The sequence below is a fragment of the Nitrospira sp. ND1 genome (assembly GCF_900170025.1).
Lineage (GTDB): Bacteria > Nitrospirota > Nitrospiria > Nitrospirales > Nitrospiraceae > Nitrospira_A.
Genome location: NZ_FWEX01000006.1, coordinates 2459194 through 2509227 on the forward strand (window position 1 = coordinate 2459194; position 50034 = coordinate 2509227).

Annotated in this window: 56 protein-coding genes (1 of these 56 only partly in view); 29 read left to right on the plus strand and 27 right to left on the minus strand. The window is 59.5% G+C overall.

Annotated features, from left to right (window positions below; genetic code table 11):
* Positions 1–2: 2 nt before the first annotated feature.
* Positions 3–455, minus strand: a complete 453-nt coding sequence (locus NSND_RS16490) for a hypothetical protein (RefSeq protein ID WP_080880033.1) — start codon at positions 453–455, stop codon at positions 3–5.
* A 304-nt stretch (positions 456–759) separates the two neighbouring features.
* On the opposite strand from NSND_RS16490, the gene NSND_RS16495 reads away from it, so the two are divergent.
* Positions 760–3474: a cation-translocating P-type ATPase gene (locus NSND_RS16495; RefSeq protein ID WP_080880034.1), complete on the plus strand. Its 2715-nt coding sequence runs from the start codon at positions 760–762 to the stop codon at positions 3472–3474.
* On the opposite strand, the gene NSND_RS16500 is transcribed toward NSND_RS16495, so the two are convergent.
* From NSND_RS16500 to NSND_RS22205, 4 genes are all read right to left on the minus strand, one after another.
* Positions 3471–4346 carry an alkaline phosphatase family protein gene (locus NSND_RS16500; protein ID WP_080880035.1) on the minus strand — a complete coding sequence of 292 codons (876 nt, stop codon included), beginning with the start codon at positions 4344–4346 and terminating at the stop codon, positions 3471–3473. The genes NSND_RS16495 and NSND_RS16500 overlap by 4 nt on opposite strands.
* 16 nt (positions 4347–4362) lie before the next feature.
* Positions 4363–6093 carry an ABC transporter ATP-binding protein gene (locus tag NSND_RS16505; protein WP_080880036.1) on the minus strand — a complete coding sequence of 577 codons (1731 nt, stop codon included), beginning with the start codon at positions 6091–6093 and terminating at the stop codon, positions 4363–4365.
* Positions 6094–6196: 103 nt separating this feature from the next.
* A complete protein-coding gene (locus NSND_RS16510; RefSeq protein ID WP_013250240.1) occupies positions 6197–6415 on the minus strand; it encodes a DUF6812 domain-containing protein in 219 nt (72 codons plus the stop codon).
* Between the two features lie 31 nt (positions 6416–6446).
* Complete coding sequence (locus NSND_RS22205; protein ID WP_080880037.1) at positions 6447–6542, minus strand: AURKAIP1/COX24 domain-containing protein; 96 nt, start codon at positions 6540–6542, stop codon at positions 6447–6449.
* A 175-nt stretch (positions 6543–6717) separates the two neighbouring features.
* Here NSND_RS22205 and NSND_RS16520 point away from each other — a divergent pair, with 175 nt between their 5' ends.
* Positions 6718–7233, plus strand: coding sequence for a nuclear transport factor 2 family protein (locus NSND_RS16520; protein ID WP_080880038.1), 516 nt, complete (start codon positions 6718–6720; stop codon positions 7231–7233).
* A gap of 2 nt (positions 7234–7235) precedes the next feature.
* A complete protein-coding gene (gene nadB / locus NSND_RS16525) occupies positions 7236–8912 on the plus strand; it encodes an L-aspartate oxidase (protein WP_235000284.1) in 1677 nt (558 codons plus the stop codon).
* Here the strand turns inward: nadB and NSND_RS16530 are convergent.
* The 3 genes from NSND_RS16530 to NSND_RS16540 form a co-directional block, all read right to left on the minus strand.
* The gene (locus NSND_RS16530; RefSeq protein WP_080880039.1) at positions 8803–9483 is read right to left on the minus strand and encodes a lytic transglycosylase domain-containing protein; all 681 of its coding nucleotides are present in this window, start codon (positions 9481–9483) and stop codon (positions 8803–8805) included. The genes nadB and NSND_RS16530 overlap by 110 nt on opposite strands.
* Positions 9484–9634: 151 nt before the next feature.
* Positions 9635–10516: an aminotransferase class IV gene (locus NSND_RS16535; protein WP_080880040.1), complete on the minus strand. Its 882-nt coding sequence runs from the start codon at positions 10514–10516 to the stop codon at positions 9635–9637.
* On the minus strand, positions 10516–12000 hold the full coding sequence (locus NSND_RS16540; RefSeq protein WP_159450842.1) for an anthranilate synthase component I family protein: 1485 nt from the start codon (positions 11998–12000) through the stop codon (positions 10516–10518). The genes NSND_RS16535 and NSND_RS16540 overlap by 1 nt, the downstream gene beginning before the upstream one ends.
* Positions 12001–12175: 175 nt before the next feature.
* Here NSND_RS16540 and NSND_RS16545 point away from each other — a divergent pair, with 175 nt between their 5' ends.
* The 4 genes from NSND_RS16545 to atpF all read left to right on the plus strand — a co-directional run bounded on the left by NSND_RS16545 (position 12176) and on the right by atpF (position 14028).
* Positions 12176–12394, plus strand: a complete 219-nt coding sequence (locus NSND_RS16545) for an AtpZ/AtpI family protein (protein WP_159450843.1) — start codon at positions 12176–12178, stop codon at positions 12392–12394.
* Positions 12395–12424: 30 nt separating this feature from the next.
* Entirely contained in the window at positions 12425–13174 is a 750-nt protein-coding gene (locus NSND_RS16550) for a F0F1 ATP synthase subunit A (RefSeq protein WP_080880043.1), read from the plus strand.
* 36 nt (positions 13175–13210) lie between these two features.
* Entirely contained in the window at positions 13211–13441 is a 231-nt protein-coding gene (gene atpE / locus NSND_RS16555; protein WP_013250231.1) for an ATP synthase F0 subunit C, read from the plus strand.
* A gap of 74 nt (positions 13442–13515) precedes the next feature.
* Positions 13516–14028: a F0F1 ATP synthase subunit B gene (atpF, locus tag NSND_RS16560; protein WP_080880044.1), complete on the plus strand. Its 513-nt coding sequence runs from the start codon at positions 13516–13518 to the stop codon at positions 14026–14028.
* Between the two features lie 6 nt (positions 14029–14034).
* Here atpF and larE read toward each other — a convergent pair whose 3' ends face one another.
* Genes larE through rlmN form a run of 4 tightly spaced genes read right to left on the minus strand, consistent with a single transcriptional unit; the run spans position 14035 to position 18789 of the window.
* Entirely contained in the window at positions 14035–14856 is an 822-nt protein-coding gene (gene larE / locus NSND_RS16565; RefSeq protein WP_080880045.1) for an ATP-dependent sacrificial sulfur transferase LarE, read from the minus strand.
* A 43-nt stretch (positions 14857–14899) separates the two neighbouring features.
* The gene (locus NSND_RS16570) at positions 14900–16282 is read right to left on the minus strand and encodes a M16 family metallopeptidase (RefSeq protein ID WP_080880046.1); all 1383 of its coding nucleotides are present in this window, start codon (positions 16280–16282) and stop codon (positions 14900–14902) included.
* Between the two features lie 12 nt (positions 16283–16294).
* On the minus strand, positions 16295–17650 hold the full coding sequence (locus tag NSND_RS16575) for a M16 family metallopeptidase (protein ID WP_080880047.1): 1356 nt from the start codon (positions 17648–17650) through the stop codon (positions 16295–16297).
* A 50-nt stretch (positions 17651–17700) separates the two neighbouring features.
* Complete coding sequence (gene rlmN, locus NSND_RS16580) at positions 17701–18789, minus strand: dual-specificity RNA methyltransferase RlmN (RefSeq protein ID WP_080880048.1); 1089 nt, start codon at positions 18787–18789, stop codon at positions 17701–17703.
* A 111-nt stretch (positions 18790–18900) separates the two neighbouring features.
* On the opposite strand from rlmN, the gene NSND_RS16585 reads away from it, so the two are divergent.
* The 9 genes from NSND_RS16585 to NSND_RS16625 all read left to right on the plus strand — a co-directional run bounded on the left by NSND_RS16585 (position 18901) and on the right by NSND_RS16625 (position 28323).
* Positions 18901–21138, plus strand: a complete 2238-nt coding sequence (locus NSND_RS16585) for a lytic transglycosylase domain-containing protein (RefSeq protein ID WP_080880049.1) — start codon at positions 18901–18903, stop codon at positions 21136–21138.
* 94 nt (positions 21139–21232) lie between these two features.
* Positions 21233–21487 carry a cell division protein ZapB gene (locus NSND_RS16590; protein ID WP_080880050.1) on the plus strand — a complete coding sequence of 85 codons (255 nt, stop codon included), beginning with the start codon at positions 21233–21235 and terminating at the stop codon, positions 21485–21487.
* A complete protein-coding gene (locus tag NSND_RS16595; protein WP_159450844.1) occupies positions 21480–21776 on the plus strand; it encodes a cell division protein ZapA in 297 nt (98 codons plus the stop codon). The genes NSND_RS16590 and NSND_RS16595 overlap by 8 nt, the downstream gene beginning before the upstream one ends.
* Positions 21777–22335: 559 nt before the next feature.
* Positions 22336–23913, plus strand: coding sequence for a ribonuclease Y (gene rny, locus NSND_RS16600; protein WP_143833598.1), 1578 nt, complete (start codon positions 22336–22338; stop codon positions 23911–23913).
* A gap of 10 nt (positions 23914–23923) precedes the next feature.
* Positions 23924–24703, plus strand: coding sequence for a TIGR00282 family metallophosphoesterase (locus tag NSND_RS16605; RefSeq protein WP_080880052.1), 780 nt, complete (start codon positions 23924–23926; stop codon positions 24701–24703).
* A gap of 37 nt (positions 24704–24740) precedes the next feature.
* Positions 24741–26099 (plus strand): exodeoxyribonuclease VII large subunit, encoded by a 1359-nt coding sequence (gene xseA / locus NSND_RS16610; RefSeq protein WP_080880053.1) that lies wholly within the window; start codon positions 24741–24743, stop codon positions 26097–26099.
* A 57-nt stretch (positions 26100–26156) separates the two neighbouring features.
* Positions 26157–26405, plus strand: coding sequence for an exodeoxyribonuclease VII small subunit (xseB, locus tag NSND_RS16615; RefSeq protein ID WP_080880912.1), 249 nt, complete (start codon positions 26157–26159; stop codon positions 26403–26405).
* 67 nt (positions 26406–26472) lie between these two features.
* The gene (locus NSND_RS16620; RefSeq protein ID WP_080880913.1) at positions 26473–27228 is read left to right on the plus strand and encodes a TlyA family RNA methyltransferase; all 756 of its coding nucleotides are present in this window, start codon (positions 26473–26475) and stop codon (positions 27226–27228) included.
* A 171-nt stretch (positions 27229–27399) separates the two neighbouring features.
* Complete coding sequence (locus NSND_RS16625; RefSeq protein ID WP_080880054.1) at positions 27400–28323, plus strand: SDR family oxidoreductase; 924 nt, start codon at positions 27400–27402, stop codon at positions 28321–28323.
* A gap of 9 nt (positions 28324–28332) precedes the next feature.
* On the opposite strand, the gene NSND_RS16630 is transcribed toward NSND_RS16625, so the two are convergent.
* Positions 28333–28653 (minus strand): rhodanese-like domain-containing protein, encoded by a 321-nt coding sequence (locus tag NSND_RS16630; RefSeq protein ID WP_013250215.1) that lies wholly within the window; start codon positions 28651–28653, stop codon positions 28333–28335.
* A gap of 379 nt (positions 28654–29032) precedes the next feature.
* Between NSND_RS16630 and cutA the strand changes: the two genes are divergently transcribed.
* The 3 genes from cutA to NSND_RS16645 all read left to right on the plus strand — a co-directional run bounded on the left by cutA (position 29033) and on the right by NSND_RS16645 (position 32346).
* Positions 29033–29329 (plus strand): divalent-cation tolerance protein CutA, encoded by a 297-nt coding sequence (cutA, locus tag NSND_RS16635; protein ID WP_235000285.1) that lies wholly within the window; start codon positions 29033–29035, stop codon positions 29327–29329.
* 117 nt (positions 29330–29446) lie between these two features.
* Positions 29447–30466, plus strand: a complete 1020-nt coding sequence (locus NSND_RS16640) for a M23 family metallopeptidase (RefSeq protein ID WP_080880056.1) — start codon at positions 29447–29449, stop codon at positions 30464–30466.
* A gap of 197 nt (positions 30467–30663) precedes the next feature.
* Positions 30664–32346, plus strand: a complete 1683-nt coding sequence (locus NSND_RS16645; RefSeq protein WP_080880057.1) for a formate--tetrahydrofolate ligase — start codon at positions 30664–30666, stop codon at positions 32344–32346.
* A gap of 7 nt (positions 32347–32353) precedes the next feature.
* On the opposite strand, the gene hflC is transcribed toward NSND_RS16645, so the two are convergent.
* Complete coding sequence (hflC, locus tag NSND_RS16650; protein WP_080880058.1) at positions 32354–33214, minus strand: protease modulator HflC; 861 nt, start codon at positions 33212–33214, stop codon at positions 32354–32356.
* Positions 33211–34248, minus strand: coding sequence for an FtsH protease activity modulator HflK (gene hflK / locus NSND_RS16655; protein ID WP_013250209.1), 1038 nt, complete (start codon positions 34246–34248; stop codon positions 33211–33213). The genes hflC and hflK overlap by 4 nt, the downstream gene beginning before the upstream one ends.
* 141 nt (positions 34249–34389) lie before the next feature.
* On the opposite strand from hflK, the gene NSND_RS16660 reads away from it, so the two are divergent.
* From NSND_RS16660 to NSND_RS16675, 4 genes are read left to right on the plus strand one after another with little or no spacing between them, the layout of a single operon-like run.
* The gene (locus NSND_RS16660) at positions 34390–34695 is read left to right on the plus strand and encodes an ArsR/SmtB family transcription factor (protein WP_235000286.1); all 306 of its coding nucleotides are present in this window, start codon (positions 34390–34392) and stop codon (positions 34693–34695) included.
* A 56-nt stretch (positions 34696–34751) separates the two neighbouring features.
* The gene (locus tag NSND_RS16665; RefSeq protein WP_080880059.1) at positions 34752–35576 is read left to right on the plus strand and encodes an arsenite methyltransferase; all 825 of its coding nucleotides are present in this window, start codon (positions 34752–34754) and stop codon (positions 35574–35576) included.
* 37 nt (positions 35577–35613) lie between these two features.
* The gene (gene arsB, locus NSND_RS16670; protein WP_080880060.1) at positions 35614–36708 is read left to right on the plus strand and encodes an ACR3 family arsenite efflux transporter; all 1095 of its coding nucleotides are present in this window, start codon (positions 35614–35616) and stop codon (positions 36706–36708) included.
* Entirely contained in the window at positions 36705–37145 is a 441-nt protein-coding gene (locus NSND_RS16675; RefSeq protein WP_080880061.1) for an arsenate reductase ArsC, read from the plus strand. The genes arsB and NSND_RS16675 overlap by 4 nt, the downstream gene beginning before the upstream one ends.
* On the opposite strand, the gene arsS is transcribed toward NSND_RS16675, so the two are convergent.
* The 3 genes from arsS to NSND_RS16690 form a co-directional block, all read right to left on the minus strand.
* Positions 37142–38179 (minus strand): arsenosugar biosynthesis radical SAM (seleno)protein ArsS, encoded by a 1038-nt coding sequence (gene arsS, locus NSND_RS16680; RefSeq protein ID WP_080880062.1) that lies wholly within the window; start codon positions 38177–38179, stop codon positions 37142–37144. The two genes, NSND_RS16675 and arsS, sit on opposite strands and share 4 nt — an antisense overlap.
* 30 nt (positions 38180–38209) lie before the next feature.
* Positions 38210–39397 (minus strand): methyltransferase domain-containing protein, encoded by a 1188-nt coding sequence (locus tag NSND_RS16685; protein ID WP_080880063.1) that lies wholly within the window; start codon positions 39395–39397, stop codon positions 38210–38212.
* Between the two features lie 129 nt (positions 39398–39526).
* A complete protein-coding gene (locus tag NSND_RS16690; protein ID WP_080880064.1) occupies positions 39527–40003 on the minus strand; it encodes a group I truncated hemoglobin in 477 nt (158 codons plus the stop codon).
* A 223-nt stretch (positions 40004–40226) separates the two neighbouring features.
* Here NSND_RS16690 and NSND_RS16695 point away from each other — a divergent pair, with 223 nt between their 5' ends.
* Together NSND_RS16695 and NSND_RS16700 are read left to right on the plus strand one after the other, a co-directional pair.
* Complete coding sequence (locus tag NSND_RS16695; protein ID WP_159450845.1) at positions 40227–40832, plus strand: sigma-70 family RNA polymerase sigma factor; 606 nt, start codon at positions 40227–40229, stop codon at positions 40830–40832.
* A complete protein-coding gene (locus NSND_RS16700; protein WP_080880066.1) occupies positions 40829–41413 on the plus strand; it encodes a cupin domain-containing protein in 585 nt (194 codons plus the stop codon). Before NSND_RS16695 ends, NSND_RS16700 begins: the two co-directional genes overlap by 4 nt.
* A gap of 11 nt (positions 41414–41424) precedes the next feature.
* On the opposite strand, the gene NSND_RS16705 is transcribed toward NSND_RS16700, so the two are convergent.
* The 7 genes from NSND_RS16705 to NSND_RS16735 form a co-directional block, all read right to left on the minus strand.
* Positions 41425–41796, minus strand: coding sequence for a DUF2784 domain-containing protein (locus NSND_RS16705; RefSeq protein WP_080880067.1), 372 nt, complete (start codon positions 41794–41796; stop codon positions 41425–41427).
* Between the two features lie 71 nt (positions 41797–41867).
* Positions 41868–42275 (minus strand): TfoX/Sxy family protein, encoded by a 408-nt coding sequence (locus NSND_RS16710; protein ID WP_143833599.1) that lies wholly within the window; start codon positions 42273–42275, stop codon positions 41868–41870.
* A 314-nt stretch (positions 42276–42589) separates the two neighbouring features.
* A complete protein-coding gene (locus NSND_RS16715; protein ID WP_080880069.1) occupies positions 42590–43063 on the minus strand; it encodes an Hsp20/alpha crystallin family protein in 474 nt (157 codons plus the stop codon).
* Positions 43064–43119: 56 nt separating this feature from the next.
* The gene (locus NSND_RS16720; protein WP_080880070.1) at positions 43120–43341 is read right to left on the minus strand and encodes a DUF2934 domain-containing protein; all 222 of its coding nucleotides are present in this window, start codon (positions 43339–43341) and stop codon (positions 43120–43122) included.
* Positions 43342–43467: 126 nt separating this feature from the next.
* Entirely contained in the window at positions 43468–44025 is a 558-nt protein-coding gene (locus NSND_RS16725) for a BON domain-containing protein (RefSeq protein WP_080880071.1), read from the minus strand.
* 62 nt (positions 44026–44087) lie between these two features.
* Positions 44088–44315: a CsbD family protein gene (locus NSND_RS16730; protein WP_080880072.1), complete on the minus strand. Its 228-nt coding sequence runs from the start codon at positions 44313–44315 to the stop codon at positions 44088–44090.
* A gap of 94 nt (positions 44316–44409) precedes the next feature.
* Positions 44410–44577 (minus strand): DUF1328 family protein, encoded by a 168-nt coding sequence (locus NSND_RS16735; RefSeq protein WP_080880073.1) that lies wholly within the window; start codon positions 44575–44577, stop codon positions 44410–44412.
* Between the two features lie 416 nt (positions 44578–44993).
* Between NSND_RS16735 and NSND_RS16740 the strand changes: the two genes are divergently transcribed.
* Complete coding sequence (locus tag NSND_RS16740; RefSeq protein ID WP_080880074.1) at positions 44994–45272, plus strand: hypothetical protein; 279 nt, start codon at positions 44994–44996, stop codon at positions 45270–45272.
* A 75-nt stretch (positions 45273–45347) separates the two neighbouring features.
* Here the strand turns inward: NSND_RS16740 and NSND_RS16745 are convergent, their stop codons facing one another.
* Together NSND_RS16745 and NSND_RS16750 are read right to left on the minus strand one after the other, a co-directional pair.
* A complete protein-coding gene (locus tag NSND_RS16745) occupies positions 45348–46205 on the minus strand; it encodes a class I SAM-dependent methyltransferase (protein WP_080880075.1) in 858 nt (285 codons plus the stop codon).
* Positions 46206–46242: 37 nt separating this feature from the next.
* Complete coding sequence (locus tag NSND_RS16750; RefSeq protein WP_080880076.1) at positions 46243–46746, minus strand: hypothetical protein; 504 nt, start codon at positions 46744–46746, stop codon at positions 46243–46245.
* Between the two features lie 573 nt (positions 46747–47319).
* Between NSND_RS16750 and NSND_RS16755 the strand changes: the two genes are divergently transcribed.
* The 3 genes from NSND_RS16755 to NSND_RS16765 all read left to right on the plus strand — a co-directional run.
* The gene (locus NSND_RS16755) at positions 47320–47916 is read left to right on the plus strand and encodes a DUF4396 domain-containing protein (RefSeq protein ID WP_080880077.1); all 597 of its coding nucleotides are present in this window, start codon (positions 47320–47322) and stop codon (positions 47914–47916) included.
* Between the two features lie 394 nt (positions 47917–48310).
* On the plus strand, positions 48311–49258 hold the full coding sequence (locus NSND_RS16760; protein ID WP_080880078.1) for a hypothetical protein: 948 nt from the start codon (positions 48311–48313) through the stop codon (positions 49256–49258).
* Positions 49255–50034, plus strand: the 5' portion of a protein-coding gene (locus NSND_RS16765) for a transporter (protein WP_080880079.1). 255 nt of this gene lie beyond the right edge of the window; 780 of the gene's 1035 nt are visible here — the first part of the coding sequence; its start codon is at positions 49255–49257; its stop codon lies off the right edge, out of view. Before NSND_RS16760 ends, NSND_RS16765 begins: the two co-directional genes overlap by 4 nt.

A 50034-nucleotide genomic window follows, 5' to 3' on the forward strand; every position in this document is an offset into this window, starting at 1 on the left:
GATTAGGCTGCCGCCGCGGATGCGGCTGTGGCAGCAGTGCCGAGCAGTTTCTTGACGCTGGCATGGGCCAGGACCACGTCAGGTGTCCGTTGCAGTGCTTCATAGTAGCTGCGTTCAAAACCATCGCCCTCCTCGGAGGGACGCAGCATCGTGCGCGCTTCCGACAGGAGGTCCTGTGCCGCTTCCAGGGTCGTGTCGTCTTGATCTTCGAGGACGACATCGATGCGGACGACGAGGTGAGACAAGGGGTGAAGCCAGGCGAACCAGGGGTCGTTCATGACCAGCTGCAACAGTTGTCCCGCCGAGGAGACGCGCCCGTAGATGCGTTCATAGGTGACTTGTTCGGAGACGATGAGGGACTTGTGCAGGCCAAGCAGGCCGTGGCGGAGGTCCTTGAGGCTGCGGCGCAAACTGTCCGGAATCGGATTCGGAGCCGACCAGGAAGAACGTGTCATATACCACCAATCCTAACAGATCCACAGCTTCAAGCGACGGTTGTTCCCACCACAGGAATGACGCCCGATCCAGGGCCGATGCTCCGTCCTTCGTGGATACTCTATCGGCGTGTTTTCGCAAGGATTGAGTCTTCGGTGGGGGGAGGGCCACATTTTTTTGTAAGGTCGCGGCGTAGACGTGAGGATAACCAGGGGTTTCTCCTGGAAGCTGAAGCACTTACCTGAATATCGGTCGCGCTCGGGATGTGTACGTAGGGGATCCGGATCCCACCGCAGAACCGGTAAGGCGGAGAGATCGGAGGCTATGGTCGAGCAGGGACAAAATATCCAAGCCCGGTGGTACGCACAGTCACCCGATGAACTCGCGCGGGCGCTTGATGTGAACCTCGCAGAGGGATTGCGCGAGGATGACGCTGCGCGCCGTCTGTCGATGCACGGCCGTAATGAACTGCCGGAAGCCCCGCCCCCTTCCCCTTGGTCGATCCTTGGGGCGCAGTTCACCAGCCTGATTGTCTGGGTGCTGATCGGCGCTGCGATCGTCTCCGGCCTGCTCGGAGAATGGGTCGATACCGGCGCCATCCTCGCCATTGTCCTGCTGAACGGATTTCTGGGTTTCGTTCAAGAGTATCGAGCCGAACAGTCGCTGGCGGCACTAAAAACCCTGGCGGTGACCTACGCGCGGGTGATTCGCGGCGGCTCGCGGCGTCAGCTGTCTTCCACAGAATTGGTCCCTGGCGACATCATCGACGTAGAGGCGGGGGATCACATCCCGGCGGACGCGCGCCTGATTCACGCCGCAGCGTTGCGCACGCAGGAGGCCGCGCTGACCGGGGAATCCACGCCGGTCGATAAGTCAGGCGGGGTGCTGCCTGACAACGACCTGCCCCTGGCCGATCGGCGAAACATGCTGTTTCTGGGGACCACCGTCACGGGAGGGAAAGGCCGTGCGCTCATCGTCGCAACCGGTCGCGGAACCGAGCTGGGGCGGATCGCCACGTTGATGACGTCGGTGCCTGTCGAGCCGACCCCGCTCCAGCGGCGGTTGGAGCAGTTCGGTCATGTGCTGCTGCTGCTGTCGCTCGGGATCGTCGTCGTTGTGTTCGTGCTGGGCTTGTGGCGAGGCGAGCCGGTCTTCGACATGTTTCTCACGGCCGTGAGTCTGGCGGTTGCGGCCATCCCGGAAGGTCTGCCCGCGATTGTGACGACGACCCTAGCACTTGGAGTCATGCGCATGGTGACGCGTCATGCGTTGATCCGTCGATTGCCGGCCGTGGAGACCCTGGGGGCGGCGACGGTGATCTGTACGGACAAGACCGGGACCCTGACGAAGAACGAAATGACGGTGACGCGCCTGGCCCTCGATGGACAGGTGTATGAGGTGACCGGAGAAGGGTATGGGCCGGAGGGTGACATTATCGGTGGCGATCCGCGCGAGGGAGGCTTGCAGCAGCTTCTGTTGAGCGCCCTGTTGTGCAACGACGCGACGCTCAAGGAAGTCGATGGCAGTTGGAAAGTGGTGGGCGATCCCACGGAAGGGGCGTTACTCGTTGCGGGCGGCAAGGCCGGATGGCGGAAAGAAGACCAGGAGCGGGCGCATCCGGTGGTGGGGGAAATTCCCTTCGATTCCGAACGCAAGATGATGACGGTGGTTCGACGATCGGGCGCAGACATCGTGGCCTATGTGAAGGGAGCTCCGGATATTCTGCTCGGCCGTTGTCGCGACTATCTGTCGGTCGAGGGAGAGGTGCGGCCGCTCACCGATTCGATGAGAGAGTCCATTCTGTCCATCAACCGGCAGTTCGCCGGGCAAGCCCTTCGTGTCGTCGCCCTGGCCCGGCGGCGCCTCGATCAAGAGCCGTCCATTTACGACTCCGAGACCATTGAGCGGCAGTTGGTCTTTCTCGGGTTAGCCGCCATGAAAGATCCCTTGCGTCCCGAAGCCAAGGTGGCCGTCGAGCTCTGCCGGTCGGCGGGTATCGCGACGGTGATGATTACCGGTGATCACAAGGAGACGGCCTTGGCCATTGCGCGTGAGGCGGGGTTCCCGGGCGGCGCGACGCAGGCGCTGTCCGGCCTGGAGTTGAATGGGCTGACCGATGGCGAGTTGTCCGCGCGGGTCCGGGACATTGCGGTGTATGCGCGGGTATCGGCCGAGCACAAACTGCGCATCGTGAGGGCCTGGCGCGCGCAAGGGGCGGTGGTGGCGATGACCGGCGACGGGGTGAACGATGCCCCGGCGGTGCGGGAAGCGGATATCGGGATTGCGATGGGCCTGACCGGCACGGATGTCACGAAAGATGCGTCGGACATGGTCGTCACCGACGACAATTTCGCTTCAATCGCGGCGGCGGTCGAGGAGGGTCGCAGTATCTACGACAATATTCGCAAGGCCGTGCATTATCTCTTGTCGTGCAATTTGAGCGAAGTGCTGGTGATGTTGGGGAGTACGTTGCTGGGCTGGCCCCTGCCGCTGCTTCCGATTCATATTCTGTGGATCAATCTGGTGACCGACGGATTTCCGGCTCTGGCCCTCGCCGTCGATCCGAAAGATCCCGATGTGATGAAACGGCCGCCTCGCGATCCGCAAGCCCGCCTGTTGGATCGAGAGCGATTTCTGGCTGTCTGTCTCCAGGGCACGGTGATGGCCATGGTGACGCTGGCCGTCTTCGGGATCTCTCTCACGATCTGGCACGATGAGGTGCCCTTCGCGCGAACCATGACCTTTACCACGCTGGTGTTGGTACAGCTGCTGCACGCCTTCAGTTGTCGCCATGAACGGTATTCTCTGTTTCAAATCGGGGTGATGACCAATCGGGCGCTTGTGGGGGCCGTGCTGCTCTCTGCCCTGTTACAGGCCTGGATTTTGTTGAGCGCCTGGGGGCAGGAGATTTTCAAAGTCGTTCCGCTTCGAGCCGACGAATGGTGGCTGATGCTGGGACTCGGCGTGCTGCCGTTCGTGGTGATGGAACTGTGGAAGGTGTGGAGGCGAATGCGGGAACCTGTCGCTGAAGCGCGCTAGGGGGTGGGAGCAGGTACGGCCCAAATGGTGGTGAGGGGGCTGGCTTGCCGGCTGAACCCGACCGGCTTCGCGCCGTACATGTCTTCGATCGTGCGCAACAATCCGTAATGATCGACTTGCTCGCCGAACCGTCCCTGCCGCACCATCGGCCCCACCAGAATCGTCGGGATATGGTTGTCTGACTTTCCGTTGTCCTCATCCCAGGTGACGATCAGCAGGCTGTTGTGGGTGTCCGCCCATTGCACATAGGCATCCAGATGCGTCTGAAGCCAGTGGTCCCCGCGCTCGATGCGTTCGGGATCCTTGCCGTTATGCATGTCGTTCAGTTGATTGGGTACGACCATGCTGACGGTGGGTAGGGTATAGAAATCTGTCGGGAAGTCGGTGAACGGACGATTGTCGCCGGACGGCACCGTGTTGATGGGAGACGATTGCCAGTTGACCCATGGGTTATGCTTTCGCGCGTAGGATCCTGCGACGCAATCGGTGGCGCCGACGGCGGGCAGATCTTCGGCATACCCGGCGAAGGTCTGGCCGGCTTGCGTCAGGGTGCTATGAAGATTCGGGGCCGTCAACGCGAGCGGGCAGGTGTTCCCGTTGACCCCTTCGATGGATCCGGCAAACAAGGCAATATAGTTGGGTTGACTGGGATGGGTGATGCCGTAGGAGTTGGTCAGCAGCGCGCCTTTACGGGCCAGGGAGTTGAGGTAAGGAGCTGAAGGCGAGTCGATGATCTGAGCGAACGAATGGTTCTCCTCGATCACGATCACAATATGGTCGGGCTTGGGCAACGACGTCTGGGCGGAAACGGGTTCGATCCCGAAGAGGAGAGCCATCCACAGTGTGAGTATGGCCAGGGCGCGTGTGCACATGTGAAGCCCCTCCGGGTTACACGGGCAGTTCGCTGAGTCGCAGGGTATACAGATAATGATAGAGGCCCCGCTGCTCCAGCAGTGCGGCATGGGTCCCTTCTTCCACGATTTTCCCTTTATTCAGGACCAGGATGCGATCGGCGCGCTGAATGGTGCTGAGCCGATGCGCCACGACGAAGGTGGTGCGGTTGACCATCAGGCGCTCCAGCGCTTCCTGCACCAGCCGTTCGGACTCCGTATCCAGCGCGGAGGTGGCCTCGTCGAGCAGGAGAATTCTGGGATTCTTCAGAATGGCTCGCGCAATGGCGACACGTTGGCGTTGACCGCCTGAGAGATTGATGCCCTTTTCTCCGACGATCGTCTGATAGCCGTCCGGAAATCCCACGATGAACTCATGGGCATGCGCGGCCTTACTGGCGGCAATCATCTCTTCTTCGCTCGCGTCTTCCCGCCCGTAACGAATGTTGTCCCGGATGGGCCCGCCGAACAGGATCGTGTCTTGCGGCACCAGGGCGATCTGGCGGTACAGGCTGTCGAGCCGGACGTCTTTGACATCGTGGCCGTCCACCGTGAGCCGTCCGGCGGTCGGGTCGTAGAATCGGTGCAAGAGGTTCATGATCGTCGTCTTGCCTGACCCGGTGGGTCCGACGATCGCAATCAACTCGCCGGGCTTGGCTTCGAAGGAGAGGTCCGAGAGGATCGGCTGCCGGGGATCGTAGGCAAAGCTGATATGCTCCGCGCGCACATGACCACGGATGGGCGGCAGATCGACGGCGCCCGGGGCATCGGCGATTTCGGCATGGGTGTCGAGAATCTCAAAGACGCGCTGCATGGCCCCTTGGGCTTCCTTGATCTGCGCGAACACTCGGGCTGCCGATCCGAACGGTCCGATCAGAATGCCTGCAAACAGCACGAAGGCAAACAGGTCGCCGGGGGACACCGTTCCGTCGATGACCTGGCGCCCGCCGTACCACAAGACGAGGGCGGCGGCGGCAAAGGTGACGAAGATGATCGTCGGCACGAACCAGGCCATGATGGTTGCACGGCGCAGTGACAGCTCCATCGCGGACTGGACCTGAGCCACGAAGCGTTCTTCTTCCCGTTTCGTTTGGACGAAGGATTTCACGACGCGGATCCCTGCAATGACTTCTTCGACCAGCGTGCTGACGGAGGCGGTTTGGTCCTGGATTTTGGTGGACAGCGCCCGGAGTCGCCGCCCGAACAGTTTGGCCACGACGACCAGCATCGGGAGCAGCACCAGAATGAGCAGGCAGAGTTGCCAGTTCATGGCGAACAGGAAGCCCGCGCCGCCGATGAAGGTGACGATTTGTTTGGCGGCGTCGATGGGCGTATCGGTCACGACGTTTTGGATGACGGTGACATCGTTCATGAGGCGGGACATCAATTCGCCGGTTCGGCGCTTCGAGAAGAAGTTGACCGACAGCGTCTCGAGATGTGCGAAGAGATGGATCCGGAAATCGGCCATCACCCGTTGGGAGACCCAGGCGGTGAGATAACTGTGTCCCATCGAACATAACCCCTGGATCAGGACCAAGCCCAACAAGAGCAGGATCATTTCTGTCATGCGTGCGGCATCGTGCTGGACGGTGATGACGTCCCAAAGGGTGCCGCCTAAGCGAAGGAGGGCAAGGTTGATGGCGGCGACAGCCATAACCATGACGGCCGCCGCCATCATTCGAGGGACGTAGGGCTTGAGGAAGGGGTAGAATCGGTTAAACGAGAACATGGGTGTTAGGACAATCGTTTCAGAGAGGGCAGGCCTGTAGCGTATCACCGTTGGTGGCGGCGATACGCATACGACATGACCTTCGTGGTGAGGTGAGATCGCGCTAGAGCTGAGCGATGGACTCGATCAAGTTCTTATTGATCGCCACAAAGTCCGACCGATCCTTATCGTTGATCAACACGTCAGTCAGGCTGATGAACAGCCGCTGCTCTTCGTTGATCGCGTCGGACACACGATTGCGCATGGGCGGGATGAGGAAATCCCCGACGTACACACAGTTCACCGTTCGAACGCGGATGCGAACTTTTTTGCCTTCGGGCACGGATCCCTCCGTCCATTATGTCGTGATGGGCTCAGCTCTTGCGACGCAAGAATTTCTGACGCCGGCGCAACTTTTTATACTTGTGCTTGCGCATCTTCTTCCGGCGTTTCTTGAGGACACTCGCCATACATTCAATCTCCAACTGCTAGGCGCGGGAGTCTAGTGGGTTTCAGTCCAAAATGCAAGCCAAGATTATGACTTGTTGCATGTCGATAGGCCGCATAATCGTATGCAGGCGGCGATTGAACGTGGGGTGAGCCACTCAGCTTGACCTCTTTCCGCCAAGATTCCTATACTGCGCCATGATTGAATCTTGCCCGCCGATTTCTCTTCGTCTCGGTCGCGTTTTCCTTGCCCTGCTGCTGATCATGACTGTGGGTTGTGCAGGAAAAACCCTTCAGTATAAGGACGATCACGACCGTATTCTCCGTATCGACCAGGCCGTGGAGTTGCTCCGCAAATCCTACGTAGAGCGGGACCGTAGTGCGCTGGAGGCGTTGCTCCTCCCGTCGGGAAATCTGGATCAGGTGCAACGTGAGATTCACGCCGACTTCGATACCTTTCGCGACATTCAGTTGGAGTTTTCCATCGAGCGCATCTTAATCGAAGGGGACAATATCGATGTGTTTGTCCATTGGCAGGGCCAGTGGAAACGGGACCCTGCCGAGGTGGGCACGCGCCAGCGTGGCCACGGGCGGTTGGCCTGGGTCGGCACACAGTCCATTCTGCTTCGGGAAGCTCAGGGCGATCTGCCCTTCGGCATGGGCGCGCGCGCCAGCGTGGGCGAAGACCCGGCACGCGGGCAAGCCAAGCCATAGCCATGTCTGCCAGGTTGTCCTCGTCCAAAATTGAAACAGACTTTCTCGTGGTCGGAAGCGGCGTCGCGGGTTTGCGCGCGGCGATCGAACTCAGCCGGGCCGGGCGCGTGTTGATGTTGACCAAGGGGCATCCTCTGGAAAGTAATTCCATGTATGCCCAGGGCGGCGTCGCGGTGGCGTTGAGCGAGGAAGATGATGTCGGCAGCCATTTGACCGATACGCTGAAGGCCGGCCACGGGTTGTGTCGACGGGAAGCCGTGCGTGTGTTGGTCGAAGAAGGGCCGGAACGGATCCAGGAACTGATCGCCTGGGGCGCGAAGTTCGACAAGATCGGAAAGCGCTTCGCATTCACCCGTGAGGCGGCCCACAGCCGGAGCCGCATTCTGCGCGCGCGAGGCGATGCCACGGGCAACGAGATGGTGCGCGCCCTCATGAGCTATGCCGCGAGGCAGCCGCGCATTCAACGATTGGATCGGCGATTCACGGTCGACCTGGCGGTCGTCGATGGACGCTGTTGCGGCGCCATTGTGCTGAATGAGATGACCGGCGAACGCACGGTGTTACCGGCCAGTGCCGTGGTGTTGTCGACCGGTGGCGCCGGGCAGGTCTATGCGCGGACGACGAATCCGGGCAACGCGACGGGAGACGGCATGGCGATGGCCCTCCGGGCCGGGGCGTTGTTGATGGATATGGAGTTTGTGCAATTTCATCCCACGTCTCTGTATCTGCCGTCGAGCCCGCCGTTTCTCCTGTCGGAGGCCATCCGCGGGGAGGGCGGCCAGCTGCGAAATATCAAAGGCGAGTTGTTCATGCATCGCTACCATCCGGACGGCGCGCTGGCGCCGCGCGATGTGGTGTCGCGGGCGATCTGGTCCGAAATGGCGGCGACTCGCGCGCGCCATGTGTATTTGGATGTGACGCATCTGGGCGCGGCCTTTGTGAAGCGGCGATTCCCCACCATCTATGCGACCTGCCTGCGGTACGACATCGACATGACCGAAGAATGGATCCCTGTCTCGCCCAGCGCGCATTACATGATGGGCGGTGTCTGGACGGATGTGCAGGGAGCGACGACGTTGCCCGGCTTGTGTGCGGCCGGCGAGGTCGCCTGCAGCGGTGTGCATGGCGCGAATCGTCTGGCGAGCAATTCGCTGTTGGAAGGTTTGGTCTTCGGCATGCGGGCTGCGCAATCTGCGGTGGCCCATGCGGGACGATTCCCGGGGCCGGTGCGCATGCCCCACCTGGAAGAACTCGAACAGGGCTGGCCGACGGACTTCGACGATCCGGAGAAGTTGCGAAGCTCACTGCGTCGCTTGATGTGGGGTAAGGTGGGACTCGTGCGCTCAGGCGATTCGTTGATCAGTGCCTCCGCGCAACTGGTGCGCTGGATGCGCCTGTTGACCAAGCCATTTGCCTCGCGAGCGGCCCTGGAGGTCAAGAACATGGTGCAGGTCGCCCGCTGTATCACTGACGCGGCATTATGGCGGGAGAATAGTGTCGGGGCTCACTACCGTTCAGATTTTCCGGAGCCCAATCGGCCTGGATGGCGGCAACACAGCCAGTTGCTGTTTACGGACGGTCAGACGAGCGGGTCGGCAGCGAAGGAGCGAGCGCTCGTGCTTTCGCCCCCAGCGCCTGTGCGCGGTAAGCCCGGGAAGAAGAAAGCCGGTCGTTCGTAAGGAAGGTGCGGTAGTACCGAAGCACTTTTTGGACATACTGCCTGGTTTCCGGGATAGGGGGAAGCCCTTGATAGCGCTCCACGGCATGTTCGCCGGCATTGTACGCCGCTAAGGCCAGCGGAAGATTTCCGTTAAACCGGTCCAGCAACTGTCGCAGATATTTCGTCCCGCCGCCGATATTCTCATCCGGATTGTAGGAATCCCGTACGTCCAAGCGCACGGCCGTTTGCGGCATCAGCTGCATCAGGCCGATTGCCCCGGCGCGTGAGACCGCCTGCGGGTCGAAGTCGGATTCCGTCTTGATCACTGCACGAATCAGCGCCGGATGGAGACGATGGGCTCTGGAATGTCGGGCAATCACCGGCTCCAATTCCCCGTCCGAGATGACCGTGCGCGCGCGCGGGAGTTCAGCAATCACTCGTCTGTATCGAGGATCGTTCGGCACGTTGGTGAGAGAAATGGTGCCGTTGGCATCGATGTACTGATAGACGTCAGCCTGGCTGGGGAGGGCATTCAGGAGCAGTGCCGCGGCAACTGAGAAGAGGGCTGCTGTGCGGCTGAAATGGGCCATCTGGATTGTGGCTCCCGTGTACGAACCGAATCACATTCGGATGTTTCAACCGTAGCATCGGACCCTCGACCTGTCAAAAAACTCCGTCCCTGGCTAGCCCGATTGTTTCCTCGTAACCAATTGATACTATGGATATGTATTGCCATATTCGTTACGAGGGCGGCTCAAGAAACCTCGTCCGGCTGTCGGCGAATCGCGTCTGCAGCCGACGGGTCAGCGAGCCCGGCCGCCCATCGCCGATGGTGAACGAATCGACCCTATTGACCGGCATGATTTCCATGCTGGTATTGGTCAGAAAGCATTCCTCCGCTTGCTGGAGGTCAGCGAGGTGATAGTGACCTTCCCGGACGGGTACCCCTTCTTCTTGCGCGAGGGTCATGACGATGGTTCTCGTGATGCCGTCCAAGATGCCGCAGTCCAGGGCTGGGGTATGGAGGGTTTTGCCGGAGATGAAAAAGAGATTGCTGACGGTGCATTCGGTCAGCTCGTCTTTCCAATTCAAGAACAGGCTGTCGAAGGTGCCGGCCGCAATCGACTCACGCTTGGCGAGAATGTTGTTGAGGAAATTGGTGGATTTAATCTGAGGAGACAGCGCTTCGGGCAGATTCCGCCTGGTGTTGGCGACGGTCAGCGACACACCATCGCGTGAGAGTACGGGAGGAGAGGGGTGGAGCGGCTTTGCCATGATGACCACCGTGGCCCGCGGGCACAGACCGGGATCCAGGCCGATTTCCCCTGCGCCGCGTGAGACGGTGATCCGGAGGTACGCATCCGTCTGTTCGTTGCCGACTCCGTTCCGGCGCATCGCTTCGTGGAGCAACTCCGGCCAGTGCGACTCCGGGATAGGAATGTCCAGGCCGATGGCTTCGGCGGAGCGCCGGAGCCGGGCCAGGTGTTGGTCGCGCATGAAGATGCGGGTTCCATAGGAGCGAAGGGTTTCGTAGACTCCATCACCGTAGAGAAACCCATGGTCGAACACGGAGACGAGGGCTTCTTCTTTGCGTACAAAACGATCATTGAGAAACACCCACATCAGCGGCCAGCCTCCAGTATTTTGAAAAATGCGCCCGCTTTGGCGAGCGTTTCATCATATTCGCGGTCGGGATCCGAGTCGGCCACAATGCCGGCACCGACTTGCAGATACCCTCGGTTCTTGGTCAGCACGAGCGTACGAATGAGAATGTTCAGGTCCAGGTCGCCGTTCCAACTGAAATAACCCAACGCCCCCGTGTAGAGTCCGCGCCGCACCGGCTCCAGTTCTTCGATGATTTCCATGCAACGGAGTTTAGGGACACCGGTGATGGTTCCGCCGGGGAACACGGCTTTCACAAGGTCGAGGGGTGAGACGCCCGGTTGCAGGGTGCCGACCACGTCTGACACCAGGTGGCTGACATGCGAATACTGTTCGATGGTCATGAACTCATCGACCCGCACCGAGCCGTAGCGGCAGACCTTTCCGAGGTCGTTGCGTTCGAGATCCACCAGCATCACATGTTCCGCGCGTTCCTTAGGATTGGCAAGCAACTCCGCGCGCAGAAGCTGGTCCTGTTGCAAACTGGTGCCTCGCGGCCTGGTGCCGGCGATGGGTCTGGTGCTGGCCTGCGAGCCGGTCAGCCGCACGAGCCGCTCAGGGGAGCTGCTGACGAGGCTGAGGTCGGCGAATCGGACGAGCCCCGCGAACGGCGCAGGGTTGATCCGGCGAAGGCGGCGATAGAGCTCGGTTGAGTATCCCTCGAATCCGGTCGGTGAAGCGGCGGCGTGCAGATCGAGGGTGAAGCGGTGCGACAGATTGGCCTGATAGATATCACCGGCGGCGATATAGTCCTGGCAACGCCGCACACGAGTTTTGTAGGCCTTGCGCGATTGGCTGGGCACAAAGGTGGTTTGAGTGGGCCAGGGCGAGGAGGTAAGAGGCGTGACCGGGCTCGTGAGGCGGGCTTCCAGCTCAGCCAGCCGGTCACAGCCTTCGCGATAGAGTTTCTCCCGCGGCTCCGCCTGAAATCGGGACAGAGGGGGGCAATACATCAGGTAGAGCTGTCGCGTATGGTGATCGATCGCGGCCACGACGTCGAAAAAGGCCATGTGCAGTTCAGGGAGATGGAGATCGTCGGCGGCCAGGGTCGGAAGTAATTCGAACGAACGAACGAGGTCGTAGCTGAGGTATCCGACTGCGCCGCCATAAAACGGCGGGAGGCCTTCCGGTTTGGTAATGGTCGATTCGGCGAGCGCTTGTTGGAGGGCCTGAATGCCGGAACCTTGATAGCGCTGGATCTGTCCCCCGGTCTCGATCTGGTATTCCTGCGCGCGGCTTGTCAGGGTGAGATAGGGGTCGCGTCCGAAAAATGAATAGCGCGCGGTGGTGTCGGTGCCGTTGGCGCTTTCCAGGAGAAACGAGGGACGTTCGGCCGGGGCCAGCCGATAGTACAACTCGAACGCGTCGACATCCGGTTGTGGACGCACGACCACCAGCGGTTGCGGCGGTCCGCTCAGGAATGCCTGGTGAGAGGAAAAGCTCATGAACCTGCGTTTCAGAGGGGTGCCATACCCGAGGAAATGACTATACCGCATCGAGCGGCCGGGTCATAGGTGGCCAACTTCTTGACAAGCCCCCAACGAATTTGCTTGAATGGCGCGCCCGCCGATGGGTGCACTCTCTCCGATTGCGCTGAGGAGTGCCGCACGTGAGCATCTGATGCCCCCCTCTCAGGATCCGTTATATGCGGGGCTCGGGCAGGCTGTCCGGATCGGGACGGAACTGCTTGCTGCGTTGATCGTCGGGGGAGGACTGGGTTGGGTCGTCGACACCTATCTGCTCGATTCTAATCCATGGGGATTGGTGGTGGGGTTAGGGTTGGGGGCCGCAGCCGGTGTACGGAGCGCCTATCGGTCTGCGCAACGATGGCAGAGTTAACCAGAATCGTCTGACTGATAAAGGATCATCGTGGAAGAAAGTCCGTTACATGCGTTTGAACTGCACGATCTGATTCCCTTGGTTCCGGCCGGGGTGGATATTTCCATCAACAAGGCCGTGATTCTGATGTGGGTGATCGTCGGCCTGGTGGCGTTCCTGATGATCTCGGCTGCGGCGGCCCGTAAGTTGGTTCCGGGCAAATTGCAGAACATGGCCGAATTAATCGTCGAGTTCATTCGCGGGATTATTTTGGACACCATGGGCGAGCCGGGGATGAAATATTTCCCCCTGATCGCCACGTTGTTCCTCTTTATTCTCTTTGCCAATTTGATCGGGTTGATTCCCGGTTCCTATACCGTCACCAGTCAGATCATTGTGACGGCAGTCTTTGCTGTAGGGGTTTACGGGCTGAGTATTGTGCTCGGCTTTTCCCTTCATGGCATGAAGTTTCTCGGCATTCTCGTGCCGCCCGGGACACCGGGTTGGCTCTTGCCGTTGATGATTCCGATTGAATTGATCAGTCAGTTGGCGCGACCCATTTCCCTGGCCGTCCGTCTGTTCGCGAATATGACTGCCGGCCACGTCATTCTGGGAGTCTTGTTCGGTCTGGCGATCAGCGGTGGGTTGCTGATCGGGTGGCTGCCATTCGCGTTCACCATCGCCATGAACGGACTCGAAGTTGGTATCGCGTTTATTCAAGCCTATATTTTTACCGTGCTGAGCTGTGTGTATCTGGGTGATGCGGTTACCCTGCACGGTCATAGCGAGCACGCACACTAGGTCGAGTTGTTTACATAAGGGAGGAGAGGACAAACAATGGATGCAGCAGCAGCAGCGTTGGTGGGTATGGGATTGGCGGCGGCAGGATTTGCCGGCGCCGGTGTGGGCATCGGGTATATCTTCGGGAAAATGATCGAGGCCGTGGCCCGGCAGCCGGAAGCGGAAGGCCGCGTCGGCAAGTACATGTGGATCGGGTTCGCGTTGGTCGAAGCCATTGCACTGTACGGGCTGGTCATTGCGTTCATCATCATGGGCTTGCGTAAGTAGTCGTTTCGACGGCTGAGCCCTGATGCTGGGGCCTATTCCCGGCTCAGAACCTCAACTCATTTGGGTAATAGACTATGCCTCAATTTGAATCACATTTCTTTTCGTCCTTGATCTTCTGGGAGATTCTCTCCTTTGGGATCCTGTTCTTCCTGCTCTACAAGTATGCATTTCCCAGCCTGTTGGGCATGCTGGAAGAGCGCGAGAAAAAGATTAAGGACAGTCTCGATCAGGCGGAACGCCACCGTTCCGAAGCCGAGCGCAGGCTGAAGGAATACGAAGCCAAGCTGGCGACGGCAGCCAAAGACGCAGAGGCGCTCCTGGCACAGGCCAAAGAACGCGCCCAACGCCTGATGGAAGAGAACGAACAGCGCATGACGGCGGATGCGGAACGCATCAAGGGTGACGCGACTCGCGAAATCGAGACCGAGCGCAGGAAGGCCATCCAGGACATCCGTTCGCAAACGACCGACTTGGCGATGATGGTGGCTGAGAAAGTTGTCGGGCGGGCACTGACGGAAGGCGATCATCGTCGTCTGGCGGACGAAGCCCTCGATGCCCTCGCAAAGAGCTACCAGAGCCGGAATTAGCCTCTCTTACGCCGGGGGGGTCAGACTCACGCCCCCCTGGCGGTATCCTTCCAAATCAACCGTCACGAAGCGATAGCCGAGTTTCTTCAGGGTTTCGGCCAGCCGTTCCCGGCGTCCCGGCTGCAACAACCCCAGCAGTTCTTCTACGGCCAGTTCTATTCTGGCGATCTCCCCATGGTCTCGCACACGATATTGGCGAAAGCCTTCTTGTGCGAGAGCATCTTCCGCACGCTCCACGCGTGAAAGTGTGCTTCTCGTGATCGTGATGCCGCGTGGTATGCGGGAAGAGAGGCAGGCGGCTGCCGGCTTATCCCAATTGGAGAGGTGTAGCTCTCTCGCTACGTCGCGGATGTCGGCCTTCGAGAATCCGGCTTCGAGCAACGGGCTACGGACGCCTCGCTCGCGAGCGGCCTTGAGGCCGGGACGGTCGTCTCCCAGGTCATCCACGTTTGTGCCATCGACAATGTATCCATCCGCATATTCGCTTCGGAGCGTTTCGAGGAGTGAGTACAAGTCAGTCTTGCAGTGGTAACAGCGTGTGGCATCATTGAGGACGAATTCAGGAATTTGGAGTTGATCCGTTTCAACGATGCGATGGCGTGCGCCGATCTCTGCGGCGATTTTCTGCGTCGCGTCCAACTCACTGGCCGGAAGGGTGGGAGAGACAGCCGTAATGCCGACGGCCTGGGCTCCCAGTTCATCATGCGCCAATTTGAGGACGAGGGAACTGTCGATCCCGCCGGAGAAGGCCACGATGACCGAGCCCATCTCTCGAAGGATCTGTCGTGCTTGAGAGACTTTATCGATCAGCGGCGTCGTGGAAACCATGGGATTCTAGGTCTGCGCGGCCAGGTTGCGGGACAGTGGCCGGCTATTGTTTGACTTTGGCCTTCGCGATCGATCCGACGACGACCAAGGCGTAATGTTGGGGGTCGAGATACTGCTTGGCGACGCGTAGGACATCGTCCTTCGTGACCTTTTCGATGGCTTTAGGATACTGCGTGAAGTAGTCCAACCCGAGGTTGTAGAGTTCGACCTGGGCGAGGACGTTTGCCAGTTTGGCGCTGGAATCGACCCGCAGCGGGAAGCTGCCGACGATGAAGGACTTGGCCTCATTGAGTTCCTGATCCGTGACCGGGGCATCGCGCATCCCTTTGATTTCCGTGAGGACGCCCGCGATGGCCTGGTTTGTGACGTCGGTTCGGGTCTGCAGGCTGATAAAAAAGGCTCCCGGCATCAAGCGGGTGTCGAACTGGCTCATGATTCCATAGGCCAGTCCCTGTTTGTCGCGAATGGAATCCATGAGGCGGGAGGAGAACCCACCGGCGCCCAGGATATAGTTCATGACTGTGACGGCATAGTAGTCGGGATTGGTCCGGCTGATGCCCGTGTGCCCAAGGACGATTGTCGACTGCGTCAGATCCTTCTCGATGAGCTGGACCATTTTACGTTCGATCGAAGCCGGCTTCTTGATCTGGTAGGGCGAGGGGGGGCCCTTTTTCCAGGAGCCGAAATGGGTCTGGACCAGAGCGGCGGCCTGATCCTGTGTCAGGTCTCCCACGATGACCAGGATCGTTTGATTCGGCAGGTATTCCCTGGCGTGAAATTGCTGGATGTCCGCGACCGTAATTTTGTTGAGCGTCTCTTCCGTGCCATGGGCCGGCCAGCTATAGGGATGGCCGTGAAAAATCAATTGGTGGAAGGCCTTCATGGCCACATTCCCGGGATCATCGTCATCGCTGACGATTTCGCCGAGGATCTGCGTGCGGACCCGTTCGAATTCCTGTTTGTGGAACGCAGGATGTTGGAGCATGTCGGCCAGAAGCGCAAAGCCGAGGTCTGCATCCTTCTTGAGCACGCGGGTGGAGGCGGTGGTGAAATCCTCTGCCGCATGGGCTTCCAGCGAGCCTCCCACAAAATCGATCTGTTCGGCGATTTGTCGAGATGTCCGGGTCAGGGTGCCTTCATCGAGGAGGCTGGCGGTCAGATTGGCCAGACCTGCTTTGTCGGGTGGATCCTGCGCCGATCCCACCTTGACCAGGGCGTGGATTTCCACGGTCGGAAGAAAATGCTGTTCCAGAAACAGCACGGTCATGCCGTTCGCGGTCACGGAGCGGGTGGGGACGATGTCCGCAGCTTGCGCCAAGGCGAACGGAAGGCTGAGCGCCATACAGAGCAGGCCCGCTAACAGCCGGCCCACAGGCCGGCGGCTTCGGTGTTGGCGTGGCAGAAGGGTCGCTGGTTGTTGCGTCATCGGGATCGCTCGCTAGTGAGGTTGTGCCGGTGACGCGGCCTGGGTTTGCGGAGGTTGAGGAATCAGGGTTCCCGTGGTGCGCATATCGGCGGCCAGGTAGTGCGACGCCGCACGCTGCACGTCCTGCGCGGTGACGGCGCGGGTACGCTCCACAAACTGGCTGACTTTGCGCCATCCGGCCCCGATCGTTTCGGCTTCTCCCAGCAGCATGGCCTGGCGGAAATTCGAATCCTGTTCAAAAATGTGGGCCGCTTCGATCTGATTTTTCGCGCGCTGCAGTTCGAGTTCGCTCGGCGGCTCGGTTTGGATCCGCTGAATCTCTTTGAGCACCGCGTCTTCAACCGCTTCAACCTTCTCGCCTGGTTTCACCACGGCATAAAAGTAGAACAATCCCGGGTCGGCTTGCATCAGGCCATAGTCGGCGCCGACTGCCAGGGCGGTCTTTTGTTCGTACACGAGGCTTTGATAGAGCCGGGCACTCTTGCCGTGAGACAAAATCGATTCAAGTACGTTCAAGGCATAGGAGTCGTCGCTCGAATAGTTGGGTACACGGTAGCCCATCATGACGAACGGCACCTGCGCTTCTCGCTTGAGGAGAAATCGGCGTTCGCCGTGTTGCGGGGCTTCCGTCACGGCCAGGGGTTTGGGGGACGGACCTTTAGGGATCGGTTCGAAGAGCTTGGCAATAGTCGGAAGGAGCGTGTCCGCTTTGATGTCGCCGACCACGATCAGGGTGGCGTTGTTCGGCGAATAGTAGGTGTCGTAGTGACGCTGGAGATCGTCGAGGTTCATCGCGTCGAGGTCCGAGAACCATCCGATGACCGGCCAGTGGTACGGGTGACTCATGAAGGCCTGTGCGAAGAGGGCTTCCACCAGCGCGCCTTGCGGATCATCTTCGTTGCGCAACCGGCGTTCTTCTTTCACCACTTCCCGTTCGGTCTTGAATTCGTTCGCATCGAGAATCAGCCCTTGCATGCGGTCGGCCTCGAGTTCGAGTGCGAGCGTCACGCGATCGGCAGCCAGGTTTTCAAAGTAGGCGGTGAAGTCCTGACTGGTGAAGGCATTGTCCATTCCGCCGTTCTTGCGAACGAGGCGTGAGAAGGTGCCTTTGGGGTACTTAGCCGTGCCCTTGAACATCATATGCTCAAGCATGTGCGACAACCCGGCCCGGCCCATGACCTCGTTTCGTGAGCCCACCTTGTACCAGACTTGCACGGTCGCCACGGGAGCCTTCGGGACTTCCACGAGGATCACTTTCATATCGTTGGACAAGGTGTATTCCTTGGGCTCGACGGCATGGGCCGGGGAGGTCTGGCTCGCGAACAGGATGAAGCTTAGCAATGAACAGGCGAGGATGGAGAACCGCACAGGTGCTGAGTTGGAAGTTGTGCTCTGGTTAGGCATGTACGAAGAACATGCTAACAACGGGTCTGAATCTGTGTCAAGGCAACGTGGGCCTCGGACGTATCGAGGCGTCCGAGTTGGCCGCAAGCACCCAACACATCGCGGCCACGGCTGCGGCGAAGATAGACGTCCACATGGCCTCGTCGAAGGGTGGCCTGAAACGTTTCAATCGCCGCGTCTGAGGGGCGCCGATAGGGATTGCCCGGAAACGGGTTGAAGGCGATCAGGTTGACCTTGCAGCGGAGGCCACGAAGCAGCTTCACTAAGCGGGCGGCATCCTCGGCACGATCATTCACGTCTGCGAGGAGGACGTATTCAAAGGTCAGACGATCACGGTCCGCCAGCGGATAGGCCCGACAGGCCTCGAGCAAGGCGTCGAGCGAATGGAGCCGGTTGGCCGCCGGCATGAGTTGCTGGCGGAGCGCATCGGTGGTCGCATTCAGCGAGATGGCGAGGTTCACCTTGAGGGGGGCTACGTCCTTGATCCGCGAGGCCAGTCCTGCGGTGGAGATCGTGATGCGGCGACCTGAAAACCCCAAGCCCCAGGTGTTGTTGGTGAGGCGGGTGACGGCATCGGCCACGGCATCCAGGTTGGCGAGGGGTTCGCCCATGCCCATGAAGACCAGGTTGGTCAGCCGGTGGCCCTCCTGCAAATGGTCCTGGGCGAGGAGGACCTGATCGAGGATCTCATGCGCGCGCAGGTTGCGTTGGAGTCCCAGCGTACCGGTCAGGCAGAATCCACAATCGAGCGTGCAGCCGACCTGCGTGGACAGGCAGAGGGTGAGCCGGTCCTCGTCGGGAATGAGCACACATTCGACTTGATTGCCGTCGGCCAGCGTGAGCACAAATTTCTTGGTGCCATCCTGCGACGAAAAGATTTGGACCGCCGAAGTCCGTTCGATACTGCAGCTGCCCGTCAGGTACTCCCGGTCCTTCTGCGAGAGATTGCTCATCTCGGCGAACGTGCGGGCACGTTCCTGATAGAGCCAGCGCAGGATTTGCGACGCGCGATAGGCCGGCCATCCGAGTGATGCGACGAATGCGGCCATCCCGCTTTCGGTCACGGCCAGAAGATTGGTGCGATTATCGGTCCGTTGGAGCATACCGGAGCCTAGCACAGGCAAAAAACTTGTGACAAGCAAGGCGAACGTGGTCGCGTTTATACAGCGTTCGGCTATAATAGGGCCGGTTCACCCTCTTCTCAGGATGAGAATGTGACCGCACTTCCTTGGCGGATCAGCTTGTCGGCTCTTGCCGTGTGGTCTGTGTTGTCGAGCCTGTTCTTGACGGCCACAGCCGAGTCACCGCGCCCCCTGCCTGTTGCCCCTGCACCCTGCGTCTCCGCGGAAGATTGTTTCCGTTCCGCCGTGGCGCTCAATGAACGTTCGGGATCGCCCGTTCAACGCGATCAAACGATGATGCTGAAGATCGACCAGCTGCGGTCGGTGATGGAGCTCTATCCTTCCACGATCTGGGCCAAGCGGGCCGGGGTGGTGCTGGGCGTCTTGCGGATCGAGCGGGAGCCGGTCGAGGCGGCGAAACTTCTGCGTGTTGTCCAGCCGGACATGCCGGTGCTCGACGACTATCTCCGCCTCTGGATCGGGGAATCGCTGCTGAAGCAGAACGAACCGATCCAGGCGGCCGAATTGCTGGAGACGATTCCCAAGATCGTGCCGGATTCGAGCCTGATTGCCAAGGCTGCCTACCGAACAGGCGAAGCCTGGTATAGCGCCAATGTGTGCTTCCGGGCGGTGGACTGGCTGGAGCGGGCTGTGGCGCTTGCGGATAAGGACCCGGCGGCTTCGTTGGCCTTGTGGCACCTGGCCGAGTGCTACATTCGGGAGAATCGACTGCCGGAGGCGCGAACCGCGTTGAAGCAACTCTGGCTTCGCTATCCCCACTCGCCTGAAGCGCGGGAGGCGAAAGCCCGGTTGGATACGGCACTGGGCGGAGAATCCTGGACCCCAACGGCCGAAGATCATTCAATTCGCGCACAGGCCTTTCTGGGGCTGGCCATGCAAGCGGAGGCGGTCGAAGAGCTGCGCCGCTTTCTGGTGATGGCTCCCGGGCACCCCCGCCGGTTTGATGCCCGCTTGAAGTTGGGCGTGGCCTACGTCCGGCTCAAGCAATATGACCAGGCCCGTGAGACGTTTCGCGGGTTAGTGGCGGATCGGGTGCAGGAATCATCCGAGGCCACGGTATGGTTGGCGCGGGTCTATCTGCGGCAGAATCAGGGCGACAAGCTTATCGCCTTGGCGCGATCGGTCGCGCAAGGGTCCCTTGGGGGCGACCAGCGGGCGATGGTGCACCTCTTCGCCGGAGTGTGGTTGGAGGATCAGGGGCAATTCGATGAGGCGATCGGCATGTTCCGGCTGGTCGCGAAGCTGGGGGATTCGGCGAGTCAGCGTGCGGAAGGTCTCTGGCGTGCCGGGTGGGCGCAATATCGGACAGCCCGGTATCGGGACGCAGCCGAGACGTTTCGATCCGTTGTGGAGTTGCATGTCAACGGCTTTGAGCCTCAGGCAATGTATTGGGCGGCGAGGGCCGACGAGCGCGAAAAAAATACCACCGTTGCCGATCAATACACACGCCTCTGTCAGCGGCACGCCTACAGTTACTACTGCCAGTTGGCTGCACGGCGAGTTTCGTTGCCGCCGGTCACGCCGGTTGCGACAGACGCGGAGCGTCCGGCAGGCGATGAGGCTTCACGATTGCCGGAGAATCGGCGTCCTGAGATCGAACGGCACGTGGTCTATCAACGTGGAATCGAGCTCAAGATATTGGGGTTCGCCCAGGATGCGGCTCGCGAACTTGGCTCTCTCACAGAGCAGTATAGTCGTGACCCGGAGGTGCTGCTGGCCTTCTCGACGTTGCTCAGTGAAGTGGGGGCGTACCATCCAGCCTTACGCGTGGCAAAAGTTCACTTTAAGGAGAAGCTGGAACGCAGCGGTTTGCCGACCGCGCCAGCCTTGTGGACCGTGGCCTACCCGACCGGCCTGCTCCCGACGATCACCGCGCAGGGTGTCACTGCGGTTGACCCCTACCTGGCTGCCGCGATCATTCGCGAGGAGAGCCAGTACGATGAGAAGGCTGTCTCGATGGTGGGAGCCGTGGGGTTGATGCAGTTGATGCCGGTCACGGCGAATGCCGTGGCACAGCGGTACGGGTTTCCCGCGGTCGGACGGGAAGAACTGTTCGACCAGGAAACCAACATTCGACTGGGGGTGCGGTATCTGGGGCAATTGCTCGAGCAATACAGCGGGAACCTGGCCCATGCCGTCGCGGCCTACAACGCCGGCCCGATTGCCGTGAACAATTGGATCGCAGTGCATCGAGGACGGGAGCAGGACGAGTTCGTGGAACTCATTCCGTATCAGGAAACGCGGTTGTACGTGAAACGGGTCTTGCGCAGCTATGGAGAATATCGCCGTCTCCATAACGGCACGTCGTAGCGGGGCCGTTTTCTTGACAAGCCGGAGCGAACTTTCTATATTTCGCCCCCGTCACCCAACGTGTTCGACCACCACTTTGATGTGAGGAAATACCATGACGTTAGATCATCTCGACGCCCTTGAAATTCGGATTCGCGATTTGGTGAAGCTGGTGCAGGATCTCAAGCGGAAAAATGCCTCATTAGAGGATGACTTGCGTCTGGCGCGGGAGCGGGTTGCGGTTCGTGATGACGAAAACCGACGCTGGGAACAGGAGCGGATCGATATCCGTTCACGGATCGAGAAAGTCCTGGGCGAGATCGATCTGTTGGAATGCCTGGATGAACCCAAGGAGGTGGCTGTTGACTAAGACCATTGACGTGGAGATCTATGGCCAGCGGTACAGCATCAACGGGGAAGCGGACGAATCGTACGTGAAGCAATTGGCCGATATGGTCGATAAGCAGATGAAACAGGTGGCGGCCGGCATGCGGTCGGCCACCCCGGCCAAGTTGGCCGTCCTTGCCGCATTCAACCTTGCCCACGAATTGATGGAATCAGAGCGAAAGTCCCGGCAGGGAGAGGCCGACGCGGATCGTCGGGTGGCCTCCCTGATGGAATCGATCGATCAGCAGATGCCGTCCATCCTGTCACGGTGAGTTTCGCCTTGCTTTCACTGTACTGCTTTGTTATCGTTTCTGTGTTGTATTGACCTGAGGGTCAACAAGAGCAGGAGAGGAAAGGAAGCTTCGAACAAGGACGGAAAATCTGACGACGGTTTTTGAGCGCTAAACATATGGAATCGCTGGTTTTTGTGCTGTTATTCACAGTGGTCGTGATGGTGTGGATGAGAGAAGGCTCCCAGGCTGGCATGTCTGTTCGACAGGTGTGTTCGCAACGTGTAGCAAGGGGCGAAGAGCAGGTGCTGGCGGATGGGCTATGGCCTGCGCTGTGCTCGCAACCTGTGACGATCCCCGACCGGGGGGCTTGGTCTGTGCGCCTTCGATGTGACAGACGTATTGATTCGGGTCGAAGTCGACCACTCCTCCACGTGAATTGACGGCGGCGATTCCACGCTTCGTTTCTACTGGCTCAAGAAGTCAGATGTTTCCCCCTCACGCGTAGACATTCCTTTCTCACGCTCCTTGCTCTCCCTTTAACACTGGCTGTGACTATTCGCAGGGTGACAGTGTTTACTGTCCCGCTGCCGTAAGGGAGGTGGTTCCCATTTCTCTCAGCGTTGTTGCGTACATTTTTGTCGGATTAGTGGGAGCGGTCCTGGGTGCCGGGTTGTATGAGGTCTTTCGCCGTCGGTCGGCGTTGGCTCGTCGTGCCGAGGCCGAGGATCAGTCGGCGCAGATCGTTCAATCGGCTCAGCGTGAAGCAGAGAATCTCGTCAAAGAGGCCAAGCTGGAGGCCAAGGATCTGGTCTTTCAGGCCAGGATCGAACTCGAAAAGGAACAAAAGGCCAAGCTGGCCGAAGTTTCCAATTCGGAACGGCGTGTGTCCCAACGGGAAGAGGGACTCGATCGCAAGCTCGGCTTGCTTGAGAAGCGGGATCAGGAAGCGCTCAAGCGTGAGCAGGACTTATTGAAGCGTGAGGAGACACTGGTACAGAAGGACGCGGCCTGCGCGCAGGCGCTGAAACAGCATCGCGAGGCCCTTGAGCGGGTGGCCGGCTTGACGGCTGAGGAAGCGAAGCGGCAACTGATTCAGGATCTGGATAGTCAGGCGCGGTTGGAAGCGGCCGGCCTGGCCAAGCGCCTGCTCGAAGAGGCCAAGGAAAATGCCGACCGGGAGGCGCGGGAAATCATCGCCAGCTCGATTCAACGAGTGACCCGGGATTATGTGAATGAAGCCACTATCTCCGTGGTGCCGATTGCCAACGATGCCATGAAGGGCCGGATTATCGGTCGAGAGGGGCGGAATATCCGGGCGATCGAGGCGGCGACGGGGATCGACCTCATTATCGATGAAACGCCGGAGGCGGTTATTATTTCAGGGTTCGATCCGCTTCGTCGTGAGATTGCCAAGGTCTCGCTTGAGCGGCTCATGCACGACGGCCGAATCCATCCGACGCGCATTGAAGAGATCGTCGAAAAGGTGAAGGTCGATATCGAGAAGCTGATGATCGAAGAGGCTGAAAAGGTGATCTTCGAGGTTGGCTTGTCTGATTTTCATCCCGAGTTGGTCAAGGTGTTGGGACGGCTCAAGTACCGAACCAGCTATGGGCAGAATAATCTGTACCATGCGCGGGAAGCGGCCTACATCTGCGGCATCATGGCCTCCGAGTTGAAACTCGACGTGAAACTCGCCAAGCGCGGCGCCTTGTTGCACGATATCGGAAAGGCCGTCAGTCACGAAGAAGAAGGGCCGCATGCCATGCTGGGTGCGGAGATCGCCAAGAAGTACGGCGAAAACGCCAAAGTGGTGAATGCCATTGCGGCGCATCACGAACAGGTTGAGCCCATTTGTCCGGAGACCGTACTGGTGGCGGCGGCGGAAGCGCTGTCGGCGGCGCGGCCGGGGGCACGCCGTGAAGCCCTGGAGTCGTATGTCAAGCGGTTGGAGAAGTTGGAGTCGCTGGCGACCGTTCACAAGGGTGTGCAGAAGGCCTATGCGATTCAAGCGGGTCGTGAAATTCGTGTCATTGTGAAGCAGGAAGATTTGACGGACCCGGAATGTTTCCAGTTGTCCCGGGATCTGGCAAAGAAGATTGAGCAGGAGCTGACCTATCCGGGGCAAATCAAGGTGACGGTGATCCGGGAGAGCCGGTTCGTCGATTTTGCGAAATGAGCGAACGGTTATGAAGGTTCTGATGATCGGCGATATCATGGGCGAGCCAGGGCGTCGGTCCGTGGCTCGCCTCCTGCCGAAACTGATTGCCAACCATTCCATCGATGTTGTGGTCGGCAACGGCGAGAACGTGGCCGGCGGATTCGGTATTACTCCGGACCTGGTGGACGATCTTTTCGATCTCGGGGTGTCGGTCATCACCACGGGGAATCATGCGTGGGACAAGAAGGAAATCCTCGATGTGTTTCCTCGTGAACCGCGTCTCTTGCGTCCTGCGAATTATCCCACCGGAGTGCCGGGCCGAGGCAGTTATGTGTTTACCACGCCCGGCGGCGAATCGTTGGGTGTCCTGCATTTGATGGGGCGGGCGTTCATGCCGACGATCGACTGTCCGTTTCAGGTCGCGAAGCGGGAAATCGAACGTCTCAAGACGCAGGTCTCCGCGATCGTGGTCGATATGCATGCCGAGGCGACGTCTGAAAAGATGGCGATGGGGCATTACTTGGATGGGCTGGTGACGGTTGTGGCGGGGACGCACACCCATGTGCAGACGGCCGATGAGCAAATCCTTCCGAAAGGCACGGCGTACATCACGGATATCGGCATGACCGGCCCGCTTCATTCGGTGATCGGAATTAAAAAAGAACTGGCGATCGAAAAGTTTCTCACCGGAATGCCGCGGCGCTTTGAAGTGGCCTCGGGTCCCGTCGTCTTCTGCGCGGTATTGATGGAACTGGATGCCACGCTCGGCAAGGCTTTGTCGATCGAACGAATCCGAGTGGTGGATTGATCTGTTCGCCTAGCCATTGTCTCAGGCTCGGTAAGCTATGACCGGCCAAACCCTTCCGCTCCCTCTGCTTCTTTCCGTATCCGACGTGACGCGACTGATCCGTGATTCCCTGGAAGCGCAATTCCGGGATATCTGGATCGAGGGCGAAATTACCAACCTTCGCGCACCGTCTTCCGGACACCTGTATTTCACATTGAAAGATGAGCAGAGCCAGCTTCGCGGGGTGCTCTTTCGATCCGGGGCCTCGCGGCTTCGGTTCACCCTGCAGGAGGGCCTGGTGATCGTCGCGCGCGGGCGCATCTCGGTGTATGAGCCGCGTGGCGAGTATCAACTGATCGTCGACTCGCTGGAACCGAAGGGCGTCGGGGCGTTTCAACTGGCGTTCGAGCAACTCAAGGAGCGGTTGGCGCGAGAAGGATTGTTCGACGAGGCGCGAAAGCGTCCCCTGCCTCCCTTCCCACGCACGGTGGGCGTGGTGACCTCTCGCACCGGGGCAGCGGTCCGCGATATTGTGGCGGTCCTCCGTCGCCGCTGTCCGGTCGCGAATATTCTCATCGCTTCCGTGCCGGTCCAGGGCGAGGGAGCCGCCGAGCAGATTGCGGAGGCGATCACGACGTTAAGCGGAATGCCCCAGGTTGAGGTGATGATCGTCGGGCGTGGAGGCGGCGCCTCAGAGGATTTGTGGGCGTTCAACGAAGAAGTGGTCGTTCGCGCCATTGTGCAGTCGAGGGTCCCGGTCGTGTCTGCGGTGGGGCATGAAATCGATGTGACCCTTGCCGACTTTGCCGCGGACTATCGGGCTCCGACACCCTCGGCTGCGGCCGAGGCGGTGGTGCCGGTGTTGGACGAGATCGTGGAGCGACTAGGCGAGATGTCTGATCGTCTGTATCGAGTCGTGCGCACTTTGTTGGAGATGCAGCGCCATCGGTTCGAGCGATCGGTTGGAGTGATGCGCGACATGCGCTTTCGAGTGCAGGCGCATGCCCAGCATCTCGATGAATTGCGAGACGGATTGACGCGCACGCTGACCGAACGATTAACTCTGCTCCACCGGGGGATGGTGGTGCGGCAACATGCCTTGCTGGCTCAAGGACCGCACAACCGGATTCAGACCGCGCTGGTGGTGATCCCGCAACTGTATAAACGGTTGGAGCAAGAAGCCAGACGGGGACTTTTGTCCAGGCGGCAAGCGGTTGCGTCGTACATGATGGCTTTGGACGCTCTCAGTCCATTGGCGATCTTAAGCCGCGGGTATAGCGTCATCCAGGCAATTCCGTCCGGGCGGATCGTCCGGCTGGCGTCAGACGTGGCGGTGGGGGATGTGGTGCAGGCGCGGCTGGCCGAGGGGCGTCTGTTGTGTCTCGTCAGTGAGGTGCTGCCGCCTTCGATGCCTTGACCTCACCGGTGGGGCAGGCAATAATGTTCTGTTTGATGAATGAGCAAGGGAGTGGTTGTGGCTGCCGTGAAGTTTGAATATGCAATGGCACGATTGGAAACGATTGTTGCCGAACTTGAAAAGGGCGATCTTCCTCTCGATGACTCGCTGAAGATTTTCGAGGAGGGGATTCGGTTGTCCAAGACCTGCCTGAAGATGCTGGAGGATGCCGAGCGGAAGGTTGAAATCCTGGTGCAAGAGAAGGACGGCAAGAAGCGGATTCAAGCGTTTTCTCCCGATGAGGATGAGCCGGAGCGCCCTCAGTAACGGTCTGATCGATGCACGGGCTTTCACGTTGCCCGTGTCTGTCGCAATTAAACTTCCATCACAGCCTATGAGCCAGAAATTACGCCCAGAGCGGGAACGGCTGGATCGCGTGCTGGTCAGCCGAGGGTTGGTTGCCAGTCGGGAAGACGCGGCTCGACTCATCCTGGCCGGCCTCGTCCGTGTGGATGGGGTGGTGGTTGATAAGGCGGCGAAACCGACCTTGTCGGATGCGAAGGTGGAGCTGACCGGGCCGGGGTCTCCCTATGTCGGTCGCGGGGGCGAGAAGTTAGCCGGCGCGCTGGATCAATTTCAGGTCGATCCCAAAGGAATGATGTGCTTCGACGTCGGGTGTTCGACCGGGGGATTTACCGATTGTCTGCTGCAGCGCGGCGCCGCGCGTGTCTATGCCGTCGATGTGGGGTATGGTCAGTTTGAGTGGCGCCTACGGCAGGATCCGCGCGTGGTGCTCATGGAGCGGACCAACATCCGGTATCTTGAGCCGAGTGCGATCCGGGATCCGATCGATCTGATTGTCATCGATGTGTCGTTTATCTCGCTGACCCTCGTGCTGCCCTGTGTTGTGCCCTACCTCGCTGCGTCGGGGTTCGTGATCACGTTGATCAAACCGCAGTTTGAAGTGGGGAAAGGTCTTGTCGGACGGGGTGGGATTGTTCGTGATGATGGCTTGCGGGAAGGGGCGGCCGACAAAGTGGTGGCGTGCGCGCAGCAGTTGGGGCTGGAGTTGGCGGATCGAATGGAATCGCCCATCGAGGGCCGAAAGGGCAATCGGGAAATCCTGGCCTGGTTCCGGCGCAGGGCGTGAGGGGTACGAGTCTGGATATCAGTGGGTCTGCGGCGGGTTTCGTCCGGGACGTTCACGCGCAAGGGCAACACGAAAACACTTTGCGGAAGCCTGCAGAAGGTGTAGGCTGACCCTCAATTGTTCGGTCAGGGGATCGGCACATCCGCAGACGAAGGAGAGGCGAGGAGACGTATGAAAGTCTTGGTCACGGGGGGCGCAGGGTTTATCGGGTCACATGTCGTGGATCGTTTGCTCCAGGAGGGGCATGATGTTGTGGTGGTCGATAATCTTGTCACGGGAAAGCGGAAAAACGTCCCCAAGGCGGCCCAATTCTACAAACTGGATATAGAAAATCCCAAGCTCGAACGGATTTTTCGCAACGAACGGCCGTCGATCGTGTTCCACCTCGCCGCTCAGATGAACGTGCGGCGTTCGGTCGAAGATCCGATGTTCGATGCGCAGGTCAATGTGCTGGGGACGCTCAATGTGCTGGAGCAAGCGTCGAAACATGGCGCGCGCAAGGTCATCTTCTCCTCATCCGGCGGGGCGATTTATGGCGAGCAGCTGGCATTTCCTGCCCCGGAAACTCACATTACCCAGCCACTGTCGCCCTACGGCATCAGCAAGTTATGCGGGGAGCATTACCTATCCTACTACCACCGGTTGAGCGGTATTCAGGTGGTCAGTCTGCGATATGCCAATGTGTACGGCCCGCGGCAGGATCCGGAAGGGGAGGCGGGAGTCGTCGCCATCTTCATTCAAAAGATGCTGCGTGGCGAACAGGCGGTGGTCAACGGAAACGGGCGTCAGACTCGCGATTTTGTGTTTGTCGAGGACGTGGTGGAATCGAATTTGATGGCGATGGGTCCCGAGGTGGAGGGCGTGTACAACGTGGGCACGGGAATCGAGACGTCCGTGAACGACCTCTTCAAAATCGTCGTCGATCTAACCAAGGTAGAGTTTAAGGAAGTGCACGGCCCGGCCAAGCGAGGCGAGCAAGCCAGAAGCGTCATCGACTCCACAAAGCTCCACCGTGACCTTGGGTGGGAACCGAAGGTCGATCTGCGCGAGGGACTGCGGCGGACGGTCGAATATTTTCGCGACGGGCTCGGATAGCCGCTTGAGCTAATAGCGGGGCACGGATGGGTCTACCTGAGTAGACCAGGCATCAATGCCTCCGATCAGGTTTTTCACCTTTCCGAAGCCTTGCTGCAGCAGAAACCCTGTCGCATCCGCACTTCTCATCCCGTGGTGGCACACGGCGACAATCTCGGCGTCACGGTCAAGTTTGCCAAGAGATTGCTGCAGGGTCGCCAGCGGGACCAGGATGGATCCCTCCAACTTGGCGATGGCATATTCCCATGGCTCCCGGACGTCTACCAGCACCAGCTTGTCGCCTTTATCCAGCCTCGACTTGAGATCCTTAGGGGTAATCGTGAAACTCATCAGCGCACCTCCATCTATACGGTCGGATCATAAGGAGCCGAAAAATGGGTGTCAACTCCGGTGTGGTCGGCCATTCGTCGCGTGGGGTCTGATCTCAAGACTTTGCGGATTCAGACCGAAGCGTATGGATGAGAGGACGAGGGCCTGGGCCTGACAGTCGGTCGGCAGGTAACGCCTCTGGAGAATGGTCGTTTTTTGTCGAATTGTGCAAATCCTGCCTAGTTTTTTAAGCGTAATCGGCACGGAGATGGGGTAGAATTCTGCCCTAAGTGCTTGATAACTGAAGCGCAAGCAGTACTCGCCGTTCTGTTTCGGCACGCAATTTGCTTAGAGCTGTGGGGGAGACGTGGGAGCGAACGGTTCAGAGGTAGTGGTGTTTGTGACTGCGGCAACGGCCGAGGAGGCAGAAAGACTCGGTCGGATCATCGTGGAGTCCAGACTTGCCGCCTGCGCGAATGTCTTAAATGGCATTCGATCGATTTTCCGTTGGGAGAATAAGATCAACGTCGAAAATGAATGCCTGATGCTCATTAAAACAACCCTGGAGCGATACCCGGAACTCGAAGCAGTCATTCGACGGCACCATAGCTATACTATCCCTGAGATCATCGCACTCCCGGTCATTGCGGGATCGGCGCCCTACCTGGAATGGGTTCGGGAAGAGACTCGTAAGTAGTTGATTCTAATAATGTAATTTTTGAAAACAAAGGGTTGACCATCGTGCTAGAGATCAGTACACTGCAAAAGTCAGTGGCTGAATTCTTGGTTGAATCCGTGAAGGGGAGAGCGTCCTATGAGCCAACAAGCGGCCGAAACAAGTGATGCCTATACTGTGGTGGTCTTTCGGGGGTCCTCCTCCAAGCCGTTACGGTTTAGTTTTCCACGGAAATTCGTGCGCAAGCTCCTGATCTTGGCTGCGATCCTGGTCGTGGCAGATCTGCTCGTTATCTCTCATTATGTGATTCGGACCGGAGAAGTCTGGCAATTGTCGGCGTTCCGGGCTGAAGCCATGGGTGCGCGTGAGCAAACCGCTGCCTTCTCCGCTGCGATTGATGATCTGAAAAAGCGTCTCTCGACCATGGGCGAGGTCAATCAACGGCTTCGAGTCATGCTGGGAATTGACGCCAGCAAGCCGGCCGGGGATTTGGCGAATGGACGGGGTGGCGAGGACGGTCCGCTGCCGGATGGAAAAACCAGTGTGCAGGGGAATGGATCAGCCACTTCTGGGCTGGAACCGCGGCAGCAGGTCTCCGAAGCGCGTGATGCCAATCAGTCCGAGGTTGATTTTGCTACGGAAAGTATTGAAGAGGTCACTCAGCAGGTTCGCGAAAGCCTTGAGGCCCTCGTCCGGGAGGCGAAGCAACAAGAGGAAGCCCTCGAAAGCCTGACCCAAGTTGCAGAGCAGCGTTCGACTCAGTGGGCGTCAACTCCCTCCATCTGGCCTGTGCGCGGATGGGTGACCTCGGCGTTTGGCCCCCGGGTTTCGCCGTTCACCGAAAAGCCGGCCTGGCATGACGGTCTGGATATCGGTGCTCAGGCAAATTCCCCCGTCCAGGCTCCGGCGCTCGGGCGTGTCGTCACCGTGGCCTTTGACTCGAAAATGGGCAATATGGTTAAGCTGGACCATGGATATGGGATTGAGACGGTCTATGGACACCTTGCCAAGTCGTTGGTGAAAGAAGGGCAGCGAGTGAAGCGCGGTGATGTGGTCGCGCTTGTTGGCAGCACCGGGCTTTCCACGGGACCGCATCTCCATTACATGGTCAAGAAGAACGGCCAAGCGTTGGATCCGACCAAGTTTATTCTCGACTAGTCTTTTCGCATTCCTTCCAGATTTCGAAAGAAGTTTACCCGTTCCCTTCCTCTTTTCCGTTGTAATCCTCGACTACCCGCGTCCCAGTCCAGCTCTACCAGCCCTGTGCTCCCCAGTCTTTGCGGCCCATTACTTCGGCGAATGCCGTGGTATACTCCGCACTTTCCTGAAATTCCTGTTCTCACGAGGAACATTGCATGACTGATCTGGAGATAGCCCGTTCCGTCCCTCACAAGCATATATTCGAAGTCGCACAGTCCTTAGGCATTCATTCTGACGATCTCATTCCCTTTGGGCGCTACAAGGCCAAGATCGCGCCCACGCTGGGTGAGCGAATCCAGAACAGACCGCTGGGGCGATACATCCTGGTTACGGCCATCAATCCAACACCCCTTGGCGAGGGCAAGACTACGACCTCAATTGGGCTGAGCATGGGGTTGTGCCGCTTAGGCCATCGGGCCGCCGTCACGCTCAGGCAGCCTTCCTTGGGACCGGTCTTCGGAATCAAGGGGGGCGGTACCGGAGGCGGGAGAGCCCAGGTCCACCCGATGGAAGATATCAATCTGCATTTTACCGGCGATGCGCATGCCGTTTCTGCGAGCCACAATCTCCTTTCCGCATTTGTCGATAACCATCTGTTCCACGGAAATACGCTCAAGGTCGATCCGAAAGGGATCAGATGGCCACGCACGCTTGGGGTGAGTGACCGCGCGCTTCGCGACATTCTCCTGGGAGAGGAAACCGGGCGGCGGCCGGGGAAGTTTGTGATTACGGAGGCGTCGGAAGTCATGGCGGTGCTGGCCCTGGCGACCGACCATGCAGATCTTCGCCAACGCCTCGGGAGAATTCTGATCGGCCTGACTGAGGGCGGACAGATGGTCCGTGCTGAGGAATTTGGCTGCGCCGGCTCCATGGCCGTCTTGCTGAAGGATGCCTTGTTGCCGAATCTCGTGCAGACCCTGGAGGGAACTCCGGCATTTGTTCATGCCGGGCCGTTCGGTAACATCGCGCATGGGAATTGCTCGATTGTCTCCGATCGGTTGGCGTTACGTTGTGCAGACTATGTCGTGACTGAAGCTGGATTCGGGAGTGATTTAGGCGCGGAAAAGTTCTTCAATATTAAGTGCCGCACGTCCGGTCTTCGTCCGGATGTCGGGGTGGTGGTGGCGACCTTGCGTGCGCTCAAGCTTCATGGCGGTGGGGGAATCGTGAAATCCGGTGCTCCGCTGCCTCCCGGTGTGACCGGGCCGAATCAGGCGGCGCTGGAGCAGGGCTTTGCCAACCTCGAGCAGCATATCGCCAATGTCCGGGCCCATGGAGTGCCGGTGGTGGTCGCGGTGAATGCGTTCAAGGATGATTCAACCGATGAACTAAACTGGGTGTGCGAACGCGCCCTGGAAGGGGGTGCGTCGGCAGCTGCGGTGTCGACCCATTGGTCCGACGGTGGACGGGGAGCCGAGGAGCTGGCCAGGGCGGTCGTCAAGGTCGCTGCGCAAGGTACGCAATTCAGTCCTCTCTATGAGGTGACCTCGCCCATTAAGAAAAAGATTGAGACCATCGCCACCACGATCTATGGGGCGGCCGGCGTGTCATTCTCGCCTCAGGCCGAGCGGGACGTAGAGCTGGCGACACGATTGGGATTCGATCGACTTCCCATTTGTATGGCGAAGACCCCGCTTTCACTATCGCACGACCCGGCGGTGAAGGGGCGGCCCTCCGGGTTCACGGTGCCGATTCAGGAGTTGCGGATTCTGGCCGGGGCCGGGTTTCTCACCGCGGTCTGCTCAGGCATTCAGTTGATGCCGGGTCTGCCGAAGAAGCCTGCCGGGGAACGGATCGATGTTGATCCACAATCGGGTCAAATTGTTGGCCTGCAGTAGTGGCGTGTTACCGCTGTTTCAGGTACCGGAAGAATTCTGATTCGGGACTGACGAGGATGGTGGTCTTGTCCTTGAGGGTCTTGCGATAGGCTTCCATGGTGCGGGTAAACTCGAAGAAATGCGGATCCTGGCGATAGGCATCGGCATAGATGCGGAACGCTTTGGCGTCTCCGCCTCCGCGCAATTCCTCTGATTCTCGATAGGCCTCTGCGAGGATGATCTCCCGATCTTTCTCCGCCTCCGACTTGATTTTCTGAGCCTCTTCCGCGCCTTCTGCGCGATACTGCTTCGCTTGTCGCTCCCGCTCGGCTTGCATGCGCGAGAACACGGCCTTTTCATTCTGCTCAGGCAGGTCGGCTCGTTTAATCCGCACGTCCTGGATTTCTATGCCATAGGCAGACGCTTTTTCGTTGGCGCGTTGGGTGACCACGGCCATGAGTTGCGCACGGGCCGATGAGACGATTTCCGCCAGATCGTGCCGGCCTAATTCCACCCGCAGTTCCGAATAAATAATATCGTGCAGGCGCTGGAGCGCGCCGCGCTGGCTTTGGAACGCCTGATACACCTTCAGCGGGTCGGTGATCCGCCACTTCGCAAAATTATCGAGCAGCAAGGTCTTCTTGTCCTGGGTAATGACGTCCTGCGCATTGGAGTCGTAGTCCAGAAGGCGCTTGTCGAAGTAGGTGACTTCTTCGATGAACGGCATTTTGAGGTAGAGACCCCCTTCGGTGACGTTCCGGACCGGTTTCCCGAGCTGGACTACGATGGCATTCTGGGTGACATCTACGATGTAAAAAGGCGATGCACCGAGGACGAGCAGCCCGAGAACAATGCCGACAAATGCCAGGATAAATCCTTGCTTGCTCATGGCGTGCGCTCCTGTGTCGAACTGGACGGGGCCGGTTTGGAGAACCGATCGAGCGGCAGATACGGCAGCGCACGGTCCGCCCCTTTGCCGTCCAGGACAAATTTATCGATGTGGGGGAGCACGTCTTCAAGGGTCTCGATATAGATCCGCTTGCTGATAATGTCTTTCGCCTGGTTGTATTCTTTCAGCGTCGCGAGGAATCGATTGGATTCGCCCTGGGAGCGGTTGAGCCGCGCCTGCGCATACCCTTTGGCCTGGTTCACCAACTGGGCCGCTTCACCCTTGGCTTTGGGGGTAATATCGTTGCGATAGCCCTGAGCTTGGTTGATCAGCTTTTCACGGTCTTCCTTGGCGTTGGTGACGTCCTTGAACGCGGCGGCCACGGCTTCGGGCGGGTCGACATCCTGCAACTGGACCGCGGCAACCTGCACGCCGGTCCTATAGTCGTCGAGGATGTGTTGGAGAAGTTCCTGCGTGTCGTTCTGGATTTGTGCTTTGCCCGTAGTGAGAGCTTCATCGATTTTGCTCTTGCCGATCACTTCCCGCATAGAGGCTTCAGCCGCCTTCCCGATGGTCTCGTCGATGTCGGCCACATTGAAGAGGTACTCGCGCGAACTTTTGATTTTATATTGGACGATAAATTCAATTGCCAGAATGTTCATGTCGCCGGTCAGCATCAAGGCTTCTTGCGGCACCATCTGCTGGCGGCCTTGGCGATCCTTTCGAAATCCGATCTCCACCCGGTGAAGCTTCGCGACCTTCGGTTGCAAGACGCTTTCGATGATGGGAATCTTCATGTGTGGGCCCGGATCCACAACGCGCACGGGGATACCGAAGCGTTTCACCACGCCTTCTTCGTCCGGTGCCACAATAAAGGCGCTTTGCCAGATGAGGAAGACCGTGAAGGCGACAAGAAGAAGATTGCGGAAACCGCCCGTAGGTAACAGATTGCGAAGTTGGCCCTGGGCCTGCTTGAAGGCCTGATCCAAATCGTCGCCCTTCTTGCTCCAAGGGTCTTTGGGGTCCCAGACCATGTAGTGGCTCAATTCAGTGAGGGTGGCAATGTCGCCAGCGAATCACCTTAGCAAAGTGAGGACCGTCGAGCAACACATAAAGGCGGCCGGTTGACTTATCAAGATTCGTTGATATATATTTTTGTCATGAAGGGAAGCACGGTGCGAAATCCAGCGCGGGCGGCGGAGTTGTTTCACGCGCTTGCGGACCCGACGCGATTGGAGATTCTGGACGAGCTGAAAGAGGGCGAGTGCTGTGTGTGCGAACTGACGGATCGCCTGCAGGCCGGGCAGTCGCGGCTCTCCTTTCATCTGAAGGTACTTAAGGACGCCGGAATGATCTTGGATCGACGAGAGGGCCGATGGATGTACTACTCCGTGAACGCCGACGCCCTTGCCGAGCTCGATGACCTCGTCGATTCGCTCAAGCAGGCGAAGCGGGCGCGCCGCGCCACCGGCTGTTGTTGATTTTTTTCCGCCTAATAGATCAATGAATCTTGATGCATAAAAGAGGAGGCGACGAAATGGACGCACAAGCGATTCGAGAGCTGGTCAAGGAGAAATACGGTGAAGCGGCCGCTAGAGCCAAGAGCGGAGGCAGTTCCTGCTGCGGGGCCTCCCCCGCGCTGATGAATGTCGATCCGATCACGTCCAACCTGTATTCAGATCAGGAGCGTCAGGGGTTGCCGGCGGATGCCGTGGCGGCCTCGCTGGGCTGCGGGAATCCAACGGCTCTGGCAGAACTTCATGCCGGTGAGACGGTGTTGGATCTGGGATCCGGCGGCGGCATCGATGTGTTGCTCTCTGCCAAGCGAGTCGGTCCGGCGGGGAAAGCCTATGGGTTGGATATGACGGAGCAGATGTTGGCGTTGGCCAGAGAAAATCAGCGCGCAGCCGGCGTGGAGAACGTCGAGTTTCTGAAGGGCGAAATCGAGCACATCCCGCTGCCTGATCGTTCCGTGGATGTGATCATCAGCAATTGCGTCGTGAATTTGTCCGGCGAAAAGGAGCGCGTGCTGGCGGAAGCCTTTCGCGTCCTGCGTCCGGGAGGCCGGCTGGCGTTGTCCGACATTGTAGTGCGAGGGGCGATTCCCTCAGAGATCCGACGGAATCTCGAATTGTGGGCTGGTTGTGTCGCGGGCGCGTTGGAAGAGACGGAGTATCGGGACATGCTGGCCCAGGCGGGGTTCGTCGAGATCGGAATCGAGCCGACGCGCATCTATCAGGCCGATGACGTGAAGGAATTGCTGGTCGGCACAGACCTCTCCAGTGATCTGCTCGTGGCCCAAGTCGAGGGCAAGTTCATGAGCGCATTCATTCGGGCCAAGAAACCGGCCGTGACGGTCTAACTCCGCCGGGCAGCGCGAGCACGAGGGAGCAGGAGCGATGGAACTCGCATTATCGGTCGATGAGCCGCAGGTGGCTACGAAGCGGCTGTCGTTCTTTGAGCGGTATCTCACGCTCTGGGTGGCGCTCTGCATGGTGGCCGGTGTGCTGATCGGGCAGGCGGTGCCCGGTTTGGTGTCGAGCCTGCGAGGGGCTGAGATCGGACAGGGCAGCCACATCAATCTGCCGATTGCCGTGCTGATCTGGCTGATGATTGTGCCGATGATGATGAAGGTTGAGTTTGCCTCGGTTCGTGACGTGGGCAAGCGGCCGGTCGGCCTGCTGATTACCCTGTTTGTGAATTGGGTGGTGAAGCCCTTCTCCATGGCGTTCTTTGCCTGGGTGTTTTTCCGGTACGTCTTCTCAGCCTGGATCTCACCCGCCGAGGCCGACCAATACATCGCGGGCACCATTATCCTGGCTGCGGCGCCCTGCACGGCAATGGTGTTTGTGTGGAGTTACCTGACGGACGGAGACCCCGCGTACACGCTCGTTCAGGTGGCCGTGAACGACCTGATCATGCTCGTGCTGTTTGTTCCGATTGTCGGGTTGCTGGTGAGCGGCGCGTCATCATTGGCCGTGCCGTTCGACGTGCTGCTCTATTCGGTGGCGATCTTTATCGTCATTCCGTTGATCGTCGGCGCCGGGCTTCGACTGTGGCTGGTTCGTCGGTACGGGCTGCGTTGGATGGAAGAACAGTTTCTGCCCCGATTCGCGCCGGTGACGATCGCGGCGCTGCTCCTCACGTTGGTGTGTATCTTCGCGTTTCAGTCGCAAAACATCCTGGGGAAAACCGTACATGTCGTCCTGATTGCAGTGCCGATTCTCCTGCAGGTCTACATGAATTCGGCGCTCGCCTATGGCCTGATGCATCGCTGGCGGGTTCCCTACGCGATCGCCGCGCCGGGAGCGCTCATCGGTGCCAGCAATTTTTTCGAATTGGCTGTGGCGACCGCCATCGCCCTGTTCGGACCGGAGTCCGGTGCCGCGTTGGCGACGGTGGTCGGGGTGTTGGTGGAAGTGCCGGTCATGTTGTCCGTCTGCAGCCTGTGCAACAAGACCAGGCATTGGTTCAATCAGGAGGTCGGCACATGAAAGCACGAGTGCTATTTCTCTGTACCGGCAACTCCGCGCGCAGTCAGATGGCGGAGGGGTGGTTGCGGCATCTGGCGGGCGATCGGTTTGAGGTGTTCAGCGCGGGCACTCACCCGGTTGGCTTGAACTCTGGCTCGGTCGAAGCGATGGCCGAGGTGGGAATCGACATTGCGGGACATCGGTCAAAACATGTCTCTGAATTTCTGACGCAGCCGTTCGATTACGTCATTACGGTCTGCGACCGGGCCAAAGAGTCCTGCCCGACCTGGCCGGGGCCCACCCATCTGTTGCATTGGAGTTTTGACGATCCGGCGGCAGTTACCGACTCTGACGAAGCCCATCGACAGCTGTTTCGACGAGTTCGCGACGAGATTCTTGGACAGATCAAGGGTTTCCTGGCTCAGGAGGCAAAGTCACTCGTCTCAGGTCCTTGCTAGGTGACGGCGCCGCCGCAGGAGGAACCGGATCCGGCTGTGCACCCGTAGCAGTGGTTCCTCGTCACGATCTGCCGATGGTGCAGGCGTGCGGGATCGAAGTCTCGAATGTGTTGTGGGGTTCCCTGCGAGACCGGCAATTCCAGCATCTGATTGAAGTCGCAATCGTAGAGGGTCCCGTCCCATCCGACCGACAGGGTGTAGCGGCACATGACGCCCGCTGCCGCCGCCGGGTTGAAGGCCGCGGCAAGCCGTTCCATGTAGCCTTCGTAGTTGCCGCTTTCGATCAGGAACTCCAGAAATCGGCTGATGGGCATATTGGTGATGGTGTACAGGCGCGTGAAGCTGACGCCGTGACGGGAGGCCAGCTCTTTCCGGAACTTCGCCTCGATCCCTTCCTGCTTCGGCGGAAGAAAGGCGCCCACCGGGTTATACACCAGGTTGAGCGTCAGTCCGCTGCCCTCTTTGCCGTAGCCCAGTCGGTTCAATAACCGAAGGGCCTCCATCGATTTGTCGAAAATACCCTCGCCGCGTTGTGCATCCGTCTGTGTGGCCTGATAGGACGGCAGCGATGCAATGACCTCCACGCGGTGCTGCGCCAGAAACTCCCCCAGGTCGGCTTGCGAAGGGATGAGCAGCACGGAAAGATTGCAGCGATCCAGCACCTGACGGCCCAATAATCGGGCCTGTTCGACGACCCAGCGAAAGTGCGGATTCAGTTCGGGTGCGCCGCCGGTGATATCCACGGTGGGAATATCCGTGCGAGCTAGGGCCTGGAGACAGAGGTCGAGGGTCTCTTTCGACATGACCTCCGTCCGGTCCGGTCCGGCGTCTACGTGACAGTGGCGACAGGTTTGGTTACACAGCTTCCCGAGGTTAAGTTGGAGCGTCGTGATGCCGGTCGCGTGAAGCGGATAGAGCTCTACCGCATTGAGGGCCGTCTCGAACGGCTGACAGGCCGTCGTCTGGGCCAGGAGTCGCAGCTGCTCCGACGCGGCTGCGAGCGGATCTCGTCGAGCGAGCAGGCTTAGACCCATCGGATCGATCCCTTCCTCATCGTCAGGGGTTCAGCAACAACCGCCGGTCGGGCTACAGGCGACTTCCGTGCCGTCCACCGCTGCCGAGGCTCGTTGGTAGATCGTGAAGTGAGGGCGATAGGCCTCCTGAGTCAGAACCTGGAGGGTCTTGGAACAAATTTCCAACGGCACGCCGCGGTAGTACTGGTGATGATCGTCGTCCTCCGCACTGATGATCGGTCCGGTGAGAATCGCATAGGCGCCTTGCCAGACGCAGGGTTTTTGTTCCGGATGGATCGCGCACCAGCGCGGGTCGGTGGCGGCGAGTGTGACAGGCGTGGGGCCGAGAAGAAACAGCGAACGAAGCGGTTCGCTCTGCAACAGTTGCGTGCTGGGGCCATCGATGCGTTGAGGTACGCCGCGTTCGTACCGTTGGCCCAATTCATCCGTCACGCTCGAGAAGGGGCCCCGGAGCGTGGCATAGGACGAGGCCTTTTCGCCGACGATGGCTGGAAACTTGTATCCGGTGAGCGTCACCGAGAGGAAATGGATGCCGTCGATCGACTGCCAGGGCGTGGACTTGATCTGGTGGACGGCGCGAAATCCCGCATCGACCATTCCGCCGATGTAGTCCTGCACCTGCAAGGCGCCGGACAAGCAATCGCCCCACTTGGCTGCATCATGTACCAGGTATTGCGGTACGACCTGGTCCGATACGATGTCCGAAATCGTAAACCGGCCGCCCGGCTTGATCACGCGGTACATCTCGCGGAAGACCTTCCGCTTGTCCGGCGCCAGATTGATCACACAGTTGGAAATGATCAGATCGACGCTGGCGTCCTCCACCGGCATGACATCGGCCATCCCCTTGCGGAACTCGATATTCGATGTCGCATAGCCCAGGTTTCCGGCCACGATGGGCGCGTTGCGGCGGGCAATCTCCAGCATCGTGTCCGTCATGTCGATGCCGATGACTCGTCCGGTGGGTCCCACCCGGCGCGCCGCCTCAAAACAATCGATCCCGCCGCCGGAGCCGATATCCAGCACCGTTTCACCCGATTGAACGGTGTTCAGCCCGGCCGGAGTGCCGCAGCCGTAGGAGATGGTCAGGACTTCTTCCGGAACAAACGATTTGAGGTCGGCAAAGTCATACCCGGTCGGGCAACACATCTGTTCGCCGGTTGCAGCCGCCCGCGCATAGCGGTCGCTGACTTTCTGGGTGATATCGTCGATGGCCATAAGGTCCTCGGAGTGGGATAGGAAATGCCGTCGAATGATCTATCAAGAGAAGAGGCGGCAGGTCAACAACCAGAGGCGGGNNCGGTTCGGCTGCCCCCGCAGGTCACGAGTGTCGTACACGTTCGGGAACTACTGCATCGAGGCCATCGGCTTCTCGACAATGTCGCCCTTCATCGGACCCAATGCGCCCAGCAGCTCGTTCTTTTCCCGTTCAGGCACTTTGAATTTGTTCAACGTGGCGACGAGGTCTCCGACCAGCGCGTCGAAGTCGCCGCTGCTGACCCCCATGCCGGCATGGGTGCTCTTCATATCCCGCCCGGTATAGGTGCAAGGTCCGCCCGACGCCTGACAGATTTGATCGACCAGCATCGATTTCAGGCGCGGGATATTGGCGTTGGCGAACTTCCCGTTGATGCGGGTGTCGGCGGCCACGCGCCCGACGAAGTCGTCCACCACTGCGGTAATGGCCGTTTTGCCACCCAGCCGGTCGTAGAGAGATTTTTCGCCTGCTGTGGTACCGGCCGGTCCTGAACCGACCGTATTGCAGGCCGCGACGGTCAGCGCGAGGCCAAGGATCAAAGAAAGGGATGCCATTCGTTGCGACATGAGAGTACCTCCTGGTTATGGGTCTGACGGTTGGGCCGGGTGTGTCTCGACATCGACCGGCTCTCTGTCTCGAACTACGAGGTGGGATGGCAGCTGGATTTCCGGGGAACGAAAAAAACTGCGTTGTGCCCCGATCGTTCCGATGCTACAGTTTCGGCGGATCGGCGCAGGCAGAGGGAATCTAATTCACCGGGCAGACTCGTAGTACTTGACGAGGATGCTCATGATTCATTCACAGGCTGTGGCACAGACACCTTTGATGTATGAGCAGGAATGGGCGGGACTTCTCGCGCGCATTGCCGCCGGAGACCAGCCTGCGCTTGCGGAGTTCTATGATGCGAGCAGTGCCAAGGTGTTCGGGTTGGTGATGAAGATCCTCGCGGATCGTACGGTTGCTGAAGAAGTCACCATGGATGTGTATACGCAGGTGTGGCGCCGCGCCTCCAGCTACGACGCGGAGAGAGGCACGCCGGGGAGCTGGCTGATGACGCTCGCGAAGACCCGGGCCATCGACCGGTTCCGGAGCAGTTATCTGGAGCGGGGGCGGCAAGTCCCGCTCGATCACGCGGCGGAGGTGCCGGGTGACGGGGCCACGCCCGAGCAATACAGTGCGGGGCTCGAACGGCAGCGGCTGGTGCAGGAAGCCATGGCGAGTCTCTCCGCCGAGCAGCGTCAGGCGATTGCCTTGGCGTACTACTGGGGTTTGAGTCAGAGTGAAATCGCCGACCGGTTGCAGCTGCCGTTGGGGACGGTGAAGACGCGGATGAGGCTGGGCATGATCAGACTGCGCGAGGTCCTGGCTCCGCACGGGGAAGGGGTGCGGTCATGACCGATCCACGCCACAAGGAAGACATGTCGGAGCATGCGGCACTCTACGCCTTGGAAGCTCTGGGTGATGACGAGCAGCGGCAATTCAAGCAGGCCCTTGAGACGGCTCCTCCGGAAGTCTGGCAGCAGGTCGCAGCGTTTCAGGAGGTGGTGCAAGAGTTGGCATTCAGCGGTCCCGCCATCGCGCCTCCGGCGTCACTCAAGGCCAAGCTCATGGCGCGCATCGCGCAGGAACCGCAGGAGCGACCCGGCGGAGGAACGTTCACGTTTGTTCGATCGGGGCAGGGGGCGTGGCGAGACCTGGGTTCTGGTGTGTCTATGAAACTGCTGTTCAACGATTCGGCCGGAGCACGGGCCACGATGCTGCTGCGGTTGGCTCCGGGTGGAACACTGGTGGCGCACCGTCACCGGCAGGTCGAAGAGTTCTACGTGTTGGAAGGGAACTGCATCTGTGCCGGGGAATTCCTCCAGGCGGGGGACTACCATCGCGCCGAGGCCGGGAGCATCCATCCCATCACATCAAGCGAAGAGGGCTGCCTGGCCCTGGTAATGACCTCGACACAGAACGAACCAGCCGGGTAATCCATTCACTTCTATTGCCGTCGCCTTGGCGGTTTTCCGAAGACCAGCCAATAGATTGTCACATTCACCAGCACCACCGCGGTTCCCAGCAGCATCTGCACGGGGCGTGTCAGCCCTGCCGGATACATCAGGGGCAGGAGGTAATGGCCAATGAAGTCGGAGCCATAGGCTGACTCTCCGGCCATGGCCCGCAGAGTGTGTTCAATCGGGGTGAGCGGGCAGATCCAACCGGTGTACTCGACAATCGCCCCCCAGATCGCTGCCGGTAGATGCAGCCAGGCAAGGCGAGGCCATTTCAATAGCAACAGCCCACCCGTCACGACGAAGAGCACAAAGGCCAGGTGTAGCAGCAGCACGAGATCCGCGCCGATTCGGTACCACATGTGCGGCAGTCTGAAGAAACGGCGCGATGAAGGCAATCAAGAGACGGCGAGCGGAGCCGGTTGCCGCGTCCCTACATCTGAGCGGGAAGGTCATAGCCCTGCGGCGGGGCGGTGGTGAAGGGAAGGGGCAACTGCGCGGTGGGTAATGTCACGGCGCTGCGAGCCCAGGCGGCCAGCGCCTGCGGGTCCTCCAGAATATCCACCGGCACTTCGTAATACTGTCGGAGCGTTTGTTTGGCGCCCGGACGGAAGGGATGCATGCCGCGCGCGCGATAGAGCGCTTGCGTCACGTCGTTAGTTTTGAAGTAGAGGCGTCCCTTGTGGATGATGCCGAAGAAGGTGGCCCGCTGGTAGAGGCCATACCCGCCGAACATGGCTTTCCCTGTGAGTTCAGGCATCTCACCGAGTTGATCCAGGACGAAGTCTTTGAAGCTGTCGTGGCGCATGCGTCGAGACTGATTGGGTGGACCGCCGCTCATGTCGGCCGTATCGATTCGGCGCACTCTGCACCGATGACTCAATTATTTCAACTGCCGGGTGGCGAGGGGTTCCGTTGTGTGTCCAGGGGGTGGTCGTCATTCGAGGCACAAGTGTGAGGGGGAGGCTTTATAGTATACGGAGCCGTGCGAGTTGATGAACGTGTGGAAGGTGGAGGCTGAAACCAGGATGTGCGGTCTCTGTGCTGCAACAGTCCTCGTCGCGCGTGAACCCGGTCGCCCCGTGGATGCGCTATTGCATGATTTGAGCACATCCCACGAGGCGCAAGCGATTCAGGGGTCTCAGCGGCAGGAGGCTAGGACACCTTGATCTCGATCGATTTCGGTTTTGCTTTCTCGGATTTCGGGAGATGCATGTGGAGCACCCCGTCTTTGTAGTCGGCTGTGACCTTGCTCCCGTCCGCATCCTCCGGGAGTGAGAAGCTGCGGACGAAACTCCCGTAGGCGCGTTCGATCCGGTGATGCTTCTCCCTTTTCTCTTCCTGCTCGTATTTCCGTTCGCCGGAAATCGTCAGCACCCCGTTGTCCACGGTGAGTCGCACGTCTTCTTTTTTCATGGCCGGCAACTCCGCCTTGATGCGGTATTCATTCTCATCTTCCACGATGTCCACCAACGGCGACCACTCGGCAACCGTCAGGGCTTCCTTGCCCCCATTCCCGGTCGATGCCCGATGTCCCAGGAGGGTCGACAATCGGTGTTCCAGTTCGTCCCGTTCTTTCAAAGGATTCCACTGAACTCGAAACGGATCCCAACGTATGAGTGTGCTCATGGCTTCATCTCCTCGTATGGTCGAAATGGCATCATGACGACTCGATGTCGGTGCGATTAGTGGCCCGCTGCGGCAGCCAGCTGACGTTCGGCGTTTAACCAGTCCTCCAGAGCCTGCCCGTCTTTCCGCCCTCGTTTCTCATACAGTTCGTAGGCGCGTAGGGCGATCGCAGCGGTTCCCTTTACGGCCTGCCCCGCGTGCGCGGCTTTGTCATGGCTCGGGCTCGTGTGGGCTGTGCCGGCCCGCTGCGGGGTGGTTCGACTGACATTCGTTTCCATTATGGTGCACCTCCTTGTTGAGCCGGCTGTGTAGCGGCTGAAACCATCAGAGGCTCTGCCGTCCGCCGCTACCCTTCTGTCGGATCTCGGCGGACGAAGAGCGGGTCTGTGTAATGAAGAAAAGGGTTAGGCCTTTTCCTTCACCGTGAGATCGTTTTTCACAGCCTTCACGCCGGGCACTTGCCAGGCCGACCAAGAGGCTTCGGCGCTGGTCGCCAGGTCCTGAACTTCGCCGCTGAGCGAGACGACGCCTGCGTTCGTCTGAGCATGAATGCCGGCTTTCTTCAGGTGTGCGTCCTTCTCCATGTGCTCGTGGACGCGGGCGGTGATGGCGTCATCCTTGTCGTCCGTCGCCTCACGTTTGGAGGGGGCCACTACCTGCAGATCGTTCTTCACGGTTTTGACCCCGTCGATCCCTTTGGCAATCCCTTCTGCAGCCTGCTTGGCCGCATCCGAATCGACCTTGCCGCGGATCATGACTGCGCCCTGGGCGGTCTCCACGTTGATCTCGCTTCCCTTCACCCGGGAATCGGCAAACAGCGCGATCTTGGTCTTCGCCGTAATCCAGGAGTCATTGATGGATGTCTTCTCGTCGGCCTTGCCGATGGCATGCGCCGATCCGGTGATCATCGCCCCGCCAAGAACCAATGCTGCGCAGAGGGTCAGTACATTGCGTGTGGTCATCAAGTCTCCTTAAGCGAACAGTGAAAGTGTGCGGCGAAATCTGTTTCGCCGATGGTGTCGATTCAGGGAGCCTTCGTTCCCTCGGCGTCCGGCTTCGCCTGCTCATGCCAGTGGGAAGCCCACTTCATCAGCTCGGCCTTCTTCTCGCCGTACCGTTCCTGCACTTTTCCGACAAAGGTGTCGTAATTGCCGGCGATCTGCTGCAAGTCGTCTTCGGTAAACTTGCCCCATTGTTGTTTCAGATCCCCTTTGAACTGGAGCCATTTTCCTTTGAGTTGATCTGCGTTCATACCGCCTCCTTTCGTGGTGTCAGCCATGAAACCTCGGCTGGGTGTGACTGTCGGGTCCTTATACGGTGAACGGTTCAGACAGCCTGAACCGTTGTCAGGTGGTTCGCGGAGTCCGTCCCGACACCAGGTGCACCACCAGCAACACCACCCCGATCAAGAACAAGATCCAAGACATCTGGACGGCAACTGCGGAGACCCCCAAAAGATTGAGGGCGTTGGCAATCAAGCCGACTACTAAGAACATCAGCGCGTAGTAGAGCATTGGGCACTCCTTTCATGGAGTCACCGGCGTGAGTTGAACAATCCTCCGGGGCCTCGAGGAATGACGGTTGCGCTCCACGAGCGGACCGGCACATCGGACAGGCGGCACCTCAGAGAGACTCTGGTACAGGAGCGGCGGAGACTGGGGAATCAGTCACGCGTACGAAGGAACGGGAAGCGCGAGGATGGGACAGTCAGCGGAGCTTCATTGGGCACCTCTTCACGCTAAGCGCAATCGGCAGTGACGTCAAGCACTATAATGTGAGGCCGGAACGCGGAGGCTGAAGCTAAGTGGAAACGCGAGTCGCAAGAATTGGGGAGATGCTCGATGTACGGCTAGGGGTTTCGCTAGTGCCGTCGTCCCCGTAGCGGACGTACAACACAAAGAGAGCAATTCACCATCTGTGGAGGACGGGTATGCGTACATTCATCATTGCGGCTGTCGCGGGGTTCTGTCTGTTAACGGGGTTGTCGCTTTCCGCAGGGGCGGGGGAAACCAAGGCCAAGATCGAAAAGGGCAAGGGGGAGCTGAAGGGCGATCTCGAAGAAATGAAGGGTGAAACCAAGGCGATGAAGGAAGAGTTGAAGGGGAACGACACGAAAGCGGAGATGGAACGGGCGAAGGGCAAATTGAAAGGCGCGGGAGAGCGGGCCAAAGGGAAGATGAAAGAGTTGAAGGAAAAGGCAACGGACTAGCCCAGGTTCGTTTCCCGCCCGCCGGCTCGTCAGGGCCGGCGGGCACGGTATTGTGCGAGTGCTGCCGTGCGACGGCTACTGCGGCTTGCGCGCGCTCACGATCCTCACCGCAATCGGCAACGAGACTCCCTGTGGCCCCCGATACTCGTTCACGGCCTTGACGATGCCCCGCTCGGCTTCGGCCTGTTGCTCCTGCGTCAATTTGGCAAACAGGTTTTGAATCGGTGCGGCGATATCCATCAGGCCGCGAAAGAATTCCTCCGCTGTGGCATAGGTCACCTCCGCCGTGAATTCTTCATCGTCGAGCGGCTTGAGGCCCGCCCGTTCGAACATGCCGGCCAGGTCGCCCGGCTTTGCAAGCCGGAAGATGCCGGGCGCCTCAGGGTCGGGCGGCGGCAGGGGCGTGATGGTCTTGATCACGTCCATTGGGATACGAATGAACGGATTCTTGTCCGGCGCCGACCAGACGGCGGCCGCGACATAGCCTCCCGGTTTCAACACCCGGGCGATTTCTGCGGCAGCCTTCGGAATTTCAGGCAGGAACATCAAGCAGAACCGGCTGATCACGGCATCGATCGAGCCGGTCTCGAACGGCAGTGAAGTGACATCCCCGGTACGAAACGTCACGTGCTCCAGGCCGAGCGTCTTGGCTTTGCGCGTGGCGACCGCCAGCATGGATTCAGCGAGATCGATCCCGACCACGGTACCATCCGATCCCACCACTTCACCGGCCAGCAGCGCCGGATAGCCGGTGCCCGATCCAAGATCCAACACCCGCAGCCCGGGCCGCACCCGCGCATCGGCCACCAGCCGGTGGTTGATGAAGGCCATGTTGCGGTTGAAGAACTGATCCCATTTGTCCCAACCGGCGGCAACGCGATTCCAGTCCTGACGCTGGGCTTCGATCACAGCCTCTGGTGTTTGTGACGGCATCGGAGCGACTCCTTGTTGGACAAAGTAGAGAGGAAGATTATTTCACGCGTTCGAAGGTAAACACCTTCGGCACGTCTTTTCCCGCCTTGCTCAAGGTCCAGGTCTGGGTGAAGTGATCGTGGTCTTTGACGTCGATGGTCAGCTGGCGCATGTGAACATCGGTCGGGTTTTTGAGGTTGGTGGCATCCACAAAGGCAAAGGTGATCGTCTTATCTCCCTCTTTGATCGCGGAGGCGCGCATGCGCGGCTGGTTATTGAGGGAGCAATAGTGCGTCAACATCAGTTGGTCGCCGTCGCTGTAGTACATGGTCGTCATCGGGGGGCTGTCGGGCGGGGTGAGCGTTTCGGTCAGACTGGTGCCTCCCGAACTGAGCGCAAAGGCGATCTTGTGGGCTTTCCCTTCCGCGTCGGCCCCCTTCCATTCTCCGACGAGGAACTTTAATGGACTCAGGGTTGTATCTGGAGTATCGGCGGCTTGGGCGAAGAGCGGGACGAAGAGTAGGACGAGACCACAGAGAGCACGAAGAATTCCACGCGGCATGCAAACCCTCCATCAAACAAGAAGATGCCGAACACAAGTCAGTCAAGCATGTCTCCAAGGTCGAGATCAAGACTTTTTCAGCCGCTGTCGCAGAACGGGACAGCAGGAACGGCAGAGTGAATCAGAAATGCACGTATAATGACTTGGAGTGAGGGGAAAGACAGGAGGCGCGTTCGGGCGAGAATTGCCGGGGGAGTGGGAACGTCCGCCATGAATTTGATAGAACAGGTCTGGCGATAGTTTTCCTGAGACACGAACGGCAGGCCGGCCTATGCCGCACAACTCCAGCGCATCGATCTCGAAGGCGAGTCACCTGCGGTCGTGGTGCAGGCGCTTCAAGTCACGCCGAATAACCTCACCGTGCGTCTCCATCGTGCGCGCCAGGCCCTGCGGGCCAGCCTCGAACAGACTTGCGGGCTTTGCACCAGACAAGGCTGTTTCAACTGCACGTGCGAGTAGTTCCTCCGCCTACCGGTAGATGTGAAAAGAACGGTCGGCGCCCTGTAATAATTCCCGCCTTGTTCCGTCTGTAGGGGTGAACGGATGATTTCACCACTCACAGGGAGGACACACATGGCTCACCACCATTCAGCGACTATCACCGTGCCGCGTCACGCAGAGCCACGAGGTCACGATCACCATACGAACGGGCATGACTGTGTGCAGGCTCACGGCGATCACCGTGGCCGTCATCAGCCTCACGAGCATCAGGAAGCGAACCACCAGGCATCCTCGCTCGATCGAACAGCGCTGATGGCGACCCTGCACTGCTTGAGCGGCTGCACCATCGGCGAAGTGCTCGGGATGGCGATCGGCACGGCGTTGGGCTGGAGTAATTGGCCGACGGTCGGCCTCGCTGTTGCGCTGGCCTTTCTCTTCGGGTATGCCATGACCTTGTACCCGTTGCGGCGGGCGGGTATGGCCTGGGGAACGGCGCTGGGGTTGGCCTTTGCGTCCGATACCCTCTCAATGACGACTATGGAACTGGTGGACAATGCGATCATGGTGATGGTTCCCGGTGCGATGGACGCCGGGTTGCCTGATCCGCTGTTCTGGGGCAGTCTGGTCTTGTCCCTTCTTCTGGCCGGAGTGGCGGCATTTCCCGTCAACCGCTGGTTGATCGCGCGGGGTAAGGGGCATGCGCTGGTGCATGGGCAGCACTGCCACTGAGGCGGTTCGGCTGCAACCGTCGATCCGCTGCTGCGACATGCCTGGCTGCTGATGAGGGGCAGCCAGGCGGGCGGGCTCGTCGTTCAGTCCTTCGACGTACTTCACAGTACGCCGCAGTCCCTCACGACTCCGCGCGCCCGTCTCGCGACGCGGCTTGACGATTTCGCAACGAACCGGCGCTAGCCCGGATTATTCATGAATGTCGTCGCGAGGCGTTCGAGACCGAAGCCCGCCGGGGCTTCTCGCAAGCCAGGCCGACGCAGGCGTACTTGCAGTCCGTCGAGGAGGCCGAACGAGAACAACCCCGCCGGGCGAGAGAATCGAACGACGCAGCAGGTATTCATGAATAGTCCGGGCCAGGGTTTTGATCAGTTTGATTGAGGAGCGATTCAGCATGACGATCGGGAAATATATGTGCATGCTGGCGATCGTGGCCACGGCCATGGTTGCCTTCGCGCTGGCGGGGTGCAGCCAGTTCGAGCCGCGCGACAAGCGCTTCTATTACCGGGCGCTGTGGAATTTTTCGTTGCGGGAAGATCTGGCCGAACTCGACAGTGAGTTCAACGGCGTGGACTTCGGCCATTCCAATCTGTACGAGAATCTGTTGCTGACCGGCGGTCAGGACGTGCCGGCCATTGAGGAGCGGGCGCGCAAGCAGACGATCGCGTTTATCGCGACCAAACCCCGGCTGAACCCGAACGAGGAGGCGATTGCGCCGACCTATATGAAACTGGCCTGGCGCGCGCAGAACACGTTCGACGAAGCCCATGCCCTGCACCGCGCCACGTACGACATTGCGGTGTCGGACGAGCCGGAGAAGGATCGGGCGATCCGCAATGTGTTGGCCTACTATAAGGACAGCGCCTACGCGATCACCTCGAAGCGATTGGATCACCATCGGCTGGACCAGTTTCCCTATTCCAAGGCCTTCAGGACACGCTTCCCGCTGTTCAACGCGACGATCTGGTCGTACCACTACTTGCAGGTGGCCGTGTACGACCCGTTGCAGGCCGCGCGTGACCTGGCCGCCAAGACGCAAGCGGTCCGGCCCATTCTTGCGACCTATCGGCGGTATCTGGAACAGCCACCGGTGCAGTGGACGTTCATGCCGCTCACGGCGGAACTGAGTCCGCAGTTTGCCGCGCGGTATCCCGAATTGGCCAACATCTTCGACAATCTCCATATGCTGCACGACAACATCAGCGATATCCTCACCAGCGAGCGGCTCCCGACCTGGGAGGCGAAGCGGGCTGAAATTTATCGTGTGCTGAATAGCTACTATCTGGCGAGTGCGGATGCGACCAATCCGATGATCGTGCAAGGACAGGAGCATCACCATTGAAGTTGAGAGATAAGCGATTCCTTGCGCGCTTGCTCGGCTCGGCCCTTGCGCTGGTGACTACACCGCTGTTCGCCCTGGACCATGACAACCTCGATCCCAACCGTCCGATCGGGATGGAGGATGCCTATGCCATTCCGAAAGGGGAGATCGGCCTGGAGGGCGGGGTGAGGTTCAACGACCGTCGAGAAGGCCGCACGCAGGTCACATTTCAGCCGCAAATTATCTACGGCGCGTTCGCCAATACGCAGCTCGAAATCCAGGGCGATCTGTTTACCGACCCGCACTCCATCGTGGGGGCGAACAAGTCCGGCGATTTGCACCTGGGGGTCCTCTACAACTTCAATACGGAAACGTTGATGCTGCCGGCGTTGGCCGTCCGGGTCGAGGCGGATCTACCCACCGGCGTGAACTCCAAAGGTGTGGACACGCAGCTCACCGGCATCTTGACCCGGTCGTTCGGCCGGCTGCGAGTGCACCTCAATGCGGGCTATACCGTGATGGGATCGCCGCAAGGACAGGAGCGGCCCGGCGCCTATCGGGCCGTCGCTGCCGTCAGTTACCCTTTGGGCTACCCCACGAGCTTTCGCGACACGCTGATTGTCAGTGTCTACACCCGCCAATCGGACCTGCGCGGGCAACAGAACCACACCGGCATCGAAGTGGGACTCCGGCACCAATTGACCTCGCGTGTCGTACTCGACGGCGGGCTCGGCACCGAGTTCGTCGGCCCGGCGGATCGTGCGGCGCTGCTGGGGACGATGGGGGTCTCCGTCGGA

Coding starts and splice junctions, on each gene's coding strand:
- NSND_RS16530 (WP_080880039.1), bottom strand. CDS start 9,483: ATGGCCCATTTCAGCCGCACAGCAGCCCTCTTCTCAGTTGCCGCGGCA.
- NSND_RS16685 (WP_080880063.1), bottom strand. CDS start 39,397: ATGGCCATCGACGATATCACCCAGAAAGTCAGCGACCGCTATGCGCGG.
- NSND_RS16625 (WP_080880054.1), top strand. CDS start 27,400: ATGAAAGTCTTGGTCACGGGGGGCGCAGGGTTTATCGGGTCACATGTC.
- NSND_RS16505 (WP_080880036.1), bottom strand. CDS start 6,093: ATGTTCTCGTTTAACCGATTCTACCCCTTCCTCAAGCCCTACGTCCCT.
- NSND_RS16620 (WP_080880913.1), top strand. CDS start 26,473: ATGAGCCAGAAATTACGCCCAGAGCGGGAACGGCTGGATCGCGTGCTG.
- NSND_RS16590 (WP_080880050.1), top strand. CDS start 21,233: ATGACGTTAGATCATCTCGACGCCCTTGAAATTCGGATTCGCGATTTG.
- NSND_RS16750 (WP_080880076.1), bottom strand. CDS start 46,746: ATGCCGCGTGGAATTCTTCGTGCTCTCTGTGGTCTCGTCCTACTCTTC.
- NSND_RS16715 (WP_080880069.1), bottom strand. CDS start 43,063: ATGAGCACACTCATACGTTGGGATCCGTTTCGAGTTCAGTGGAATCCT.
- NSND_RS16520 (WP_080880038.1), top strand. CDS start 6,718: ATGATTGAATCTTGCCCGCCGATTTCTCTTCGTCTCGGTCGCGTTTTC.
- NSND_RS16705 (WP_080880067.1), bottom strand. CDS start 41,796: ATGTGGTACCGAATCGGCGCGGATCTCGTGCTGCTGCTACACCTGGCC.
- NSND_RS16745 (WP_080880075.1), bottom strand. CDS start 46,205: ATGCCGTCACAAACACCAGAGGCTGTGATCGAAGCCCAGCGTCAGGAC.
- NSND_RS16645 (WP_080880057.1), top strand. CDS start 30,664: ATGACTGATCTGGAGATAGCCCGTTCCGTCCCTCACAAGCATATATTC.
- atpE (WP_013250231.1), top strand. CDS start 13,211: ATGGATGCAGCAGCAGCAGCGTTGGTGGGTATGGGATTGGCGGCGGCA.
- NSND_RS16740 (WP_080880074.1), top strand. CDS start 44,994: ATGCGTACATTCATCATTGCGGCTGTCGCGGGGTTCTGTCTGTTAACG.
- hflK (WP_013250209.1), bottom strand. CDS start 34,248: ATGGTCTGGGACCCCAAAGACCCTTGGAGCAAGAAGGGCGACGATTTG.
- NSND_RS16490 (WP_080880033.1), bottom strand. CDS start 455: ATGACACGTTCTTCCTGGTCGGCTCCGAATCCGATTCCGGACAGTTTG.
- NSND_RS16735 (WP_080880073.1), bottom strand. CDS start 44,577: ATGCTCTACTACGCGCTGATGTTCTTAGTAGTCGGCTTGATTGCCAAC.
- NSND_RS16500 (WP_080880035.1), bottom strand. CDS start 4,346: ATGTGCACACGCGCCCTGGCCATACTCACACTGTGGATGGCTCTCCTC.
- NSND_RS16720 (WP_080880070.1), bottom strand. CDS start 43,341: ATGGAAACGAATGTCAGTCGAACCACCCCGCAGCGGGCCGGCACAGCC.
- NSND_RS16605 (WP_080880052.1), top strand. CDS start 23,924: ATGAAGGTTCTGATGATCGGCGATATCATGGGCGAGCCAGGGCGTCGG.
- NSND_RS16695 (WP_159450845.1), top strand. CDS start 40,227: ATGATTCATTCACAGGCTGTGGCACAGACACCTTTGATGTATGAGCAG.
- NSND_RS16690 (WP_080880064.1), bottom strand. CDS start 40,003: ATGTCGCAACGAATGGCATCCCTTTCTTTGATCCTTGGCCTCGCGCTG.
- nadB (WP_235000284.1), top strand. CDS start 7,236: ATGTCTGCCAGGTTGTCCTCGTCCAAAATTGAAACAGACTTTCTCGTG.
- NSND_RS16755 (WP_080880077.1), top strand. CDS start 47,320: ATGGCTCACCACCATTCAGCGACTATCACCGTGCCGCGTCACGCAGAG.
- NSND_RS16570 (WP_080880046.1), bottom strand. CDS start 16,282: ATGACGCAACAACCAGCGACCCTTCTGCCACGCCAACACCGAAGCCGC.
- hflC (WP_080880058.1), bottom strand. CDS start 33,214: ATGAGCAAGCAAGGATTTATCCTGGCATTTGTCGGCATTGTTCTCGGG.
- NSND_RS16495 (WP_080880034.1), top strand. CDS start 760: ATGGTCGAGCAGGGACAAAATATCCAAGCCCGGTGGTACGCACAGTCA.
- arsB (WP_080880060.1), top strand. CDS start 35,614: ATGGAACTCGCATTATCGGTCGATGAGCCGCAGGTGGCTACGAAGCGG.
- NSND_RS16535 (WP_080880040.1), bottom strand. CDS start 10,516: ATGTGGGTGTTTCTCAATGATCGTTTTGTACGCAAAGAAGAAGCCCTC.
- NSND_RS16725 (WP_080880071.1), bottom strand. CDS start 44,025: ATGACCACACGCAATGTACTGACCCTCTGCGCAGCATTGGTTCTTGGC.
- NSND_RS16675 (WP_080880061.1), top strand. CDS start 36,705: ATGAAAGCACGAGTGCTATTTCTCTGTACCGGCAACTCCGCGCGCAGT.
- NSND_RS16665 (WP_080880059.1), top strand. CDS start 34,752: ATGGACGCACAAGCGATTCGAGAGCTGGTCAAGGAGAAATACGGTGAA.
- NSND_RS16710 (WP_143833599.1), bottom strand. CDS start 42,275: ATGAGCGGCGGTCCACCCAATCAGTCTCGACGCATGCGCCACGACAGC.
- NSND_RS16630 (WP_013250215.1), bottom strand. CDS start 28,653: ATGAGTTTCACGATTACCCCTAAGGATCTCAAGTCGAGGCTGGATAAA.
- NSND_RS16640 (WP_080880056.1), top strand. CDS start 29,447: ATGAGCCAACAAGCGGCCGAAACAAGTGATGCCTATACTGTGGTGGTC.
- xseA (WP_080880053.1), top strand. CDS start 24,741: ATGACCGGCCAAACCCTTCCGCTCCCTCTGCTTCTTTCCGTATCCGAC.
- NSND_RS16760 (WP_080880078.1), top strand. CDS start 48,311: ATGACGATCGGGAAATATATGTGCATGCTGGCGATCGTGGCCACGGCC.
- NSND_RS16545 (WP_159450843.1), top strand. CDS start 12,176: ATGCCCCCCTCTCAGGATCCGTTATATGCGGGGCTCGGGCAGGCTGTC.
- rlmN (WP_080880048.1), bottom strand. CDS start 18,789: ATGCTCCAACGGACCGATAATCGCACCAATCTTCTGGCCGTGACCGAA.
- atpF (WP_080880044.1), top strand. CDS start 13,516: ATGCCTCAATTTGAATCACATTTCTTTTCGTCCTTGATCTTCTGGGAG.
- NSND_RS16730 (WP_080880072.1), bottom strand. CDS start 44,315: ATGAACGCAGATCAACTCAAAGGAAAATGGCTCCAGTTCAAAGGGGAT.
- arsS (WP_080880062.1), bottom strand. CDS start 38,179: ATGGGTCTAAGCCTGCTCGCTCGACGAGATCCGCTCGCAGCCGCGTCG.
- NSND_RS16540 (WP_159450842.1), bottom strand. CDS start 12,000: ATGAGCTTTTCCTCTCACCAGGCATTCCTGAGCGGACCGCCGCAACCG.
- NSND_RS16700 (WP_080880066.1), top strand. CDS start 40,829: ATGACCGATCCACGCCACAAGGAAGACATGTCGGAGCATGCGGCACTC.
- larE (WP_080880045.1), bottom strand. CDS start 14,856: ATGGTTTCCACGACGCCGCTGATCGATAAAGTCTCTCAAGCACGACAG.
- NSND_RS22205 (WP_080880037.1), bottom strand. CDS start 6,542: ATGGCGAGTGTCCTCAAGAAACGCCGGAAGAAGATGCGCAAGCACAAG.